General features: G+C 59.6%; 59 protein-coding genes (1 of these 59 running past the window's edge). 27 read left to right on the top strand and 32 right to left on the bottom strand.

The features are described from left to right. The 5 genes in view from AC2FNB_RS04815 to AC2FNB_RS04795 are tightly spaced (each overlapping or abutting the next) and all read left to right on the top strand, a layout consistent with a single transcriptional unit that may run on beyond the window. Positions 1–780: the 3' portion of a nitrous oxide reductase family maturation protein NosD gene (locus AC2FNB_RS04815; RefSeq protein ID WP_496744821.1), read on the top strand. 477 nt of this gene lie to the left of the window's left edge; 780 of the gene's 1,257 nt are visible here — the last part of the coding sequence; its start codon lies off the left edge, out of view; the stop codon is at positions 778–780. Next, positions 770–1,663: an ABC transporter ATP-binding protein gene (locus AC2FNB_RS04810; protein WP_496744820.1), complete on the top strand. Its 894-nt coding sequence runs from the start codon at positions 770–772 to the stop codon at positions 1,661–1,663. Before AC2FNB_RS04815 ends, AC2FNB_RS04810 begins: the two co-directional genes overlap by 11 nt. After that, the gene (locus AC2FNB_RS04805) at positions 1,660–2,481 is read left to right on the top strand and encodes an ABC transporter permease (protein WP_496744818.1); all 822 of its coding nucleotides are present in this window, start codon (positions 1,660–1,662) and stop codon (positions 2,479–2,481) included. The genes AC2FNB_RS04810 and AC2FNB_RS04805 overlap by 4 nt, the downstream gene beginning before the upstream one ends. After that, the gene (locus tag AC2FNB_RS04800) at positions 2,478–2,996 is read left to right on the top strand and encodes a nitrous oxide reductase accessory protein NosL (RefSeq protein WP_496744816.1); all 519 of its coding nucleotides are present in this window, start codon (positions 2,478–2,480) and stop codon (positions 2,994–2,996) included. Before AC2FNB_RS04805 ends, AC2FNB_RS04800 begins: the two co-directional genes overlap by 4 nt. Next, complete coding sequence (locus tag AC2FNB_RS04795) at positions 2,993–3,895, top strand: FAD:protein FMN transferase (RefSeq protein ID WP_496744814.1); 903 nt, start codon at positions 2,993–2,995, stop codon at positions 3,893–3,895. Before AC2FNB_RS04800 ends, AC2FNB_RS04795 begins: the two co-directional genes overlap by 4 nt. Positions 3,896–3,918: 23 nt before the next feature. Here AC2FNB_RS04795 and AC2FNB_RS04790 read toward each other — a convergent pair whose 3' ends face one another. Next, positions 3,919–4,761: a LysR family transcriptional regulator gene (locus AC2FNB_RS04790; protein ID WP_496744813.1), complete on the bottom strand. Its 843-nt coding sequence runs from the start codon at positions 4,759–4,761 to the stop codon at positions 3,919–3,921. A gap of 100 nt (positions 4,762–4,861) precedes the next feature. Between AC2FNB_RS04790 and AC2FNB_RS04785 the strand changes: the two genes are divergently transcribed. Next, positions 4,862–5,464 (top strand): HD domain-containing protein, encoded by a 603-nt coding sequence (locus tag AC2FNB_RS04785; RefSeq protein ID WP_496744811.1) that lies wholly within the window; start codon positions 4,862–4,864, stop codon positions 5,462–5,464. A gap of 51 nt (positions 5,465–5,515) precedes the next feature. Here the strand turns inward: AC2FNB_RS04785 and speB are convergent, their stop codons facing one another. The 4 genes from speB to speA all read right to left on the bottom strand — a co-directional run bounded on the left by speB (position 5,516) and on the right by speA (position 10,735). Next, positions 5,516–6,358 (bottom strand): agmatinase, encoded by an 843-nt coding sequence (gene speB / locus AC2FNB_RS04780; RefSeq protein ID WP_480747769.1) that lies wholly within the window; start codon positions 6,356–6,358, stop codon positions 5,516–5,518. After that, a complete protein-coding gene (nspC, locus tag AC2FNB_RS04775; protein WP_496744809.1) occupies positions 6,355–7,524 on the bottom strand; it encodes a carboxynorspermidine decarboxylase in 1,170 nt (389 codons plus the stop codon). Before nspC ends, speB begins: the two co-directional genes overlap by 4 nt. Before the next feature lie 85 nt (positions 7,525–7,609). Next, positions 7,610–8,821: a saccharopine dehydrogenase family protein gene (locus AC2FNB_RS04770; protein WP_480747767.1), complete on the bottom strand. Its 1,212-nt coding sequence runs from the start codon at positions 8,819–8,821 to the stop codon at positions 7,610–7,612. A 24-nt stretch (positions 8,822–8,845) separates the two neighbouring features. Further along, the gene (gene speA / locus AC2FNB_RS04765; RefSeq protein WP_496744807.1) at positions 8,846–10,735 is read right to left on the bottom strand and encodes a biosynthetic arginine decarboxylase; all 1,890 of its coding nucleotides are present in this window, start codon (positions 10,733–10,735) and stop codon (positions 8,846–8,848) included. 404 nt (positions 10,736–11,139) lie between these two features. Between speA and AC2FNB_RS04760 the strand changes: the two genes are divergently transcribed. After that, positions 11,140–11,328 (top strand): hypothetical protein, encoded by a 189-nt coding sequence (locus AC2FNB_RS04760; protein WP_496744806.1) that lies wholly within the window; start codon positions 11,140–11,142, stop codon positions 11,326–11,328. A 207-nt stretch (positions 11,329–11,535) separates the two neighbouring features. On the opposite strand, the gene AC2FNB_RS04755 is transcribed toward AC2FNB_RS04760, so the two are convergent. From AC2FNB_RS04755 to AC2FNB_RS04685, 15 genes are all read right to left on the bottom strand, one after another. Beyond that, positions 11,536–12,336 (bottom strand): NAD(P)-dependent oxidoreductase, encoded by an 801-nt coding sequence (locus AC2FNB_RS04755; protein ID WP_496744805.1) that lies wholly within the window; start codon positions 12,334–12,336, stop codon positions 11,536–11,538. After that, positions 12,333–13,640, bottom strand: coding sequence for a DUF8689 domain-containing protein (locus AC2FNB_RS04750; RefSeq protein ID WP_496744803.1), 1,308 nt, complete (start codon positions 13,638–13,640; stop codon positions 12,333–12,335). The genes AC2FNB_RS04755 and AC2FNB_RS04750 overlap by 4 nt, the downstream gene beginning before the upstream one ends. Before the next feature lie 118 nt (positions 13,641–13,758). Then, positions 13,759–14,304 (bottom strand): prepilin peptidase, encoded by a 546-nt coding sequence (locus AC2FNB_RS04745; protein WP_496744802.1) that lies wholly within the window; start codon positions 14,302–14,304, stop codon positions 13,759–13,761. A 3-nt stretch (positions 14,305–14,307) separates the two neighbouring features. Beyond that, on the bottom strand, positions 14,308–15,156 hold the full coding sequence (locus tag AC2FNB_RS04740; RefSeq protein ID WP_480747761.1) for a tetratricopeptide repeat protein: 849 nt from the start codon (positions 15,154–15,156) through the stop codon (positions 14,308–14,310). Between the two features lie 29 nt (positions 15,157–15,185). Next, positions 15,186–15,692, bottom strand: a complete 507-nt coding sequence (locus AC2FNB_RS04735; RefSeq protein ID WP_496744800.1) for a tetratricopeptide repeat protein — start codon at positions 15,690–15,692, stop codon at positions 15,186–15,188. 74 nt (positions 15,693–15,766) lie between these two features. Continuing rightward, the gene (locus AC2FNB_RS04730; RefSeq protein ID WP_496744798.1) at positions 15,767–16,753 is read right to left on the bottom strand and encodes a type II secretion system F family protein; all 987 of its coding nucleotides are present in this window, start codon (positions 16,751–16,753) and stop codon (positions 15,767–15,769) included. Between the two features lie 10 nt (positions 16,754–16,763). Next, positions 16,764–17,732, bottom strand: coding sequence for a type II secretion system F family protein (locus AC2FNB_RS04725; protein WP_480747758.1), 969 nt, complete (start codon positions 17,730–17,732; stop codon positions 16,764–16,766). A gap of 10 nt (positions 17,733–17,742) precedes the next feature. Then, a complete protein-coding gene (locus AC2FNB_RS04720; RefSeq protein ID WP_480747757.1) occupies positions 17,743–19,185 on the bottom strand; it encodes a TadA family conjugal transfer-associated ATPase in 1,443 nt (480 codons plus the stop codon). 23 nt (positions 19,186–19,208) lie between these two features. Next, positions 19,209–20,444, bottom strand: coding sequence for a CpaE/TadZ family protein (locus AC2FNB_RS04715; protein WP_480747756.1), 1,236 nt, complete (start codon positions 20,442–20,444; stop codon positions 19,209–19,211). Positions 20,445–20,638: 194 nt separating this feature from the next. Beyond that, complete coding sequence (locus AC2FNB_RS04710; protein WP_480747755.1) at positions 20,639–21,271, bottom strand: OmpA family protein; 633 nt, start codon at positions 21,269–21,271, stop codon at positions 20,639–20,641. A 17-nt stretch (positions 21,272–21,288) separates the two neighbouring features. Beyond that, a complete protein-coding gene (locus AC2FNB_RS04705; protein ID WP_496744795.1) occupies positions 21,289–22,713 on the bottom strand; it encodes a type II and III secretion system protein family protein in 1,425 nt (474 codons plus the stop codon). 192 nt (positions 22,714–22,905) lie between these two features. Then, positions 22,906–23,763: a Flp pilus assembly protein CpaB gene (gene cpaB / locus AC2FNB_RS04700; RefSeq protein ID WP_496744794.1), complete on the bottom strand. Its 858-nt coding sequence runs from the start codon at positions 23,761–23,763 to the stop codon at positions 22,906–22,908. Between the two features lie 165 nt (positions 23,764–23,928). Beyond that, entirely contained in the window at positions 23,929–24,129 is a 201-nt protein-coding gene (locus AC2FNB_RS04695) for a hypothetical protein (protein WP_496744792.1), read from the bottom strand. Positions 24,130–24,210: 81 nt separating this feature from the next. Next, the gene (locus tag AC2FNB_RS04690) at positions 24,211–24,426 is read right to left on the bottom strand and encodes a hypothetical protein (RefSeq protein WP_496744790.1); all 216 of its coding nucleotides are present in this window, start codon (positions 24,424–24,426) and stop codon (positions 24,211–24,213) included. 85 nt (positions 24,427–24,511) lie between these two features. Further along, positions 24,512–24,724, bottom strand: coding sequence for a hypothetical protein (locus AC2FNB_RS04685; RefSeq protein WP_496744789.1), 213 nt, complete (start codon positions 24,722–24,724; stop codon positions 24,512–24,514). 345 nt (positions 24,725–25,069) lie between these two features. Here AC2FNB_RS04685 and AC2FNB_RS04680 point away from each other — a divergent pair, with 345 nt between their 5' ends. Beyond that, entirely contained in the window at positions 25,070–25,921 is an 852-nt protein-coding gene (locus AC2FNB_RS04680) for a lytic transglycosylase domain-containing protein (protein ID WP_496744787.1), read from the top strand. A gap of 47 nt (positions 25,922–25,968) precedes the next feature. Here AC2FNB_RS04680 and AC2FNB_RS04675 read toward each other — a convergent pair whose 3' ends face one another. The 5 genes from AC2FNB_RS04675 to tldD form a co-directional block, all read right to left on the bottom strand. Further along, entirely contained in the window at positions 25,969–26,595 is a 627-nt protein-coding gene (locus tag AC2FNB_RS04675) for a CoA transferase subunit B (RefSeq protein WP_496744785.1), read from the bottom strand. Further along, positions 26,595–27,299: a CoA transferase subunit A gene (locus AC2FNB_RS04670; protein ID WP_480747747.1), complete on the bottom strand. Its 705-nt coding sequence runs from the start codon at positions 27,297–27,299 to the stop codon at positions 26,595–26,597. Before AC2FNB_RS04670 ends, AC2FNB_RS04675 begins: the two co-directional genes overlap by 1 nt. 132 nt (positions 27,300–27,431) lie before the next feature. Next, positions 27,432–30,071: a type I DNA topoisomerase gene (topA, locus tag AC2FNB_RS04665; RefSeq protein WP_496744783.1), complete on the bottom strand. Its 2,640-nt coding sequence runs from the start codon at positions 30,069–30,071 to the stop codon at positions 27,432–27,434. A 172-nt stretch (positions 30,072–30,243) separates the two neighbouring features. Further along, a complete protein-coding gene (gene dprA, locus AC2FNB_RS04660) occupies positions 30,244–31,398 on the bottom strand; it encodes a DNA-processing protein DprA (RefSeq protein WP_496744781.1) in 1,155 nt (384 codons plus the stop codon). A gap of 231 nt (positions 31,399–31,629) precedes the next feature. Then, positions 31,630–33,051, bottom strand: a complete 1,422-nt coding sequence (gene tldD / locus AC2FNB_RS04655; protein WP_496744779.1) for a metalloprotease TldD — start codon at positions 33,049–33,051, stop codon at positions 31,630–31,632. Positions 33,052–33,228: 177 nt separating this feature from the next. On the opposite strand from tldD, the gene coxB reads away from it, so the two are divergent. The 11 genes from coxB to AC2FNB_RS04600 all read left to right on the top strand — a co-directional run bounded on the left by coxB (position 33,229) and on the right by AC2FNB_RS04600 (position 43,112). Further along, the gene (coxB, locus tag AC2FNB_RS04650) at positions 33,229–34,065 is read left to right on the top strand and encodes a cytochrome c oxidase subunit II (RefSeq protein WP_480747743.1); all 837 of its coding nucleotides are present in this window, start codon (positions 33,229–33,231) and stop codon (positions 34,063–34,065) included. 87 nt (positions 34,066–34,152) lie between these two features. Further along, positions 34,153–35,097, top strand: coding sequence for a heme o synthase (cyoE, locus tag AC2FNB_RS04645; RefSeq protein ID WP_496744777.1), 945 nt, complete (start codon positions 34,153–34,155; stop codon positions 35,095–35,097). Beyond that, a complete protein-coding gene (locus AC2FNB_RS04640; protein ID WP_480747741.1) occupies positions 35,094–35,255 on the top strand; it encodes a cytochrome c oxidase system small membrane protein in 162 nt (53 codons plus the stop codon). Before cyoE ends, AC2FNB_RS04640 begins: the two co-directional genes overlap by 4 nt. After that, positions 35,255–35,830 (top strand): cytochrome c oxidase assembly protein, encoded by a 576-nt coding sequence (locus tag AC2FNB_RS04635; protein WP_496744775.1) that lies wholly within the window; start codon positions 35,255–35,257, stop codon positions 35,828–35,830. The genes AC2FNB_RS04640 and AC2FNB_RS04635 overlap by 1 nt, the downstream gene beginning before the upstream one ends. Before the next feature lie 22 nt (positions 35,831–35,852). Further along, positions 35,853–36,668: a cytochrome c oxidase subunit 3 gene (locus tag AC2FNB_RS04630; RefSeq protein ID WP_480747739.1), complete on the top strand. Its 816-nt coding sequence runs from the start codon at positions 35,853–35,855 to the stop codon at positions 36,666–36,668. Between the two features lie 156 nt (positions 36,669–36,824). After that, a complete protein-coding gene (locus tag AC2FNB_RS04625) occupies positions 36,825–37,502 on the top strand; it encodes an SURF1 family protein (RefSeq protein ID WP_496744840.1) in 678 nt (225 codons plus the stop codon). Then, a complete protein-coding gene (gene thrC / locus AC2FNB_RS04620) occupies positions 37,499–38,887 on the top strand; it encodes a threonine synthase (protein ID WP_496744772.1) in 1,389 nt (462 codons plus the stop codon). Before AC2FNB_RS04625 ends, thrC begins: the two co-directional genes overlap by 4 nt. Continuing rightward, entirely contained in the window at positions 38,884–40,146 is a 1,263-nt protein-coding gene (locus AC2FNB_RS04615; RefSeq protein WP_496744770.1) for a M16 family metallopeptidase, read from the top strand. The genes thrC and AC2FNB_RS04615 overlap by 4 nt, the downstream gene beginning before the upstream one ends. After that, a complete protein-coding gene (locus AC2FNB_RS04610; RefSeq protein ID WP_496744768.1) occupies positions 40,146–40,730 on the top strand; it encodes a GNAT family N-acetyltransferase in 585 nt (194 codons plus the stop codon). Before AC2FNB_RS04615 ends, AC2FNB_RS04610 begins: the two co-directional genes overlap by 1 nt. Positions 40,731–40,836: 106 nt before the next feature. After that, positions 40,837–41,655, top strand: coding sequence for an MBL fold metallo-hydrolase (locus tag AC2FNB_RS04605; protein WP_496744838.1), 819 nt, complete (start codon positions 40,837–40,839; stop codon positions 41,653–41,655). A gap of 38 nt (positions 41,656–41,693) precedes the next feature. Further along, complete coding sequence (locus AC2FNB_RS04600; protein WP_496744766.1) at positions 41,694–43,112, top strand: FAD-binding oxidoreductase; 1,419 nt, start codon at positions 41,694–41,696, stop codon at positions 43,110–43,112. A 4-nt stretch (positions 43,113–43,116) separates the two neighbouring features. Here AC2FNB_RS04600 and AC2FNB_RS04595 read toward each other — a convergent pair whose 3' ends face one another. The 5 genes from AC2FNB_RS04595 to AC2FNB_RS04575 all read right to left on the bottom strand — a co-directional run bounded on the left by AC2FNB_RS04595 (position 43,117) and on the right by AC2FNB_RS04575 (position 47,306). Beyond that, complete coding sequence (locus tag AC2FNB_RS04595) at positions 43,117–43,656, bottom strand: adenine phosphoribosyltransferase (RefSeq protein WP_480747733.1); 540 nt, start codon at positions 43,654–43,656, stop codon at positions 43,117–43,119. A gap of 149 nt (positions 43,657–43,805) precedes the next feature. Continuing rightward, positions 43,806–44,435, bottom strand: coding sequence for a LysE family translocator (locus tag AC2FNB_RS04590; RefSeq protein ID WP_496744764.1), 630 nt, complete (start codon positions 44,433–44,435; stop codon positions 43,806–43,808). Between the two features lie 72 nt (positions 44,436–44,507). Continuing rightward, positions 44,508–45,347 (bottom strand): hypothetical protein, encoded by an 840-nt coding sequence (locus AC2FNB_RS04585; protein WP_496744762.1) that lies wholly within the window; start codon positions 45,345–45,347, stop codon positions 44,508–44,510. Positions 45,348–45,423: 76 nt separating this feature from the next. Then, complete coding sequence (locus AC2FNB_RS04580; protein WP_496744760.1) at positions 45,424–46,296, bottom strand: S-methyl-5'-thioadenosine phosphorylase; 873 nt, start codon at positions 46,294–46,296, stop codon at positions 45,424–45,426. Positions 46,297–46,427: 131 nt separating this feature from the next. Further along, positions 46,428–47,306 (bottom strand): DMT family transporter, encoded by an 879-nt coding sequence (locus AC2FNB_RS04575; protein WP_480747729.1) that lies wholly within the window; start codon positions 47,304–47,306, stop codon positions 46,428–46,430. 160 nt (positions 47,307–47,466) lie between these two features. Between AC2FNB_RS04575 and AC2FNB_RS04570 the strand changes: the two genes are divergently transcribed. Next, positions 47,467–49,101, top strand: coding sequence for a SulP family inorganic anion transporter (locus tag AC2FNB_RS04570; RefSeq protein ID WP_496744758.1), 1,635 nt, complete (start codon positions 47,467–47,469; stop codon positions 49,099–49,101). Positions 49,102–49,236: 135 nt separating this feature from the next. Here AC2FNB_RS04570 and AC2FNB_RS04565 read toward each other — a convergent pair whose 3' ends face one another. Beyond that, on the bottom strand, positions 49,237–49,842 hold the full coding sequence (locus tag AC2FNB_RS04565; RefSeq protein WP_480747727.1) for a flavin reductase family protein: 606 nt from the start codon (positions 49,840–49,842) through the stop codon (positions 49,237–49,239). Positions 49,843–49,914: 72 nt separating this feature from the next. Between AC2FNB_RS04565 and AC2FNB_RS04560 the strand changes: the two genes are divergently transcribed. The 5 genes from AC2FNB_RS04560 to AC2FNB_RS04540 all read left to right on the top strand — a co-directional run bounded on the left by AC2FNB_RS04560 (position 49,915) and on the right by AC2FNB_RS04540 (position 52,966). Next, positions 49,915–50,409, top strand: coding sequence for a GNAT family N-acetyltransferase (locus AC2FNB_RS04560; protein ID WP_496744756.1), 495 nt, complete (start codon positions 49,915–49,917; stop codon positions 50,407–50,409). Between the two features lie 57 nt (positions 50,410–50,466). Continuing rightward, the gene (locus AC2FNB_RS04555) at positions 50,467–51,216 is read left to right on the top strand and encodes an EcsC family protein (protein WP_496744754.1); all 750 of its coding nucleotides are present in this window, start codon (positions 50,467–50,469) and stop codon (positions 51,214–51,216) included. A 129-nt stretch (positions 51,217–51,345) separates the two neighbouring features. Further along, positions 51,346–51,828: an NUDIX hydrolase gene (locus AC2FNB_RS04550; protein ID WP_496744752.1), complete on the top strand. Its 483-nt coding sequence runs from the start codon at positions 51,346–51,348 to the stop codon at positions 51,826–51,828. A gap of 52 nt (positions 51,829–51,880) precedes the next feature. Continuing rightward, positions 51,881–52,324 carry a DUF1178 family protein gene (locus tag AC2FNB_RS04545; protein WP_480747723.1) on the top strand — a complete coding sequence of 148 codons (444 nt, stop codon included), beginning with the start codon at positions 51,881–51,883 and terminating at the stop codon, positions 52,322–52,324. A gap of 3 nt (positions 52,325–52,327) precedes the next feature. Next, positions 52,328–52,966: an SDR family oxidoreductase gene (locus AC2FNB_RS04540; protein ID WP_496744750.1), complete on the top strand. Its 639-nt coding sequence runs from the start codon at positions 52,328–52,330 to the stop codon at positions 52,964–52,966. Here the strand turns inward: AC2FNB_RS04540 and AC2FNB_RS04535 are convergent. Next, positions 52,960–53,316 (bottom strand): hypothetical protein, encoded by a 357-nt coding sequence (locus AC2FNB_RS04535; protein ID WP_480747721.1) that lies wholly within the window; start codon positions 53,314–53,316, stop codon positions 52,960–52,962. The two genes, AC2FNB_RS04540 and AC2FNB_RS04535, sit on opposite strands and share 7 nt — an antisense overlap. 165 nt (positions 53,317–53,481) lie before the next feature. On the opposite strand from AC2FNB_RS04535, the gene AC2FNB_RS04530 reads away from it, so the two are divergent. Continuing rightward, on the top strand, positions 53,482–54,717 hold the full coding sequence (locus AC2FNB_RS04530) for an aspartate kinase (RefSeq protein WP_496744747.1): 1,236 nt from the start codon (positions 53,482–53,484) through the stop codon (positions 54,715–54,717). A gap of 44 nt (positions 54,718–54,761) precedes the next feature. Then, a partial coding sequence (locus AC2FNB_RS04525) for a phosphoenolpyruvate-utilizing N-terminal domain-containing protein (protein ID WP_496744746.1) occupies positions 54,762–56,174 on the top strand: 1,413 nt, incomplete at its 3' end.

The following is a 56,174-nucleotide window of genomic DNA, read 5'->3' as shown; positions in this document are numbered from 1 at the left end:
TATGTCTGGAACGCTCCGGGCGCGGTGGTCGATGGCAATGACATCCAATTTGGCCGCGACGGGATCTTCGTGAATTCGTCCAAGAAAAACACGTTCACAAACAACCTGTTTCGCGACCTTCGCTTTGCCGTACACTACATGTACGCCGACAATTCCGAGGTCTCGGGCAATGTTTCAATCGGCAACGATCTTGGCTATGCCGTGATGTTCACCAAACGGGTGAAGATTACCGACAACGTCTCGATCGGCGATCGGGAACACGGAGTCATGCTGAACTATGCCAACCAGAGCGTGATCTCGGGCAATGTGGTGAAGGGGGCCAAGGAAAAGTGCACCTTCCTCTACAATGCCAACAAGAACGAATTCTCGGACAACTGGTTCGAAGGGTGCGGCATCGGCATCCATTTCACCGCCGGGTCCGAGGGCAACAGGATTGTCGGCAATGCGTTTGTCGGCAACCGCACACAGGTTAAATACGTATCGACCCGCTGGGTCGAATGGTCCGAGGACGGTCGCGGCAACTATTGGTCCGATTTTGCGGCCTATGACGTGAACGGCGACGGTGTCGCCGACGCCCCCTATCGCCCCAACGATAGCATGGATCATGTGCTGTGGACTCAACCCGCAGCCAAACTGTTGCTCGGCTCCCCGGCCGTGCAACTGGTGCGCTGGTCGCAATCGGCCTTTCCGGCATTGTTGCCGGGTGGCGTGATCGACAGCAATCCCCTGATGCAAGCCCCGAAACCCCTAGCAATGCAAAAGGTGCCTCATGACGGATAAGGCCCTGACTATTCAGAAAGTACGCAAGGATCGCGGCCCCAACCGCGTTCTGAGCGACGTTGACCTGACCCTTGCCCCCGGCGAGCGCGTGGCGCTGTTGGGTCACAACGGCGCGGGCAAGTCGACGCTGATCAAATCCATTCTTGGGCTGATCCCCATCGACGGCGGATCGATCCGTGTCGGCGATGCCCATCCCGGCAGCGCGACCGCGCGGCGCGATACGGCCTACTTGCCCGAGGCGGTATCGTTCCATCCTGCCCTGACCGGGCGTGAGCAACTGAGCCTGTTCGCCAGCTTGTCTGGAGAGAAAGCCGACATTGCCAGTCTGCTTGATCGTGTCGGACTGAGTGAAGCCCTGGATCGTCGCATCGGCACCTATTCCAAGGGAATGCGGCAGCGTCTCGGGCTGGCGCAGGTTCTGTTGGGCCGCCCCAAAGTGGCCCTGCTGGACGAACCTACCAGCGGGCTTGATCCGATCTCGCGCCAGGATCTTTACGCTATCATCGACGAGTTGGCGGGGCATGGCACAGCGGTGCTGATCGCCAGCCACGCCCTGACCGAGGTCGAGGCCCGTACCGACCGCATCGCCATATTGCGCAGGGGCGTGAAGGTGGCAGATGATACACTGTCGAACCTGTCGGAACTGGCGGGGCTGCCGATCCGGCTGCGCGTGCGCGCGTCGCAGAATGCCGAGGCTCTGGCTGCAGAACTGGGCGGCAGCCGCGTCAATGGAGCATCGGTCGAATTGCTTTGTTCGCCTGCGGACAAGATGCAGGCCCTGCGTCGGATTGCAGGGCTGGGCGATGCAGTGGCAGATGTCGAGATGACACCGCCCAAGTTGGAAGATCTCTATCGTCACTATGCACGGGAGGGCCTGCAATGACTCGGTTTCTTGCCATAACCCGCGCCGAAATGCTGATATTGCGCCGAAACCGCTGGCTGCTGGTGGCGACGCTGATCATGGTGCTGTTTGCGCTGGCGCTGACATTTGCCGGCAGCGCGCCGACTGGTACGCTGGGTGTCGACATGCTGACAGTATCTGTGGCCTCGATGACCACGCTGTCGGTCTACCTCGCGCCGCTGCTGGCCCTGATGATTTCATTCGACGCCATCGCCGGCGACGTGGATCGGGGCAGCCTGGCGTTGCTGCTGTCCTATCCTGCAGGGCGTGGTGAAATCCTGTTGGGCAAGTTCACCGCGCATCTTGCGGCACTGGCCTTTGCCATGGCCGTCGGCTTTGGCACTGCCGGGGCGGTGGCGGCATGGTTCGGCGGTGCGGGGTCGGAAAGCCTGTTGGCGCTGGCGCGTCTTATCGTGACTTCGATCCTGTTGGGCGCCGTGTTTCTGGCGCTGGGATACCTGCTGTCGGCCCTGGCACGGGGCGCCACGGCGGCGGCAGGTCTGTCGGCCGGGCTCTGGCTCATCTTTGTCGTTCTCTATGATCTGGGGCTTTTGGGGGCCGTGGTCATGGACAAAAGCGGCAACTTCACCCAATCCGTCTTTCCATGGGTGATGGTAGCTAACCCGGCCGACGCATTCCGTCTCTGGAACATCGCCGCGACCGAAAGCGTGGCAATGGCTTCGGGCATGACCGGCGCGGCGCAGGCGCTGCCTGTGTGGGCCGCTCCGGCTTCGCTGTTGATCTGGCCGGTGCTGGGCTTTGCCCTGGCCCGTCTTGCTTTCCGGAGGGTCGAACCATGAGACGCCTCGCCCTGATTGCTCTGGTCGCTCTTTCTGCCTGCAAGGAGGAACAGGCTGCCGCGCCCCCTGCGCCGGTTGACCTGACCGAGGTCGCACTCAGCTACTTCTGCCAGATGAATGTCGCCGAACATGGTGGCCCCAAGGGCCAGATCCATCTGGAAGGCCATCCAGCGCCGCTGTTCTTTGCGCAGGTGCGGGACATGCTGGCCTACCTCAAAGGACCGGAGCGGGATGCCGAAATAACGGCCGTCTATGTCAGCGACATGGGGGCCGCGCAAAACTGGGCGAACCCCGGTATATCCAATTGGATCGATGCCGGTGCCGCGACCTTTGTCGTTGGCGCCAATGTGGCAGGCGGAATGGGCGCGCCCGAGGTCGTTCCCTTTGCCGATCCTGCCGCCGCGATGACATTTATCGACCAATACGGCGGCAAGGTCCTGCCGCTGTCTGACATTCCCGAGGCCGAGGTTCTTGGCCCCGTCGATCTGGACCTGACGCTGGAGACACCGGCATGACACTTGTTTCACGCCGCCGCTTTCTGACCGTTTCCGCCGCCTGCGCGGCGCTGCCCACGGGTGCATTCGCTGCACCGGTTGCCCGGTGGCGTGGCATTGCGCTGGGCGCGGGGGCCAGCCTGCGCCTTGAAGGACTTGATGAGGTGCAGGCTGCGCCCATCTTCGCCGCAATCGAGGCGGAATTGGAGCGGCTGGAACGGATTTTCAGCCTATACCGCCCGGACTCTCAGCTCAGCCAGTTGAACGCGCTAGGGTACCTTCAAGACCCCGCGCCGGAATTGCTGGATATCCTCAGCCTGTGTTCTTCTTTGAACGAGGCGACCGATGGGGCATTCGATCCCAGTGTACAGCCGTTGTGGATGGCGCTGGCTTTGGGCAAAAGGCAGGCCGAAATCGACGCGGCCCGCGCCGCGGTCGGATGGGAAAGAGTTCGTGTCACGTCGCGCGACGTACGGCTGGCTCAGCCCGGACTGTCAGGTCTGACCCTCAACGGGATTGCGCAGGGCGCAATAACAGACCGCATTGCCGATTTGTTGAAATCGTTCGGGTTGCGAGACGTACTCGTGGACATGGGCGAGATCGCGGCGCTGGGCGCGCATGCCGACGGTTCGGCCTGGAGCGTCGGGCTGGTCGGTCCTGACGAAACCGTCCGTCAGCGGATAACGTTGCGCGACCGGGCCGTGGCCACATCGACCCCAAGCGGCACCATGCTGAGCGCGCAACAGGGTCATATCCTGGACCCGCGCGGTGGGTATTCTGTGCATCAAACCGTATCGGTGTCGGCGCCGCGCGCGGCCGTGGCGGATGGGCTTTCGACGGCCTTGTGCCTGCTTTCGGCAGAGAAGGCCGCAAACGTCCTTTCCAGGTTCCCGCAGGCAAAGTTGGAGATGCTTCTGTAGGGTCCGGAACGCTGTGCCAGCCTTCACGCCTGGCGCAGTGTATTGAGACAGGTTAGGATTTCGCTTAACTGACGGCGCTGTGGAACGTCCGGGCGGGTGACAAGGTACATGGGCAACAACAGGTCTCGCGCCTCTGGAACTTCTGTCAGCTGGCCGGTGCGAAGATATGCGCCAATGACGTAATCCGGGAAATATCCGCGACCACCGCGGTTCAGCACATAGCGAAGCGCCATCATGCAATTGCCCAGAAAAATCGTTTGCCCCGATGCCTGACGCGCGACCGTGCGAACATGATGCTGATAAAGGTCGCCAAGCTCGAGATTGACGAAAATAGTGTCGTCGTCCGACCCAAGGCCGGGCGTTTCCACCAACAACAACCGTTCAGGCGGCAGTTCTTCGAACACAATCTGCTTGTTGCGCGGTTTTTCGTGCGTGAGCGCTGCGTCCAGCACATTCGTCGACACCGCCTCGACCATGTTCAGATCGTGGTCATAATTCAGGGTCAGCAGCAGCTTGCCGAAGTTCCGCTCCAGACTGATGGCCAGATCGACCAGAAGAGGGTCCCAGATGCTGAGTTGCGCACCCAGCCGGATCGACAGGCGATTGGGAGCCTGAGTGGCGAGGTCCTGCGTTGCAAAACTCCACAGCCCGACCATCTGTTCGGCATAGGGGCGGAACTGATGGCCGAACTCTGTTAGTGCCGTGCCGCCTGCGCCTCGCGTGAACAAGTCTTGTCCCAAAGCCTGTTCAAGCGCGCGTATTCTGGCGCTCACTGCCGTCTGCGTGACGTTCATCTTGCGCGCGGCCGCATGAAACCCTCCGGTTTCGGCCACTGATAGAAAGGTTTTCAGCGCATTGATCTGCATTTGAAAACATTTTCGTTTCAAATTGATAAAATCAATTCATTTTTTTGCTTTTAGGTGCGCTGATAAAGTGTCCGAGCGACATTAGCAGCAGGAAACCGCAATGCTGGACAAAAACCACAAACCCACCTGGACCAGTTTCGAGAACGCCACCAAGGAAGATTTCCTGGCGGTCATGGATTACGAAGATGGCTATAACGCGGCCTTGCCGGATCGCATCCTCGACGCCATCCGGTCGCTCGATGAGGAATGGACGCCCTATCCGGTGAACCGCTATCAGCACTGCCTTCAGGCGGCTACGCGCGCATACGAGGATGGGGCAGACGATGAAATTGTGATTGCCGCGCTGGTGCATGACGTGGGTGATATCCTGTCCCCCTACAACCACGGTGAATTGTCGGCAGCGATGATGAAGCCCTATGTCAGCGAAAGAACCTATTGGATTCTGAAGCATCACTGCGTGTTTCAGGGTTACTACTACAATCATTTCCTGGGTGGCGACAGGAACGCGCGCGACAAGTATCGCGACAGCCCCTATTGGGAGGATTGCCGCCAGTTTTGCCACGACTATGACCAGTGCGCCTTTGATCCGGATTATCCCACCAAGCCTCTGGAATTCTTTGAGCCGATGCTGCGCAAGCTTTTGTCAAAGAGTGGCGGGCATATGGAACTGAACGAGACCGCCGAGGACGGCAAACTCGACTGACGACCACGCCGGGCGGGACAGCTCCACCCGTCCGGCAATTCTGGCTGGCGTTTAGCAGGCGGCCATCAACCGGTAAACGATCTGGGCGGCGGTGAAATTCCACGCGGCATTGCCGTCGGGCGCCAGTTCAACAACGTCGAAGCCCACGCATCTGCGCCCCTCGAGCGCGTGTTCCACAAGGTGCAGCGCCTGATAATAGCCAAGGCCGCCGGGCACCGGCGTACCTGTGGCCGGCATTTGCGAAGGGTCCAACCCGTCGACGTCAAAACTGACATAGACCAGTTCGGGGAAATCCTCGGGCAGATCGACGCTGTGGATATTGCCGGTCACCAGCTCTTCGGCGTCCACATGGAAGACGGAGTTGCGTTCGCGGCTTTCCGCCTCTTGCGAGCACAGCGCGCGGACACCGAATTGCGCCAGAGAGATGCCTTCTTCGGCCAGCAGATGCATAACCGAGGCATGGCTATGCTTTTCGCCCTGATAGGCGATGCGCAAATCCGCGTGGGCGTCGATTTGGACGATGCCGACCGGTTGACCCAGCGCGCGCGCCACGCCCATGACCGCACCATAGCTGAGAGAATGTTCGCCCCCCAGCGTGACAGGAACCTTGCCAGCGCGCACCGCCGCCTCGGTGCGGGTCGCGAGACGCTCCATCACCTCTGGCAGGGGGGCGTCACAATCCAGCGGTGGTTCCGTTATGATACCGTCGGCGCAAGGCTCAGCGGTACCGACGATCCGCTCAAGCTCGTTCGAGGCCTCGATGATCGCGGAGGGGCCATTTGCTGTGCCGGATCCATAGGAAACGGTGCGTTCCAACGGTACAGGGATCACGCGGAAACGTGCGGTTTCTGTGCGCTCGGCGTCGGTCAGTTCGCTGTCGAGAAAGATGCTCATGAAAGGCGGTCCTTGAAGTCCTGGTATCCGAACTGTCTGACGATCTTCAGTTCGTCGGTTTCGCTGTTCCATTGCGCGATCGTGGGCAAGGGCACACCGTTGAAGGTGTTGGTCTTGACCATCGAGTAATGCGCCTGATCGAGAAAGGCAAAGCGCTGCCCGATCCGCAGCGGTTCGGCCCATGTATAATCCCCGATCACGTCGCCGGCCAGGCAGGACGGACCGCCGAGGCGATAGATGTGGCCTGCGTGTGCCTCGTCCATCAGCGCGGGGCGATAGGGAGCCTCGATCACGTCGGGCATGTGGCAGGTGGCAGAGATATCGGTGATGGCAAGGTTCATACCATTCTGCGGCAGGTCGAGGATTTCGCCGACCAGAATGCCCGCGTCCAGAGCCACAGCCTCGCCGGGTTCGAGATAGACGTCGATGCCGTGTTTACTGCGAATGCCCTTGATGAGGGCAACCAGCCCGTCGCGGTCATAGTCGTCGCGGGTGATGTGATGACCGCCGCCGAAGTTGAGCCATTTGAGGCCACCGATGAAAGGTGCGAGCTTTGGTTCGACCGAGGCCCATGTGCGCTGGAGCGGTTCGAATCCTTGCTCGCAAAGCGTGTGCATGTGCAGGCCGTCGACGCCGTTCAGGGCTTCTTTAGTCAACTGGCTGACAGGGGTACCCAGCCGCGAGCAGGGGGCACAGGGGTCGTATTTTGGAATCTCGCCTTCGGAGTGTTCCGGGTTGATGCGCAAGCCTACCTGTTTGCCAGCCGCGCGGCATTTACCGAGGAATCGGTCCTTTTGAGCGGGGCTGTTAAAGATGATGTGGTCGCTGAGCGCAATGATCTCGTCGATGTCGCTGTCCTTATAGCCGGCACAGAAGGTTGCGACCTCGCCGCCATATTCCTCGCGGCCCAGACGTGCCTCGTAGATGCCGCTGGCGCAGGTGCCGCCGAGGTACTGGCGCACCAGCGGGGCCAGTGAGAACATTGAAAACGCCTTGAGTGCGCTTAGGACATGCGCCCCGGAGCGGGCGCCAATATCCGCAAGCGTCTCAAGGTTTCGCTGAACCGCTTTTTCATCGACCACGAAACAGGGGGTTGGGACTCGATTGAGATCGAAGGCGCGGAAAGCTCCGGCATCGCCTGCCTGAGTGGTCATCATGTCGGACATGTCCGGCGTCTCCTTGAAGTGGAGAGGCCGGGGGCGCTGCCCCCGGACCCCCGGGATATTTAGGGCCAGATGAAGCTGACGCGGATCAGAAGGTGACCGGGCCGTCGAGTTCATGAACCTGCCATGGCAGGCCATGGTCGTTCAGCATGTCCATGAAATCGTCGGGGTCGAGTTGCTCCATGTTCCAGACGCCTGGTTGCACCCAGTTGCCTTTCAGCACCTGCGCCGCGCCGATCATGGCGGGGACACCCGTGGTGTAGCTGACGGCCTGGCTGCCGACTTCCGCGTAGCACTCCTGATGATCGCAGATATTGTAGATGTAATAGGTTTTCTCGCCCGAGCCATCCTTGGCCTGACCCGTGGCGATGTCGCCGATGCAGGCCTTGCCTTTGGTTTCCGCGCCCAGATCGCCGGGATCGGGCAGAAGGGTTTTGAGAAACTGGATCGGGATGATCTCGTGTCCGTCATGCATGACCGGGTCGATGCGGGTCATGCCGACGTTTTCCAGAACCTTGGCATGGGTGATGTAGGCGTCGCCGAAGGTCATCCAGAAACGGGCGCGTTCGATTTCGGGGAAGTGGGTCGAAAGCGATTCCAGTTCCTCGTGATACATCAGGTACATGTTCTTGGGACCGATGGCGGGGAAGTCGAACTCGACCTTGGTGGTCATGGCAGGGCTGGTTTTCCATTCGCCGTCTTCCCAGTGGCGCACTTCGGCCAGAACTTCGCGCAGGTTGATTTCCGGGTTGAAGTTGGTGGCGAATTCCTGGTCGTTCGAGCCGCCATTGGCATCCAGAACGTCGATCTGGCGGATGGTGTCGAGCTTGTGTTTCTTGAGCCATGTGGCGAAGACCGAGGTGACGCCCGGATCGAAGCCCGAACCGAGAATGGCGGTCAGGCCCGCCTCCTTGAACTTGTCCTGGTACGCCCACTGCCAGTGGTATTCGAATTTGGCCACGTCCTCGGGCTCGTAATTTGCAGTGTCGAGGTAGTGGCAGCCGGCCTCGAGGCATGCATCCATCAGCACGAGGTCCTGGTAGGGCAGGGCGAGGTTCACAAGGATTTCGGCGCCGGTCTGCTTGATCAGGGCGACGGTGTCGGCGACCCTGTAGGCGTCGAGTGCGGCGGTTTTGATCTCTACCCCGGTGCGCTCCTTGACCGATTTCGCGATGGCGTCGCATTTCGACTTGGTGCGGCTGGCCAGCGTGATTTCGGTAAAAATATCCGAATTCATTGCCATCTTGTGCACGGCAGCGTGACTGACGCCACCTGCGCCGACAACCAGTGTTTTGCCCATGGGGTAGTCTCCTCTCACAGGGGGTTATTCGTAATAGGTGTAGCCGTTGATCGAGTCGCGGTAGGCGCTCATCAGTGTCTTGCGATCCTTGGCTTTCAACGTGCCGGTCGAGATCGCCTCGTCCACCATCTTGCGGAAGGCGGCGACACAATCGGCCGGGTCAAATTCGACATAGGCCAGAACCTCGGAGATGGTGTCGCCTTCCTGCTCGTGCAGCAGGTCGAACCCGCCATCGGCGCGCAGATCGATGGTGACCACATTGGTGTCGCCAAAGAGGTTGTGCAGATCGCCAAGGGTTTCCTGGTAGGCCCCGACAAAGAACACGCCCATGTAATAATCGTCTTCTTCGGGCAGCGTGTGGACCGGCAGGCTGGGCGAAACGCCCTCCGCCAATATGAAACGGCCGATCTTGCCGTCGCTGTCGCAGGTGATGTCGCTAAGCACGGCACGACGGTCAGGGACCTGGTTCAACATCTGCAGCGGCACGATCGGGTGCAACTGGTCGATGGCCCAGACATCGGGCAGCGACTGGAACAGCGAGAAATTGCAGTGATAGATATCGGCCAGCTTTTCAAGTTGGGCATCGACATCTGTTTCCCCCTCTTCCGTGGCGACGAGTGCTTTGATACGGGCCATCAGAGACAGGTAGATGCGCTCGGCCCGTGCCATCTGGCGCAGGTCGACATAGCCGCGCCGGAACAGCGCTCGCAACTCGTTGCGGTAAAAGGTGGCGTCGTTCCAGCATTCTTGCAGCCGGTCATGGCTGAGATAGCCGTGCACGGCGGCCAGATCCGACACCAGATGGTGGTCGTCGGGATGTACGTCAGGCCCGTTCGGCGCGTCATAAAGCGTGCATTCAAGGACGTTGAAGACCAGCATCGAAGAGGTCGCTACGACGGCGCGGCCGCTTTCGGTGACCAGCGTGGGATGGTCCACCTCGGCCTCATCCATCGCGTAGGCCACGGTTTCGACAACATTGGCACAGTATTCCTCGACCGTGTAGTTGATCGAGTTCTCGGTGGCCTTTTTTTCGCCAGTGTAATCCACGCCCATACCGCCACCGAGATCAAGATGACCGAGCGGCACGCCTTCGCGCGTGAGTTCGGTATAATACCGGCAGGCTTCGCCAACGGCGCGGCGCACGTCGTTGACGTCGGGCACCTGGCTGCCCAGATGTGAATGCTGAAGCTTCAGGCAATGCAGCAAACCGGCTGCTTTCAGCTTGTCCACCACCGACACCAGCTGATCAGTGTTCATGCCAAAAGCCGAGCGGTCGCCCGAGCTTTCTTCCCATTTGCCGCTGATCTGGTTGGTGAGCTTCACCCGCACGCCCAGCAAGGGTTCGATGCCCAGCTCGTTATAGACCTCGATCACGGTGTCGGCTTCTTTCGGGCTTTCCAGCACGACTACGGTGTTAAAGCCGATCTTGCGGCTGAGGATGGCAAGCTGGATGAACTCGGCATCCTTGACGCCGTTGCAGACGATCAGCGCCTCGCGCGCCAGACGGTGCGCCAGCGCGATGACGAGTTCAGGTTTCGAACCCGCTTCGAGCCCGTAATTGTATTTCTGTCCGAACTCGACGATCCGGTCGATCACCTGTGCCTGCTGGTTCACCTTGATCGGGAATACGCCGCGATACTGGCCGCGATATCCGGTGCGCGCGATGGCCTCGGCAAAGCTTTCGTTGATATGGGCAATCTCGTTTTCCAGATATGAACTGATCCGAAGCAGCATCGGTGCCCGGATGCCACGTTGATCAAGATCGTGCAGAATGCCCGGCAGGCTGATGGCGGCCGCATCGGGGGCAAGGGGATTTCGAAGGCCGATCTCGCCGTCCTCAGTCACCTCTATGAGACCTTTGCCCCATTTTTCCACGCCATAAACGGAATGCGGTGCGTCAGACGTCTGTTTCAATCAACCATGTCCCCTGTGGTTTGAAGCCTGTGGATGTGCGCCGCCCTTTACGGGAGGTGTTCGATTCGTCCAAGCGTAAACTCTTACAGTATCGGATTTAAACTGCGGTCTAACGTCTTTTTCCACCTATCTCGCCGCAGCACATATATCTGCACAATCTGGCCGCCGCTGAAGGAACCTTGATTGAAACCCTGCGAGACGGGAATGTCAAATTGCCCTGTTGCCCCTTGAAGTCGTGCTGCAGGGGCCTGTCGCGACCGGGATTTGTGTTCTGGCGGATGGGGTCAGGAAGGCGGTCATATCGGTAATGTGAAGAAAACTTAATTGTAAGGACAGGTCCCGATCAGCCGTGGGCGCCATATATCCGTTGTGCTGGGAAAATCGTCGTAGAAGGCAGAACGGGCATGAAAGCAAACACCAAATTCATTGCGGCCATCGTTGCCACCGCCGTATGCGTAACAGCGGTCACGCAATCGGCCGGTGCTGCGCTGCATCAGAAGGATCAGGAGAACCCGGCACTCGAAATCAAAACCAGCGCCGCCATTCTGCCCGAAGTCCAGAAAGCAGTCTGGGTCGCAAGCTTTCAAGAGTGATACGGACAAGCCGGCTGGCGTGGGTTTGATAACGTTCTTGATGCCGTTACGCGATCTGACAAGTGCTCAGGGCAGAGCGACCAAATGTCGGTAACAGGCTCCGGTTCCTCTTCGACTGAACCTAGACTTGCGGAGGGAGGCGCCTTGCGTGTTTCAGGGAGGGCGCGCAGGGCGCTTTGCCGGTCGGATAGAATCCGGCAAAGATGATCATTTATGCGGTTCGAGATCCCGCAAAAGGTTCTGGAGAGATCGGAAAAGACCTATTCCCGCCCCGTCCGGAGCAGCATCAAGAGCGCTTTCGACGTCTTTTACAAGAATGCCGATCGTGTTGTCGTCTTGATATCCGTCCTGTGCGAATTCGATCTTTTGGAACCCGGAAGCGAACCAGTTCTGGCCCGAGCTTGTATGGATGAGGTTCAACAATTTGTGCTGGTCCAGCCCGGCTTGGTGTGCCCAGTCCAGAACCAGCCGTGTGATCGCCGTGTTTGAGGCCGCCAGAAGGTTGTTGAGAACCTTGGCCTGCATCCCCATGCCGTATGGCCCCATACGGTGATAATGCCTACCCATGGCGTCAAACAACGGCTGCGCTGCGTCCAGATCCCCAGCGTTACCACCCAGCATAAAAGACAACCGCGCCTCTTGCGCGGCGATCTGCGCCCCCGACATCGGGGCGTCGATCAGGCTGATCCTGTCGGGAACCCGCTCGCGCAATTCACGCACGTATCGAGGAGAGAGCGTCGAGCACAGGATGATCCGGCGCAGACCGGGTGCATCGACAAAACCCTGAGACTCAAACAGAACATCCTCAGTTTGCGGTACGTCCCGAACAACAGTCAGCAAGGTGTGCAAACCCTGCCCAAACGCGGTCGCGTCATTGGTAACAAAAGGCTGCAACACCCCGAACTCGGCCGGATCACGGATATCGAATCCCCGGGCGTCAAAGCCAGCGCGGCGCAGGGCGGCGAGCATCGGAGCGCCCATGCGGCCGCAACCGGCCAGACCGATCATTTGACGATCTCTTCGTCCCTCACGAACATGTTGGCCCAGGCCCGGTCGATCAGTTCTGGCGACATTTGATAGGGAATACCCTCGAACTCGCAGATGGCAATCATCTGGTCGATCAAAAAGATCGGTTGATAGTTCGCATAGATGTTGTTGATCGTCGGATACTTGACCTTGAGCAGATGAACCAGCGCCGACTCATCCAGTGGCATGCCGCGCTTGCGGGCAACCATGGCAAAGATCTTCAGGAAATTCTCCTGGTTCGGGCCATCGATCTTGATCTTGAAGAAGATCCGGCGCAAGGCCGCCATGTCGAAGATTTCATTCGGGTGAAAGTTGGTTGAAAAGATCACCAGCGTGTCGAAGGGAACTTCGAATTTTTCACCGGATTGCAGGCCGAGAATATCTTTGTTTTCTTCAAGCGGTACGATCCAGCGGTTGACCAACGCCTGCGGCGGTTCGGTTTGGCGGCCAAGGTCGTCGACGATAAAGATACCCCCGGTCGATTTCAGCTGAAGCGGCGCCTGATAGGTGCGCGCAGTTGGGTTATAGACCAGATCCAGCATGCTGAGCGACAGTTCACCGCCGGTAATCACCGTCGGTCTTTCGCACATCACATAACGGGTGTCGAAACGCTTGCGGCGGCGCAGGCTGTTAGGATCGTCCGTTTCCTGTTCGATCAGGTTGTGCACGATCGGGTCATAGACCGTGATCACCTGACCGGCATATTCTATGGCGCGGGGAACATAGACATGATCGCCTAAGGCATCGCGAATACCGTTTGAGATGGAGGACTTACCGTTGCCCGGGGGGCCATACATCAGGATCGACCTGCCGGCGCTGACCGCAGGGCCAAGGTGATCCAGCAAACTGTCTGGCAAAACCAGATGCCCCATCGCGTTGACGAGCTGTTCCCGGGTCACTTGAATATTGCGAATCGACTGGCGCTTGACCTGTTCGCGATAAACGTCCAGCGGCACCGGCATCGCACCGAAATACTCCGACTGGCTGAGTGCATCCAGCGCCCGTGCCTTGCCTGCGTCGGTCAACTGGTACCCCATCTCGTTGCCGGCATTGGCGACGAGGGTGCCGGTTGCTTCCAGCAATTTCTGCTCTCGTGCAATATCCACCAGTTCCTGGGTCACGGACCCCGGCAGGCAAATGGCCTCGGCAATCTCGGTGACCATGTTGACGTTTTTGCGGAAGATGGTCTTGAGAAGAATGTCCCGCATCATGACCAGTGGAAGTTTCATTTCCGCCAGCCCCTTGGGGGGCGGTGGGGCCATAACGGTGGTGGTCTGCATGTTCATGAGCGGTGCTCGTTCGTTCAGATTCGCCGGTATTGTTTCGCGGGTGGAACCGCACGGGGTAAAACTGGCCCAGCAATGTGGCAGCACAAAGGCAGAGCCGGGGCGTGTCGATGATCACTCACGCCCCATAAATCGTTCCCAGAATCAAGTAAATGGACAGGCTTCCGGCCAGAGTCAGCCCCATGGGAAAGAGCTTGCCCGCCTCCCAGCTTTTCCATTCTGGCGCGATACGCCTCAGGGCTGTGTATTTGGCCAGTCGGTGGGTAAAGAATGCCCCCAGCAAACCTGCCGCCAGAATGGCCAAAACCAGCCTGATATCTGAGGTCCAGACAAACGGGGCTGCGACAGCGGCGAACTTGGCGTCACCAGCCCCGACCGCTCCGCCCGCGTTCAGAAGGAACCCGATCAGCAACACGACCGGCAGATGGAGAAGTTGCCAGACATAGACGGGTAGCGAGAATGTAAAAGGACCAACTGTGCCGGTCGGCCAATCACCAGACCACATGGGGAGGGCGATGAGGCCAACGACGATAAAGATCCCGCATAGCGCCGTATTCGCCTGGTTCTTGATCTTCATCTCGCGCAGATCGGTAAAGGCAACGTACAGGCAAACCGGCAGCACAAATGGCAAGAACCAAATTGCTGCCGTCGAAGGAATTTCCATTGCTCAGGCGCTCTCCAACGCGTCCAGCGATCTTACGGCTTCTTCAAAGTGTTGCGGATGGGTTGAGATTGCGTCGCGTAGCAGGGTTTTGCCGGTTTCCACGTCACCCTGCTTGATTGCCGACAGGGCCATCGTGTGCAGCAGGGTTGCCCGCTCGACCTGATCCATCGGAACAACGGGGAGGGCGTAGTTGCGTTGTGCTCCACGCGCCAGAACCAGATTGTTCTTGGCGGTGAACAGGGATTTATCGTGCTTGATCGCCTCGTTGAACAGGCGTTCTGCTTCGGCATATTGGCCGCGCGTCAACTTGGAGTATCCCCAGTTGTTCATCACTCCGGCTGGACGTGTCGTCAGCCCGATAGCGGTTTCATAAAACGAGTCCGCGCGTTTCCAGTCCTTGTTCGCGTCGGCCACCATCGCCTCAAGACGGTAGCGGCTGAAAGTTTCATGCGTCGGCGGGATCGTGTCCAGAGTGCTTTCCGCTTTGGCCCAGTCGCCAGAACGGATCAAAGCGTCGGCGTAGCTGACCTTGTCTTCGGTGGTCGACCCGTTCATCTTCACCAACTTGGACCAGGCGGCAGCGGCTTCGGTGCTGCGTTTTGCACGACCCAAGGAATAGGCGAGACCGCGTTGTAGGTCAGCGCGGTCGGGATTGGCCGCCGATGCCCGCTGAAAATATGCGACCGCCTCATTCGGGTCTGCGACGCTCAACATGACGTCGTTGAGGTTGGTTTCGTCGATGACATTGATGTCCTGCAGGGTCTTGTCGACGGTTTCCTCGCCTTTATCTGCGCAGGCTGCCAGCGTCAGCCCGCATGCAAGCATGCTTGGAATCAGGATGGAGTGGCGCATTTTTGCGTCCCTTACTGCTCTTGCCTCGATCATGGTGTTCTGCGCAGGACAAAATCGCCCTGTCCCCGCTGCACCAGTTTGAATTCTTCTTTTTCGGAGATGGTAACAGGATTTTCCATTTTTGCGAGAGCTAACTGTAAATTGTCGCGTATTGCGTCACTTTCGCCATTGTCCAGCGCATAAGCCTTCTTGAACACCAATGCGGCCTCGGGATACTGTCGGGTTTCCACCAGAACTACACCAAGGTTGTTCCAGGCCTCAGGCCAGTCCGGGGCCTCTTCGACCGCTCGCCTGAGCAGTTTCTCGGATTGTCCGAGACGCCCCAACCCCAGATTGGCCGTACCCATGCCGGTTACGATCTCGGTTGTCATCCCTTCCTTCAGGGCCGCACGGGAAAAGGCGTTCAGGGCCAATTCGTATTCACCGGATTCCATAAGACGATGCGCCACGATCAGAGGTTCTACCTCTTCGCCCCATGGATCAAAACCGGGTGGGTAAGGTGTGTCGGGCAGGCTATTGGACGCGCAAGCGGTCATCGCTGTCAAAATGGCGATGACCGCTAACTTTCTGCATAGAGATCTGGGCCCGCCCACGCCCGGTTTGAACATTATCAGTTGCCTGCGCCGATGTTTTTCAGATTCGCGATGCCTTGAGCCGAGGGGCCGACCAGAATGACCAACAGCGGCGGAACCGTCAGCATCATTGTGGCAAGGGTCATTTTCGTTGGCAACTTGTTTGCGGCCTCTTCGGCGCGCATGACGCGTTTGTCGCGCATTTCATCGGCATAAACGCGCAGGGCTTCCGCGATCGAAGTGCCAAAGGTCGCCGATTGGATCATCACCGTAACGAAGGACGATACGTCTTGAACCCCGCAACGTGTGCCCATGTCCCTGAGAACCCTGTCCTTTTCCTTTCCCGCCTTCAATTCGTGGGCGACAATCTCGAACTCTTCGGCAATCTCAGGGTAGGAGACGTGCATCTCTGCTGCGACACGGACAATCGCCTGATCAAGCGACTGACCCGCTTCGACGCAGACCAGCATCATGTCCAGCGCGTCCGGAAATCCGGAGGTTATATTCTCTTTGCGGGTCGCGACCCGGCGGGTGATCCAGTATTTCGGCAAGAAGTAACCGATGAACCCAGGGGTGAGAAGGCGGATGGCTATCTGTTGTCCGCTGAATTCCTGCCCGCTTGCCAAAACGGTGACAAACAGTGTTCCGATTAGTAACCCAAGAATCCCTAACGCAAATTGTGCGAAATGGAAGAATCGTACAGAGTCCTTCGAACGATAACCAGCCTGACGCAGCTTGAGTTGGATCGCGGATAACTCTTCGGCGTCTTTCGGCTCCAGGAATCCCGCGAATTTTTCAAGCTGCTCGTTGCGGCCAGCTTGGCGCAGTTGATCTTTTTTACCTTTTGGAGGCGCTTTCGGTGCGGTGTCGCGCTTGAGTTTGTTGAGGGGGTCTTCTTTCTGGTTCAAAAGAACCGGAACCGTCAGAAGGATCATGAACAACCCAAGCACGCCAACTGCGATCAGAGGGCCGAACTCACCAAGGTGCTCGGTCAGCAGGTCATTGATCTTGGTCAGGAATTCCATGTCGGCCCCCTTACACTTTGATGTTCGTCAGCGCGCGCATAACGAACAGGTTGAGCGTCAGCATGATACCGACGAAGAAACATGCCGGAATGAACCAAGGGTGATCGAGAACCACGTCATAGTAGTGCGGGTCCTTTACCATGATGAACATCAGACAGAACAACGGAAACGCCGACAAGAACTTGCCGGACCATTGCGCTTCGGCTGTGATCGCCTTGACCCGCCGAAACAGGCGGAACCGCGCGCGGATTACTTTTGCCAGACCAGCAAGAATTTCGGCTAGGTTACCGCCGGATTGCTGCTGAATTGAGACAGCGACGGCAAGAAAGCGGAGATCCTGCATGTCGAGGCGCTGTGCCATTTCCTTGAGGGCTTCGCCAACGTCGCGGCCATATGCGCTTTCATCCGCGATGATGCCGAACTCGGTGGCGATCGGGTCGCCGACCTCTTTTGCGACGATCTGGATGGCCGATACAAAGGGGTGGCCCACGCGCAGCGACCGAACCATCAGCTCAACCGCGTCGGGCAGTTGCTCTTCGATGAGGTTCATACGTTTCTTGGCCTTGTGGTTGACCCACAAGTAGACCCCACCCACTCCGAAGACGACCGATATGGCGGCGCGAACCGGTGTTTCAGTGTTGGTCCCGACGCTGAGTGCTACAAAAGCGAATGCCGACACAAAGACCATGATCATGATCAGCTGCGTGGGCGTGAACGCGATTGCAGCTTTCTGCGCCTTCTCGGACAAAAGGGAATAGAGCGGAATGGACTTGGTCTTCATGTGCTGCTGCATTTCCTTGCGCAGCTGCTCAAGTACCTGTTCGCGCCCTTGCCCCTTGTCGAGCATCTCCAACCGGCGGTTCACGCGGCTGTTCTGACTGATCGACTTGCCAAAGGCCACCAAGTACAGACCTTCAACCAAAAACAGGACGCCTATGAATATGGCGCCATAAATGAACGGCTCCAGGCTGAGTTGCATGGCGTGATCCTCACATCGTGGTTGGGTCGTAGATGGACGGCGGCAGATCAAAGCCCCAAAGGCGGAACCGCTCGGAAAAGTGACTGCGCACGCCCGTTGCCGTGAAATGTCCGATAATCTTGTTCTCGGGCGTTAACCCGACACGCTGAAAGCGGAAAATCTCCTGCATCGAGATCACATCGCCTTCCATACCGGTAATTTCTGTGATCGACGTCATCCGGCGCGAGCCGTCCTGCAAACGGCTGGCCTGTACGATCAGGTTCACGGCTGAGGCGATTTGGCTGCGAACCGCCTTGATCGGCATCTCGATTCCTGCCATGGCGATCATGTTTTCCAAACGCGAAACCGCATCACGGGCAGAGTTGGCATGGATTGTCGTCATCGAACCGTCGTGACCGGTGTTCATGGCCTGCAACATGTCGATCACCTCGGCGCCGCGCGTTTCACCGACGATAATTCGGTCGGGACGCATACGCAGGGCGTTTTTCAGGCAGTCCCGCGGGCTGACCTCACCTTTGCCTTCGACGTTGGGCGGGCGGCTTTCCATTCGGCCCACATGGGTCTGCTGCAGCTGAAGTTCCGCCGTGTCCTCGATAGTCAGGATACGTTCAGAATTGTCGATGAAGCTGGAGAGCGCATTGAGGGTGGTGGTTTTACCCGAACCTGTACCACCCGATACGATCACGTTCAGACGGGTGGCGACCGCTGCCTGCAGATAGGCCGCCATTTCTTCGGTAAAAGCACCGAAAGTCACTAGATCGTCGATGTTCAGCTTGTCTTTCTTGAATTTCCGGATGGAAACCAGCGACCCGTCAACCGCAATTGGCGGGACCATCGCATTGAAACGCGAACCATCGGCAAGACGGGCGTCAACATAAGGGTTAGATTCATCGACGCGACGACCCACGGCGGACACGATTTTGTCGATAATCCGCATCAGGTGTTTTTCGTCTTTGAACGAGATGTCGCTCAACTCAAGCTTGCCGAACCGTTCGACAAAAACTTGCTGTGGGCCGTTCACCAGAATATCGCTGATTGAATCATCCTGCAAAAGCGTCTCGAGTGGGCCAAGCCCTTTGACTTCGTCATACAGTTCCTTGTTCAGTTGCGCCCGGTCCTCGCGATTGAGAACGACGCTCTGTTGTTCCAGGATTTCGCTGGCAATCGAGCTGATTTCGGTTCGCAGTTCTGCTTCCGAGGCGCGTTCAAGCGCGGCAAGGTTCAGGTTTTCCAGCAACTCGCGGTGAAGCTCAATCTTGAGCTCACCCAACCGTTCCTTGCGCTTTCGATCCCGATCAGAGCTCCCGGCGACCGCCGGGCGCAATTGAACGGGTTTCCGCATCGATGCCTTTGGCGCAGCCTCGGACTTTTGGGTTTCGGTTGATGTATTGGGGTTTTGCTCTTTCGCACTGACCGGCACAGCTCCCGGTTGCTTTTTGTACCTGGAAAACACAGCGGATCCCCCTCAGGTTGCTATCAGGCGGCTTCTGCGTCGTTGCTGCCCAGGGCATGCAACGATTCGGCCAGTTTCGAGATTTCCTTGCGCAGCGGATTCTTCGCCGCTGATGAGGCGAGCGGCAGCCCATGATCGCCGCCCTGCATGACCGGCTTGCCACCGTCAGGCAATTGCAGGTCGATGGAGATGCCCAGGCTTTCGCCCATACGTTTGACACGGCTTTTGCCGGTCAGATCCGTGAATTTCGGGGCGCGGTTCAAGGCAAATCGCAGTTTGTTGAATGGCAGATCCTCGGATTGCAGGGCGCGTTTCAGGCGCAAAGCGTTCTGCGCCGACCGCATGTCCAGCTCGATCAATGCAAAATAGACGTGCGCGGCCTGCAAGACAGTTTCCGACCAGTGGACCAGGGTGGTCGGCATATCCACGACCACATAGTCAAAATGTGCGCGCGCAATGTTGATGACACGCTGAACGTCTTCCTGCGTGATGATGTCGAGCGGAACCAGATCAGCAGGAGCGGTCAGGACCTGTAGCTTGTCTTCATAGGTCTGAAGCGCCTGACCAAAGGCGTCTTCATCCATTGACGCAGTGTCGGAAAGCATCTCGAACACCGCTTCACGACGGGGAAGGTCGAGATAGGTCGAGACAGTGCCAAATTGCAGATCGAGATCCAGAAGACATACGCTCGGCGCATCTTTTTTGGATACGTTGGCCAACTCCCAGGCCAGATTAACTGCCAGCGTAGTCGCACCGACACCGCCCGCCAGACCGTGAACAACCAGAAGAGCGCCTTCTTTCGAGTCTTGAGCGTCCAGTTGCGGCGATGAACCTTGCGCCACGAGCTTGGGCTCGGGCTTTCTGATTCTGGTTATCGCCTCCTGGAGTTCGTTTTCGGGCAGGGGGTAGGGGACAAACTCGTCGGCGCCTTGCCGCAAAAGCTTGTGAAGAGCAGCCGGTGTTACATCTTCGGCGATCAGGATGACCTTGATGCTGCGCGACTTGGCCAGAACGATGATCTCGCTCAACCGGTCAAGGTCGTTTTCGTCGTCGCCGTCAATTGCGAGCGCAATGAATTCAAGCGTTTCGGCCTCGGGTTGTTCGAGAAAGGCAAAGGCTTCGGAAAAGCCAAGATCGCCCCAGCTTTCGCCCATTACCACTTCCATGTCTTCGATAAGCAGATCGAAATTCTGAACATCGCGGCTGACGGTGCAGGCCCGGAGCGTGTTTTCCTCGGAATGCGGCGAATCGCTGCTCATCAATAAGATCCTTTGTTGCGTGAGCGCAGGTCAGAGGATCAGCATTGCGCCTAGTCTGGCCTGAGATCGCCCGATTGCGGTCGAATCCGCCCGCAGATCACATATTGATGACAAGATTGCTGTGAAGTTGGGCGAGATTGGGGCCGAAACGAATTAATTGTAGGGAATTGGGCGACTATGTCGCCCAATGCCAATTATTGTCCCGCCTCAATGGCACCGGTATAGCTACCAGTGCGCAGCGGGGACGGCGGTACAGCGCTGCTGATGTATTCACGGTACACGATCCTGGCGTATTTGCCGTCCAGAACGTTTGCGTGCCGACTGACGAACCCGGATACTTCAGTTACCGTGCGACGGTTGCGGCGGTCACGATCCGTTGTCTGCACGAGCGGCTGAGTTTCGCCATAAGAAACAACGGCCTCAAGACGTGAGCGCGAGATGCCCTGCCGCGCAAAGAAATTGACGGCAGCTTGCGCACGACGCAGGCCCAGGCTGTTGTTGTAAGAGGGCGATCCAACCAGATCAGTGTGACCGTAGACCCGGAAGCGAACTTCGGGGAACTGTTTGATCCAATCTGCCTGTTGCAGCAGGATTTGCTGCGCTGTTGCGTCCAGTTGGGCGCTGTCAAAGGCAAAGTTGATCTGATTCGGCACTTCTTGCGCAAACCGCTCGGCCAGGATCTGACCATAGCTGCGTTCGCCGTTCATGACCTGAACGTTGTTAAGTGTCGCGTTTCCGAATGTGCCGGTGTCGACATCATACCCCGCTTCGCGTCCGCAGGCTGCGACGGCCAGCATCAGACCCAGGGTGAGTACCTTGTTTTGCATTGGTCCCATCCTTCCAATCAATCCAGAACGTAGCCGTAAGAGCCGGTGAAATCCTGCTTGGCGACCTCCGAAGCCGCGCCACTACCGGGGCGCTCGGTGCGCGTGGTAAGACCGTTCAGGAACAGGTCGGCCTCGCTCGGCGGTTTGACACGGTCGGTTGGCAGGGTCAGCGCCTCACCAATCGTCGGCGACACCAGATGTGCGGTCACGATGATGACCAGCTCGGTCTGGTTCCGCTGATAACTGGTGCTGCGGAACAGTGCGCCAAGCACAGGCACATCGCCAAGCCAGGGCAATTGCGTGTTGCTGTCCTGGAAATCATCAGAAATCAGGCCGGCAATTGCAAAGCTTTCACCGTCACGCAGCTCCACAGTGGTTGCGGTTTCGCGCTTGATGAAAGACTGGATGTTGAAGCCGCTGATCGTGATCGAGTTGTTCGGATCCAGTGCCGAGACACCGGCCACCATCTCGAGGTTGATCAGGTCGCCATCCACGACGCGCGGAACAAACTTCATCTCGACGCCAAACGGTCTGTATTCGATCGTTGTCACGCCCTCTTCCTGCTGAACCGGGATCGGATACTCGCCACCCGCAAGGAAGTTGGCCTCTTGCCCCGACAGCGCCGAAAGATTCGGTTCTGCCAGCGTGCGCACGGCACCTTTCTGTTCCAGTGCTTCGATCAGCAGGCGGACCTGGGTCGATCCCGCGCCAAAGCCGAAAAGGAAGGCTCCGCTGTTAGTCTGCGATATGGGAATTTGGTTTACCCCACCGGTCAGATTACCCAGAGCGAGGTTCAAAGCACCAGCCGTGTTAAGTGTGCCGGTACCTGCAGTGACGTCGGTTCCGCCAACACCCCAGGAAGCTCCCAGTGCCTTTGACACCGAACGTTGCATCTCGGCAAAGCGGACTTTCAGCATCACCTGCTGTACGCCACCCACGCTCATCAGGTTGGAAACCCGTTCCGGGGCGTAACGTTCCGCCAACTCAAGCGCACGGGCCAGCTTGGCCGAGCTTGAAATCGTGCCGGACAGGACTATACCGTCATTGGCCGTGCGCACCTCGATCCGCTCTCCGGGCAGGATCTGCTGCAGACGCTCTTTGAACTCGGTGACATCCGGTGCAACCCGAACCTTGACGTTCGTGATCAGGTTACCACCGCCATCGAACAGCGACAGGGTTGTCAAGCCGGGCGATTTGCCGAGCACATATATAGTGCGGTCCGACAGTGACGAAATATCCGCAATGCCAGCATTCGCGATGCTGAGCTCGGCGAATGGCTCTTCGCTTTCAACTACGATTGCGCGGTTCATCGGAACGTCCAGCGTTTCCGCTGTGCCGTTCTTGACTACGCGTAGGTCTTGCGCCCACGCGGATGTACCGACGGGGGCCAAAACTATTGCCAGCCCCAGCAGGGCCGGTTTGATCCAGGAACTAATTTTCATGTGACCTGCCTTTCCGATCACGCCTCGTTTCGGGTCTTATGCCCATGCTTTTCAGTTACTGTGCGTGAGTTCCGGTTTTATTGCAATAATCAATGGTTTCCGGAGTTTTCTTTATGTGGGGAATCGGCAACAACCAAAACGCGAAGGCCGCGCAACTGCGCGGCCTCCATCTGTTAACTTTTTGAAATTCTGTCAGTTTGTGCAGGGAATCTCTATGACGACAATCTCGGCGCCGCGCCGGTTTCGAACCGTGCAGACTTCTTCTTGAACGACTTCCGGTGCTGCCTCGATTTCACCAAGTCCCAGAAGAGTTCGCTGATTGACCTCGACCGACGCCGTTACCGTCTCGTCGCCAGCGCCAACCAGTGCCAGGGACATGCTGCCGGTATTCTGGGCCTGTGCAAGCGAAGCGATCTGTTCAGGTGTCGCGGCGACCGTGACGGTACGTGCAATCGTCGCCCCGGTCAGATCCTTCCCGGCGGTTTGGTCGACGGCGATGACCTGGATGTTGGCTTGGATCAGTCGGGTTATTTCACCGCGCCCGCCTTCTACCGAATCGACGTTTCGTCCGGTCCAGTAAACGTCCACGTTGTCACCCGGTCGCAGAAACCCCGACACGCCCGAAGCCACGTCCACGCGAATCGCAAAAGCGCGCATTCCCCTGGAAAGTTGCGATGTCAGCCCTGCATCCTCGCCGGGATTGGTCACTTTTACGGCCATGATGGCCTCGTCCTTTTCCATCGCGCGCAAAACATAGCGATTGTCGGATTCGTCAGTTGGGAACAGAGAGGCGGGATCAGTAAAGGTGCCCTCGGGAATGGCATTTTCCGGCCACTTGACGATACGAACGTCGTCTTTGTTCAATTGCTGTCCATACTTCAGCGCCTTGTTTGCAACGATGACATCCACAGTGGGAACAATCAGTGCGCGCGCCTGCCGTTCTTTAGCCAATTCAGCCTGGTATGCTGTGATATAATTCTTGGCCAACATGACTGCGCCACCGGCCAGCGCCACACCAACGATAAGGACAAGCCCGAAGACGACCCTCATATCTGCACCTCTTATTCGCTTATTCGGGAATGCAGTGTCAGCACACCCCTGCTGCTATTGAAGAACGGTAAATGGTAATTGTGTCGAAAACAGGGACAAAATCTGTGGGATTGCAATTTGTCCCGAATTCGGAATTAGCCGGTCTGACGTGCAGATCGCTTGTTTTTATTGGATCGGATTTAGGCCGGTGCTGACTTGTTCGTCAGAAAGCGCCTGGCCAATTTTTTCACCCACTGTACCCGTCGGTCCGGTGACTGCGGAAAAGGCGATGGCCGCCAGCGCGACAACGGCAGCAGTCAAAACGACCCAGTCGACTGTCACGGCTCCGTCTTCGCCGGAAACGAATTCAGTAAGCTTTGTGAACACGATGCCCTCTCGCTACGCTAATAGTAATTGTCTTCGTATCCGGGACGCAGTCTCGCGACATGGGAATTTGAAAGTTTCGGCTTATGGATTTGTGGCGCCACCACCGCTGATACCGCCCGTGGTTACGCTGATAGATGAGAGCGCACCGCCAATTCTTTCACCAACGGTTCCGGTGGGTCCGGTCACCGCGGAATAGGCAATGGCGGCCAGGCCTACAACTGCGGCTGTTAGGACAACCCAGTCGACAGTTACGGCTCCATCTTCGGAGGATTTGAATTTCTCGAGAACGGCAAACATGATGCCACCTCTTGCTTGACTGAAAAAGGCCGCACCTTGGCTGACGAGGCGCGGCCTTGAATTTCTAAGTCAGACTGAATTCAGCTTACGGCGTGGTGCCGCCACCGCTGATACCACCGGTATTGACCGAAACGCTGGACAGCGCGGTGCTGATGTTGCCGGCGATGGTGCTGGTGCCTGCGGAGATCTGGTTGTATGCGATTGCGGCCAAAGCAACCACGGCTGCGGTCAGCACAACCCAGTCAACGGTTACGGCGCCGTCTTCGTCTTTGCGGAAGTTCTTGATGAACTTGATCATGTCATGTCCCTCCTAAGGATCAAACTAAAACTACCTCGGCGTCGTCTTAGAACCACCTCTCATCGGTTCATGTCCGTCGCGGTATGGGAATAGTTTTGCCCTTGGCCCGTGGCAGGAATTGGGCCAAATCGCGAAATTTTCGCCCAGAGGTTAACTTTTCGATCATTTTTCTCATAAGGCATTGAAAGTAAATATAAAAAATATGTCGCCAACTGGTTGAGTCCCTGAGGTGCGATGCAATTTGGTATCAATTTGGGCAAAACCGCCCCAATTCGTTGCGAAATTCTGGCTTTGACGGCAGGATTCGGCGACAAAACTCAGAAAAACAATACATGAGGCAGGCAGATGAACCTCCGGAAAGCAAGAGTATGCGCCGGCGCGTTAGCGATTCTGGCCTTTGGCGCTGTTACGGGGCATGCAAACGAGCCCGCCGCAGGTGGCGCGCTGAAAAGAATAAAGGCGCCGCTCCCCGGATCGCGGCCCAAGGTGACCGTGCAGATCACACCCGAAGAACATGCCGCGCGTCCCTTTGCCAAAAGCACAGGCGGGACATTGGATATTCCCACCGTCATCGCACGGGCCGAACCAGCACCCGACGTGAAACCGCCCAGCAAGGCGGGGCGCTACAACCGGTTTTGGGAAAAGGTTTCTCCGGACCTCGCCAAGGCGGGGGCAGGGCGGTTGGACGAGGCGTTTCGCGCGCTCACCAGCATTGGCGTCGGCGGGCCGCGCCTGCAGGCGCTGCAGGACATAGCAAGAGAGCGCGGCATCGATATCCTGCGCTCGACCGTCGGTACCAATGTCTCACCCGCACTTGTTCTGGCGGTGATATCGGTCGAATCCGCCGGTCGCGCCGATGCGGTCAGTTCAGCGGGGGCGCAGGGGCTGATGCAGCTTATGCCCGCGACGGCCAAGCGGTTCGGGGTCAGCGACAGTCTTGTGCCGGGTCAGAACATCGCCGGCGGGGTGAAATATTTGAACTGGCTGATGAACGAGTTCGGCAACGACCCGATTCTGGTGCTGGCCGGGTATAACGCGGGCGAAGGCGCGGTGCGCAAACACCAGGGCGTGCCGCCTTACGCCGAAACACGAGACTATGTTCCCAAGGTGCTGGCGGCATTCCAGATCGCGCGCGGTCTTTGTTCGACGCCGCCCGAACTTATCTCGGACGGCTGCGTCTTTGCCGCCATGCAATGAAAAAGGCCCGCCGAAACCTGGCGGGCCTTTTCGATTTTCCTATCCGGTCAGTTGACGATTGTCGCCTCGGTGGCGGCGCGCATCTCTTCATCCGAGACACCATCGGCCAGCTCGACGATCTTCAACCCGCCTTCGACCACGTCCAGAACGCCGAGGTTGGTTATGATCCGGTCCACCACGCCCTTACCGGTCAGTGGCAGGGTGCATTCCTTGAGCACTTTGCTGTCGCCATGCTTGTTGGTGTGATCCATCACCACGATGACCCGACCGACGCCCGCGACCAGATCCATGGCGCCGCCCATGCCCTTGACCAGCTTGCCGGGGATCATCCAGTTCGCAAGATCGCCTTTCTCATCGACTTCCATTGCGCCCAGAATCGCGGCAGCAATCTTGCCGCCCCGGATCATCGCGAACGAGGTGGCGCTGTCGAAATAGGCGGTGCGGGCCAGTTCGGTGATCGTCTGCTTGCCCGCGTTGATTAGGTCGGGGTCCTCTTCGCCCTCGTAAGGGAAGGGGCCCATGCCCAGCATGCCGTTTTCCGATTGCAGGGTGATATCCTTGTCTCCCACATAGTTCGCCACCAGCGTCGGAATCCCGATGCCGAGGTTCACATACATGCCGTCTTCCAGCTCTTCCGCCGCGCGGGCGGCCATCTGATTGCGGTCCCAGGGCATTATGCGTCCTCCTTCTTGCGGGTGGTGCGTTGTTCGATGCGCTTTTCGTGCTGCCCCTGAATGATGCGGTGCACATAGATGCCGGGCAGATGGATGCAATCGGGGTCCAGCTCGCCGCGTGGGACGATTTCCTCGACCTCGGCCACGCAGATCTTTCCACAGGTCGCGGCAGGCACATTGAAGTTGCGCGCCGTCTTGCGAAAGATCAGGTTGCCGGTGTCGTCGGCCTTCCACGCCTTGACAATGGCGAGATCGGCAAAGATGCCGTTTTCCAGAATATAGGTCTCGCCGTTGAAATCCTTGTGCTCCTTGCCGTCGGCAATCACCGTGCCGACGCCGGTCTTTGTGTAAAAGCCTGGGATGCCCGCGCCGCCGGCGCGCATGCGTTCCGCCAAGGTGCCTTGGGGATTGAATTCAAGCTCCAGCTCACCGCTCAGGTACTGACGCATGAATTCGGCGTTTTCGCCTACATACGAGCTGATCATCTTTTTCACCTGTCGGGTCTGCAGCAGGATGCCGATACCGAAATCGTCAACGCCTGCGTTGTTCGAAGCAAAGGTCAGATCCTTGACGCCGGATTCTTTGATCGCGTCCAGCAGCAGCTCGGGAATGCCGCATAGGCCGAAACCGCCCGCCGCGATGAACATCCCGTCATGCAGCAAACCGTCCAGCGCCTCGGCGGCATTGGCATAGACTTTTTTCATGGAAAACTCCCCCCAATGACTTGGTGATGCCGCAGGTTGTGCCGTCGCGTCACGGGGAAGTCAATGAATGCATGGGGGAAAGGTATTTATACGTAATGACGCGGCCCGGCATGAAAACCGGGCCTGCGACTTTCACTTGGAACTGGGATTCTTTGCCACCTTTTTCTTGGTCGGCGCTTTCTTTTTGCCACTCTTCTTGGCCGCTTTTTCGGCCACCAGTTTCACGGCCATCTCCAGCGTCACATCGGCAGGTTCCGTACCCTTGGGCAGGGTTGCGTTCACCTTCTCCCATTTCACGTAGGGGCCATAGCGGCCTTCCATCACGTTGATCGGGCCACCGTCAGGATGTTCGCCCAACTCCTTCAGCGGCTTGGCGGCGGTCCTGCCGCGCCCTGCGGGATTGGCGCGCTTTTCGGCCAGCAACTCCACCGCGCGGTTCATCCCGATCTCGAACACGTCGTTGGGGTCTTTCAGGTTGGCGTAGACTGGCTTGGCTTCATCGGCCAGTTGATGCATCAGATAGGGGCCGAAACGCCCGAAGTTCGAGGTGATCATGCCGCCTTCGGGGTGCTCACCGATCTGGCGGGGCAGGGACAGAAGCGTCAGCGCCTTGTCCAGATCCATGTCATCCTTGCTCCAGCCGCGTGGAAGCGATGCGCGCGGAGGCTTCTTGTTCTCGGGCGTGGGTTCGCCTCGCTGAACATACGGCCCAAAGCGACCGGATTTCAGCCAGATCTCATCCCCGGCGTCCTCGCCCAGCAATTGTTCGTCGCCTTCTGCGCCTTCACCGGCGATGGGCCGTGTATAGGTACACTCCGGATAGTTGCCGCAGCCCACGAACCCGCCAGTGCGCGAGGTTTTAAGGTGCAATTGCCCCAGACCGCATTTCGGGCAGATACGCGGGTCGGACCCATCCTCACGCGGGGGGTAAAGCTGTGGCGCCAATGCCTCGTCCAGCTTGTCCAGCACTTCCGAGATGCGCAATTCGGATGTTTCGCCAATCGCTGCCGAGAAATCGCGCCAGAACTTGCCCAGCAGATCCTTGTAGTCACGATCACCGGCGCTGACATCATCCAGTTGCTCTTCCAGATTCGCGGTGAACTCGTATCCAACATACTGGCGGAAGAAGTTCAGCAGGAAGATGGTGACGATCCGCCCCTTTTCCTCGGGGATCAGTCGGTTCTTGTCCTTGCGCACATATTCACGGTCCTGAATCGTGGTCACGATCGAGGCATAGGTCGACGGACGCCCGATGCCCAGCTCTTCCATCCTCTTGACCAAGGTCGCCTCGGTATAGCGCGGCGGAGGTTGGGTGTGGTGTTGCAGCGCCAGAACCGCTTCGTTTTCGGACAGGATCGCCTCTTTGGCGACCTTTGCGCCTTCGGTCACCTGCGTCTCGCCGGTCGCCTTGACGAACTGATCGGACAGAGACTCGCGGGCAAAGACGGCCTTGTCGCCCCGCATGATCTGGGGCAGGCGTTTGTCATCCTCGTCAGCCACATCGTCGCGGCCCTCTTCATAAACGCGCATGAATCCGTCGAACAGAACGACCTGGCCGGTGGCCCGCAACCCGACCTGGCCGTCGTCCGAGCCGATCTCGACCGTCGTCCGCTCCAGTCGCGCCGCTGCCATCTGGCAGGCAATGGTGCGTTTCCAGATCAGGTCATACAGCTTGCGCTGATCCTCATCCGTGACCTTCAGCGCCTTGGCGTCGCGGTTCATATCCGTCGGGCGGATACATTCGTGTGCTTCCTGGGCGTTCTTGGCTTTGTTCTTGTAGATGCGCGGGTTGTCCGACACATATTCAGCACCGTACCGGTCCGCGATGGTGTCGCGTGTTGCCGCCACCGCTTCGGGCGCCATGTCGATGCCGTCGGTCCGCATATAGGTAATGTAGCCGGCCTCATACAACCGCTGCGCCACCTGCATCGCGTGACGCGCGCCCATGCCGAATTTGCGGCTTGCCTCCTGCTGCAGCGTCGAGGTCATGAAAGGTGCGCTGGGGTTACGTGCGGTAGGCTTGGCCTCGACCGCATTCACGGTCAGGGCGCGGCTGGTGACGGCCTGCACCGCCAGTTCCGCCTGCGTGGCATTGGCAATGTCGTGCTTGTCCAGCTTCTTGCCTGCCAGCGTGACCAAACGCGCCTCGTAAATCTGACCGCGCGGCGTTTCGAACAGCGCCTTGACCGACCAGTATTCGACCGGCTTGAACGCTTCGATCTCCATCTCGCGCTCGACGATCAGGCGCAGGCAGACTGATTGCACCCGGCCCGCCGACTTTGCACCAGGCAGTTTGCGCCAAAGAACCGGTGACAGGTTGAACCCAACCAGATAATCCAGCGCGCGCCGCGCCAGATAGGCTTCGACCAGGGGCATGTCGACTTGGCGCGGGTTTTGCATCGCCTGGGTTACCGCGTCCTTGGTGATGGCGTTGAAGGTAACCCGGCTGACCGCCGTATCCTTTTTGATCGAGCGCCGCTTGGTCAGCGCCTCTTGCAGATGCCAACTGATAGCCTCGCCCTCGCGATCGGGGTCAGTGGCAAGGATCAGGGCATTGTCATCCTTGAGCGCGTCTGCGATCGCCTTGACATGCTTGCGGCTGTCGACGCCAACTTCCCAGGTCATGGAAAAATCATGGTCCGGATCTACCGATCCATCCTTGGGTGGAAGGTCGCGAACGTGCCCGTAAGAGGCCAAAACCGTGTAGTTGGGGCCAAGATACTTATTGATTGTTTTGGCCTTGGCTGGGGATTCTACAACAACTACAGGCATTTAAATGAAAACCTCGTATATCGGATGCGGCGCTTTCTATGGCGGTGCAAGATGTGGAGTGCAAGGGCCGAATGTCAATCCGTTCCTTTGAAGCCTGATTTCCTGCCGGTTTGAAACGCGAAAGCAAGCCCGCAAACGGGCTGCGAAACAACAAAAGTAGGGCACTGCACCTTCAGCCGATACGAGACAACAATCCGCCGGGTTGTCGTTGTATCCGGCCATCCAGTTCCAGATCAACCAGTGCCGGGCCGACATCGCCCGCACTGGCGGATAGGTCGCGGATCAACTGGTCTTCGGCAAGGGGCGAAGGGCCAAGCCGGTCAAGAATCTGAAGATGCAATTTTGCGGTTTCCCGAAGGCTGCGTTTTTGGGGCGGTGCAGGGGGCAGAGCATCCAGAAGGTCTCTGGCCGGTGATTCCGGCAGGTTGTCTTTCTCTCTGGGCAGCGCCTCGATCACGTCTTGTGCGTTGCGTACAAGTTGCGCGCCATCCCGGATCAACAAATTGCAGCCGGCTGCACGGGCATCCAGCGGATGGCCGGGAACTGCAAGCACCTCGCGACCCTGATCCAGCGCGTCGCGCGCGGTGATCAGGCTGCCCGACTTGGCGGCCGCCTCGACCACCACAACGGCCTGAGCCAGACCCGAAATGATCCGGTTGCGCCGCGGGAAATGCCGCGCTTGTGGCGTAGTGCGCAAGGGTTGCTCCGACAGTCGCAGGCCCTTTTGGGCAATATCCATCGCAAGATGCGCATTCTCTGCCGGATAGACGACATCGACACCGCCAGCCAGAACCGCGACCGTGCCTGTCTCCAAAGTCGCCAGATGGGCGGCCGCATCGATGCCACGTGCTAGGCCAGACACAACTACGTACCCTTCGGCACCCAGATCGTGTGCAAGTGCGCGCGCCATGCGCGTGCCAAGCGAAGAACAGTTGCGGGCCCCGACCAGTGCGATCATGGGTCGACGCAACAAATCCGCATTGCCCAACGTCCACAGAACCGGGGGCGCATCCTGAATATCCGTCAAGGATGCGGGATAGGCGGCATCGCCCAGGCACAAAAGCCGTGCGCGCACGGCTTTTGCGGCCTTGAGTTCGGCCTCGATCACGCCGGGAGGGCAGATTTCATAGCCCTCGACCCCGGCTGCGCGCGCCACTTCAGGCAGCGCAGCCAGCGCGTTCTGCGCTGATCCATGTTCGTTCAACAGGCGCCGAAATGTTGTCGGCCCGACCCGGCGCGAGCGCAAAAGACGGAGCCACGAAAACCGGTCTTCTTCCGTGGTGGGTGGGAGTGGGGGGTGATTGGAAGAATGCTGCTTCTCGGTCATCCGTCGCTCCGCCTGTTTGCAAAACTGGTTTACGCAACGGGGTCTTAACAGGCGGTGAATCGCGTAGAATTTATTCCAATTCACACGATTTCTTATCCTCAGCGGGCCGCAATGCGTTGAAATATAGCGATTTGGCAAATTGCCACAGCGTTCAGAAACCTGCGGGGCGACGCTGGTGCGCTCCGAATCAAGCCCGCCCGCCATTAACCCTGAACCCGGTCCGATTCTGCCTCAGGCAGCCGAACCGCCCACTGTCAACCCGTCCATCAACACCGTCGGCTGGCCGACGCCAACTGGCACCCACTGGCCATCCTTGCCGCAATTTCCCATTCCGGGGTCCAGTTCCATGTCGTTGCCCAGGCCGCGTATCTTCTTCAGCGCCGAAGGCCCGTCGCCAATCAATGTGGCGCCCTTGACCGGCGCACCGATCTTGCCGTTCTGCACCCGGTATGCCTCGGTGCAGGAGAACACGAACTTGCCGTTGGTGATGTCTACCTGTCCACCGCCGAAACCGACGGCCCAGATACCGTCCTTGATCTCGGCCACAAGTTCTGCCGGATCGGCGTCGCCGCCCAGCATGATGGTGTTGGTCATGCGCGGCATCGGGCTGTGGGCATAGCTTTGTCGCCGACCATTACCCGTTGATACGGTGCCCATCAGACGCGCATTCTGACGATCCTGCATATAGCCTGTCAGGATGCCATCCTCGATCAGAACCGTGCGTGAACTCGGGGTTCCCTCGTCATCCACGGTGATCGAGCCGCGCCGATCGGGGATCGTGCCGTCATCCAGAACCGTCACTCCTTTCGAGGCGATCCGCTGTCCCATCAGCCCGGCAAAGGCGGAACTTCCCTTGCGGTTGAAATCACCCTCCAGCCCGTGCCCGATGGCTTCGTGCAACAGGATGCCCGGCCAACCATGCCCCAGCGCCACTTCCATCACGCCCGCAGGGGCGGGCACAGCTTCAAGATTGACCAGCGCGATGCGCAGCGCCTCGCGCACCTTTTCCTGCCAGTCCGCCGGGTCGATCAGCCCGCCCAAACCTACACGCCCGCCGCCCCCGGCAGAGCCGCTTTCGCGTCGCCCGTCCTTTTCCACGATTACCGATACGTTCAAGCGCGTCATCGGTCGCACGTCTCGCACATGCACGCCATCGGGGCGCAAGATCTCCACTTCCTGTATCGAGGCCGCCAGCGCCGCACTGACCTGAACCACGCGCGAATCCAGATCGCGGGCAAAAGCGTCGATGTCCCGAAGAGTTTCGATCTTGACCGGAAAACTTGCCGATTCGATCGGGTCGGTATCGCTATAAAGCCGCTTGTTCGTCGCGATCGGTGGCTGGGCCAGCACACCGCCACCCGCACCCACCGCCAGACGCGCGGTTTCGGCCGCTCGTTTCAGTGCCGGGATCGAGACATCGGTCGAATGGGCGTATCCCGCGACCTCACCCTTGACCGCCCTCAGCCCGAAGCCTTCCGAGGCGTCATAGGACGCGCTCCGCAATCGACCGTCGTCAAACACCAGCGCCTCGGATTTCCGCCGTTCCACGAAGAGCTCTCCATCATCCGCCCCAAGGGCCGCAGATTGCAAAATCGCCAGTGCTTCATCCAGCGGAATCGCGGTCTCGAAGGGGCGAAACGGGTCATTGGGCATGGGCCGGAACCTTTCCGATTTGATCCAGATCAAAAATAGCGTCCGTTTGACGCAAGCATTTTGCTTTATCTAGTCTCCGGAATATGGTTTTTAACGCGGTCAAAGACAACGGGAGAGGTGCGACCTGATTCATACCTCCCTGTCAGGGACGCAAAGATCAAACGATCAGGACAGAAAATGAAGAATGCTTTGACGCTTTCGGGGCTTATCGCCGCCCTTTCCAGCCTGCCCGCCATGGCTCAGGAGCTTGAAACCATCGGTAAACCGACCCCCGGCGGACTGGGCTTTCAGCCGGCCGCGACGGAACTCGCCCGCGATCTGCAATCGCTCGACGGCCTGATTCTGGTCATCATCACATTGATCTGTATTCTGGTCGGCTTTCTGATGCTGTACAGCTTTGTACGCTTCAACAAACGCGCCAACCCGACACCGGCAAAGTTTTCGCACTATACCCCGGTCGAGATCGCCTGGACGGTCGGCCCGATCATGATCCTGGTTCTGATCGGATCGTTCTCGCTGCCGGTGCTGTTCAAACAGCAGGAAATCCCGCAGGGCGAAATCAATATCAAGGTCACCGGCTACCAGTGGTACTGGGGCTATGAATACACCGACGAAGGCTTCGGCTTTGAAAGCTTCCTTCTGGGCAAGGAAGCATTGGCCGAGAATGGATACAATCAGGATGAATACCTGCTGGCCACCGACAATGCCGTCGTCGTGCCGGTCGGCAAGGTTGTCGTGATGGACGTCACCGGTGCTGACGTGATCCACTCGTGGACCATCCCTTCTTTTGGCGTGAAGCAGGACGCGGTACCGGGCCGTCTGGCGCAGCTGTGGTTCAAGGCGGACAAGGAAGGCGTCTATTTCGGCCAGTGCTCCGAACTTTGCGGCAAGGACCACGCCTATATGCCGATCACGGTCAAGGTCGTGAGCGAAGAGGAATATGACCGCTGGCTGACCGAAGCCAAGGAAGAATTCGCGGGTATTCCGCAATCCTATCAGGTTGCCTCGAACTGACGTAAGGTGTGGCGGGGACACCCGCCCGATTTAGGATGATGCAGGGTGCGTGGTCTCCGCGCACCTTTCGCCCCCAAAGGACCGGAAATGAGCGACGCAAGCATCAATGCCAGCACAGTCCGCGAGGACGAGGCCAGCTTTGGCGATTATTTCGCCCTGTTGAAGCCGCGCGTAATGTCTCTTGTCGTGTTCACGGCTCTGGTCGGCTTGCTGGCTGCGCCCGTGCCGGTGCATCCGTTTGTGGGATTCTGCGCCATCCTGTTCATCGCCATCGGCGGCGGCGCGTCCGGAGCGCTGAACATGTGGTGGGACGCCGATATTGACCGCGTGATGAAGCGCACCAAGAAACGTCCGATCCCCGCCGGCAAGATTCAGGAGGGCGAAGCGCTCGCCTTTGGCCTGACGCTGTCGGGATTCGCCGTTGTAATGCTGGGTCTGGCAACCAACATCCTGGCAGGGGCCTTTCTGGCGTTCACCATCTTTTTCTACGTCGTCATCTACACGATGTGGCTCAAGCGTTCGACGCCGCAGAACATTGTGATTGGCGGCGCTGCGGGTGCATTCCCGCCCGTCATCGGCTGGATCGCGGCTACCGGCACTATGTCGGTCGAACCCTGGCTGATGTTCGCTTTGACCTTCATGTGGACACCGCCGCATTTCTGGGCGCTGGCCCTGTTCATGCGTTCGGATTATGACGACGCCGGGGTGCCGATGCTGACCGTGACTCACGGCCGTCGCGCCACCCGAGTTCACATTCTGGTTTACACTGCCCTGCTGGCGCTGCTGGCCGTCGGCACGGCCTTTTCTGACATTGGCGGCCCCGTCTATCTGGCGGTGGCGTTGGTCATGAATGCCCTGTTCCTGCGCGGTGCCTGGAAAATCTCGCGCCGGGACGAACACGCGTCAGAGGCCGATAATTTCAAGGCCGAACGGGGTTTCTTCAAGCTATCGCTGCTCTATCTCTTCCTGCATTTCGGCGCGATTCTGGCCGAGGCGCTGCTGAAGCCCTATGGGTTGGGGGGCTGGGGATGAGCCTGCGTAAGACACACGAACTGCACAATCGCCGCTTTGGCCGCAATCTGGGCGTGGCCCTGACGCTGGCGGCTTTGATCGTCATCATCTTTGGCCTGACCGTGGTAAAGGTCAGCCGGGGCGACTATGAACCGCCGCGCGCAGAGGTGCAGAACTGATGGCGATTCGGGGACCCCAGAAAACGGTTCTGCAACTGGTCGGCGTCGTCGTCGTCATGGGCGCACTCGCCTGGGCGTCGGTGCCGTTTTACAACTGGTTCTGCCGGGTCACCGGCTTTGGCGGAACCACTGGCGTGGCCGAGCAAAGCTCGGACACAGTGATCGACAAAACTGTCACCGTGCGCTTCGATGCCTCGAAGGAACGCGGCATGCCGTGGGAATTCAAACCGGTCGAACGCGAGATGACGCTTCGTATCGGCGAAACCGGGCTAGTCTTTTACGAGGCCTACAACCCGACCGACAAACCTGTCGCCGGGCAGGCCTCATATAACGTGGCCCCCTATTCGGCAGGTGGCTACTTCCAGAAAATCGCCTGTTTCTGCTTTGACGAACAGGTGCTGCAACCGGGGGAACGGGTGGAGATGCCCGTGACCTTCTATGTCGATCCGGAAATCGTCAACGATCCGGAAGGGCAATACGTGCATACGATCACTCTGTCGTATACATTCTACGAAATCGACCTGCCCGAGGGGTACGCAGCCCTCGACGCGCAGGCGGAAACAACAACGAACTAATGCCTGTAGGTGAGGGACGCTGATGGCACACGCTAAAAATCACGACTACCACATTCTGAGCCCGTCGATCTGGCCGCTGATCGGCGCAGCGGGCGGTTTCGTCATGCTGGTCGGGGCCGTATTGTGGATGCACGGCATCACCGCCTATATGTTCTGGGCCGGTCTTCTGGCCGTTCTCTACACCATGTTCGGCTGGTGGTCGGATGTGGTGGCCGAAAGCCGCGCCGGCGATCATACGCCCGTGGTGCGGATCGGCCTACGCTATGGCTTCATCCTGTTCATCACTTCCGAGGTGATGTTCTTCTTTGCCTGGTTCTGGTCTTTCTTCAAACACCGTATGTACCCGATGCAGGATTATGTGGGCACCGAATATGTCGCGCCAAGCATCCATGCGGTCGACCCGTTCCACCTGCCGCTGATCAACACGCTTGTTCTGCTGCTTTCGGGCTGTGCGGTAACCTGGGCGCACCACGCGCTGGTGCATAACAATGATCGCAAGGCGTTGGTGCAGGGTCTGGCGATCGGCATCGTGTTTGGTATCGCCTTTACCTTCCTGCAGGGTTACGAATACGCCGAACTGCTCAAGCATGAAGGCTGGGAATTCGGCGGCGACCAGTTCTATTCGAACTTCTTCATGGCCACCGGTTTCCACGGCGCGCACGTGATCATCGGCACCATTTTCCTGACTGTCTGCCTGCTGCGTGCGATGCGCGGGGATTTCACGCCCGAAAAACACATCGGATTCGAGGCGGCGGCCTGGTACTGGCACTTCGTTGATGTCGTCTGGTTGTTCCTGTTCTTTGCCGTCTACATCTGGGGTCAGGCCCCGCTGATGTAAGGCCGGTCAGGCTGATCAATTGCAAAAGCCGCCCCAAGGGGCGGCTTTTTCTCTATGTGGGTCGCAAGATTGCTCTCCATACAATTGCGTGGTTGCAATTCAGCCCGCGCGCCCCTTAACAAGACGCCGGTTCCTGAAATGAAGTTTGGTCCTGACATGCGCCGTATTCTGTTCCTGCTGATCTTCGGCCTCGCCGGTTTGGGCGTGCTGCTGTCGCTGGGCTTCTGGCAGGTACAGCGCCTGGCGTGGAAGCAGGTCGTTCTGGCAGAGATCGAAGATCGGATCTCGGCCACGCCGGTTTCCCTGCCACCGCAGATTTCGGCGGATCAGGACAAATACCTGCCGGTGACGGTGTCGGGCGAGATGGAGCCTGCGGAAATCCACGTTCTTGTGTCGCTCAAACAGGTTGGTGCGGGGTATCGCATCATTCAGCCGTTCAGCTCCAGCGGCCGGACCATTTTGATTGACCGGGGGTTCATCCCGACCACGGCCAAACAGGCCGGGCGTCGGAACGGCCAGATGCAGGTGACAGGCAATTTGCACTGGCCGGACGAAATTGACAGTTACACGCCCGCACCTGATATCGACGCCAATATCTGGTTCGCCCGCGATGTGCCCGCGCTTGCGGCTGCACTGGGTGCGGAGCCGGTTCTGCTGATCGCCCGTTCGCAAACCGATCCGAATGTGACTCCGTTGCCGGTGGACACGGCGGGAATACCAAACGATCACCTGCAATATGCAATAACCTGGTTTGGCCTGGCTCTGGTCTGGGCCGCGATGACCGGATACTTCCTATGGCGCAGCCGTGCCAATTCTGAAAGTGACGCGACATGAAATACATCTCGACCCGCGGGCAGGCGCCCGAACTCTCGTTTGAAGAGGCCATGCTGACCGGCCTTGCCCGCGACGGCGGCTTGTACGTGCCTGCCGAAATCCCGGTGATGACCTATGCCGAAATCGCGTCGCTGGCGGGGCTGCCCTATGAGGAAATCGCATTCCGCGTCATGTGGCCCTATGTCAGCGGCTCATTTGCCGAGGACGAGTTTAAGGGGATCATCGCGCGCGCTTACCAGGATTTCGGCCACGCCGCCCGCGCGCCGCTGAAACAGCTGAACGAGAACCATTTCCTGCTCGAGCTGTTTCACGGCCCCACCTTGGCATTCAAGGATTTCGCCATGCAGCTCATTGGTCAGCTGTTTCAGGTTGCCCTCAAGAAGCGCGGCGAGCGGGTGACCATCGTCGGCGCGACCAGTGGGGATACCGGTTCAGCCGCGATCGAGGCGTTCCGCGGGCTGGACGCGGTGGACGTTTTCATCCTGTTCCCGCATGGCCGTGTTTCCGAGGTACAGCGCCGCCAGATGACCACGCCCGCCGACAGCAACGTGCATGCGCTGGCGGTGGATGGCGATTTCGACGATTGCCAAGCCTCCGTGAAGGACATGTTCAACGATTTCGACTTCCGCGACGGGGTCAGGCTGGCTGGCGTAAACTCGATCAACTTTGCCCGCGTATTGGCACAGGTGGTCTATTACTTTTCTGCCGCCACCAACCTCGGTGCGCCGCATCGCAAGATCAGCTTCACGGTGCCAACCGGCAACTTTGGCGACATCTTCGCTGGCTATCTGGCCAAGCGTATGGGGCTGCCGATTGACCGCCTTGTGGTGGCGACCAACCAGAACGACATTCTGCATCGCTGCCTCTCGGGTGAGGGGTATTTCAAGGGCGAGACTATCCCTTCGATCAGCCCGTCGATGGACATTCAGGTCAGCTCGAATTTCGAACGCGCGCTCTATTATGCCTATGGCGAAGATGGCGGGGCCATCGCACAATTGATGGATGAGCTGAAACAGGGTGGCTTCAATATCAGCCAGGGCGCGATGGAAGCGCTGCGTGAGAATTTCGATTCGGGCCGTGTGTCCGAAGAGGAAACGCTGGCCACGATCAAATCCACGCTTACCCGTAGCGCCGAACTGGTCTGCCCCCATTCCGCCGTCGGCGTGAAGGTGGCCGAAGAGGCGCGCGCGGCAGATGTTCCAATGATCACCCTTTCCACCGCACATCCGGCGAAATTCCCCGCTGCTGTGGAACAGGCAAGCGGCGTGCATCCGCCTCTTCCCCCGCGCATGTCTGACCTGTATGAACGGTCGGAACGGGTGACCCGCATCGCCAACGATCTGGGCGCCATCCAGGACTATATCAAAGGGCAGATTACTGCGTGACTGTTAGACAAGACCAACTGGCCAACGGCTTTCGTATCGTCAGTGAACACATGCCGGGGCTGCAATCTGCGGCCATTGGCATCTGGGTAACCGCAGGAGGCCGCCACGAGCGGATCGAGCAGAACGGCATCGCTCATTTCCTCGAACACATGGCATTCAAAGGGACAGAGCGGCGCTCGGCGCTGGAAATTGCTGAGGCTATCGAGGATGTGGGTGGCTACATCAACGCCTACACCTCGCGCGAGGTGACGGCATACTACGCCCGCGTGCTCAAGGACGACGTGGCGCTGGCCATGGACGTGATCGGGGACATCGTGATGAACCCGGTCTTCGACCCGCGCGAGATCGAGGTCGAGCGCGGTGTGATCCTGCAGGAAATCGGTCAGGCCCATGATACGCCCGATGACGTGATCTTTGACTGGTTGCAGGAAGAAAGTTATCGCGACCAGCCTTTGGGTCGCACCATCCTTGGGCCCACGGAACGGGTCAGCGCCTTTTCGCGCGAGGATCTGTCGGCCTTCGTGGCGGAACATTACGGGCCGGAACAGATGATCCTGTCCGCTGCAGGCGCCGTCGACCACGATCAGCTGATGAAATTGGCCGAAAAGATGTTCGGGCATTTGCAGCCCCGCAAGGGGCTGATCGCCGAGCCTGCCCGGTTCATCGGCGGCGAGGCACGCCACGAAAAGGTTCTGGAACAGGCCCATTTCGCGCTGGCGTTCGAAAGCCCGGGCTATCGTGACGACGCCATCTATACCGCGCAGATATACTCGTCGGCACTGGGCGGTGGCATGTCCTCGCGGCTGTTTCAGGAAATCCGCGAGGTGCGCGGCCTCTGTTATACGATCTTTGCGCAGGCCGGAGCTTACGCCGATACCGGCACTACCACGATCTATGCCGGTACCTCCGCCACTCAGGTTGCGGAACTGGCGGGTATCACCATCGACGAGATGAAGCGCGCAGCCGAAGACATGAGTCCCGAAGAGGTCGCCCGTGCCCGCGCCCAGATGAAGGCCGGGATGCTGATGGGGCTGGAAAGCCCCTCGAACCGGGCCGAGCGTTTAGCCCGGCTGGTGCAGATCTGGGATCGGGTGCCGTCGCTGGAGGAAACGGTCGAGAAAATCGATGCCGTCACCACCGCTGACGTGCGCCAGTTCGCCGAGGATATGGCGGTCACGGCCCCTGCGGCGCTGGCGCTTTATGGGCCGGTGTCGACGGCGCCGTCCCTCGTGGACCTGCAGGAGAGGCGCGCGGCGTGATGCTGCTGGGCAAGCGTAAGCTGAAACTCGAAACCGAGCGGCTCAGCCTGCGCCCGCCCGCGCATTCCGACTATCAAGACTGGACAGCGCTGCGGCGCGCCTCGGAGGATTACCTGACCCCGTGGGAACCGGTCTGGGCCAACGATCACCTCAGCCGTAAATCCTTTACCAACAGGGTCTACTGGGCGCAGCGCTCGATCTCGAACGGCTCGGCCATCCCTTTGTTTCTGTTCCGGCGCGCCGATGACGTCCTGCTGGGCGCGGTCACGCTGGACAACATCCGGCGCGGCCCGGCGCAGGCGGGAACGCTGGGCTACTGGACTGGGCAGGCCTTTGCCCGGCAAGGCTATATGCGCGAGGCCATCGGTGCGGTTGTGCATTACGCTTTCACCCGCCTGGATCTGAGCCGGATCGAGGCGGCCTGCCTGCCGGAAAACGCGGCCTCTCGCGGGTTGCTGGAAAGCTCGGGCTTCAAATACGAGGGCGTGGCGCAATCCTATCTGCAGATCAACGGGCGGTGGCGGACGCATGTGCTTTATGCCAGCCTCAGATCCGACCGGCGCGGCAAGACGGATACGGGCTAGGTGACCTCTTTCCGGGTCATTGGGGCGCTACCCAAACCCCGGAGTATTTTTGAAAAGATGAAAGACTATGCGTGACTTGGGACCAAGTCGCGCTACACTTGCGCTCATGTGGCGGGTTCTTCTGGCATTGATCGTAGTCGCGGGGGGCGCGGCGGCACAGGAACGGCGGCCGAGCCATTGCATCGCCATTGCCGATGCCGCGCCGGGGATCGATTATCTGCACAAGGCGGCTTGGCAGGACCCGGTGCCGAAGTATTCGGTACGGGTCAGCTATATCGCGCATGCCTCGTTTCTGATCCAGACACGCGGCGGGCTGAATGCGGTCACCGATTTCACCGGGTTCATCGGCGGCGCCGATATGATTCCGGATATCGTGACCATGAACCACGCGCACGAGACCCATTGGACACAATTCCCCGATCCCGCGATCCCGTATGTTCTGCCGGGTTGGGGGCGTTTTGGCGAAGGGATCGAACACCACCTGGATCTTGGCGAAATCCTGATCCGGAATGTTTCGACCGATATCCGATCGGTCTATGGCGGGGTCGAGGAACGCGGTAACTCGATCTTCGTGTTCGAGGTCGAGGGGCTGTGTATCGGCCACCTGGGACACTTGCACCACGTTCCCAGCGACGCGCAGTTCGCCGCTCTTGGCCGACTGGACGTGGTCATGGCTGCCGTCGATGGCGGTACGACCATGCCCTTGCCCGAAATGATTTCGGTTCTGAAGCGCTTGAAAAGCTCGGTCATAATCCCGATGCACTGGTTCTCGGGCTATTCACTGGAGCGTTTTCTTTCGGGCGTTCGAGACGAGTTCGCCATACGGCGCGACGGCGTGTCCGAGATCGAGGTGTCGCTTCGCTCCTTGCCCGACCGGCCCACGGTGGTTGTGCTGGAACCGCGATACCTGATCGAGCCCGATTAGGGCTTGCCCGGCGCACGTGCCTTGGGCATGGATTGGGCATGACCCTGAATCCCGCCGATGACAGTTTTGCCGCTCGCCTCACCAAAGAGGTTCCGCAGGATATCCTGAACCCGGTCGAGCCGCGTTTCCTGGAAGAGCCGCGAGGGCGTTATGCTGGGCAGGCGGGCCTTGTGGCCCTGCCGCGAACCGTGACTGAGGTCGCGGCGCTGATCCGCTGTGCCGCTGCGGCGCGGGTGCCGGTTGTCCCTTATGGGGGCGGCACCGGCCTGGTAGGCGGGCAGGTGACGCCCGAAGGGCCGGCGCCGCTGGTGATCTCGATGGAGCGGATGGCGGCGATCCGGGCGGTGCACCCGGCCGAAAACGTGCTGGTGGTCGAAGCTGGCGCCATTCTGGCCGATGTTCAGGCGGCGGCCTGCAACGCCAACCGCCTGTTTCCCTTGTCACTCGCCTCGGAGGGAACCTGCAGGATCGGCGGCAATCTTGCTGCAAACGCTGGTGGGGTGAATGTGTTGCGCTATGGCAATGCCCGCGACCTGTGCCTTGGGTTGGAGGCGGTCCTGCCTAACGGCGAGATCTGGAACGGGCTGACCCGGCTGCGCAAGGACAACACCGGATACGATCTGCGCAACCTGCTGATCGGGTCCGAGGGGACGCTGGGTATCATCACGGCGGCGGCGCTGAAGCTCTATCCCATCCCGGCGGGCACCAGCACCGCGATGATCGTGGTTCCGTCGCCCGAAGCGGCGTTGGAACTGCTGGCCTGCGCCCGCGATCGCGTCGGCGAGGCGGTCAGTGCCTTTGAACTGATCCACAGACAGGGGCTGGAGTTTCTGGCCGAGGTTCTGCCCGGCATTCGCCAGCCGTTCGATGTCAAACCCGAATGGTGCGTCCTGGTCGAGCTTGGCCTGCCACAGGGACTTGATCCCGCCCGTACCATGGAGGCGCTTTTCAAGACGGCCTTGCAACACGGGATCGCCCGGGATGGTGTCGTGGCGCATTCCGATGCGCAGCGTCGGGCGCTCTGGTCGGTGCGTGAACATATCCCCGAGGCCAACCGGCTGATCGGTTCGGTGTCGAGCCATGATATCTCTTTGCCGCTGTCGGTCATCCCCGATTTCATTCGCGGCGCGGCCGGGGTCGTTTCGGGGTTGGGTGCGTTTCGTATCAACTGTTTCGGGCATCTGGGCGACGGCAACCTGCACTACAACGTCTATCCGATGGCGGGCATCGACCGCGCGACGCTTGAAGGCAAAAAGGAAGCTGTCATGCAGGCGGTGCATGATCTGGTACGCGACTATGGCGGCTCGTTCAGCGCCGAGCACGGGGTCGGGCGGATGAAGGTCAAGGATCTGGAGCGTTACGGCGATCCGGTGAAACTTGCCGCCATGCGGGAGATCAAGGCGACACTGGACCCTGCCGGGATCATGAACCCCGGCGCGGTTCTGCGTCGCGCATAGCCGCTCAGAGGCCTTCGAATTCGCATAGGGCGTGCACATCCATGCCCATGCCTTCCAGCACCTTGCGCCCGCCCAGTTCCGGCAAATCGATGATGAACGCGCAGGACACGATGTCGCCGCCCAGGCGCTGGATCAGCTTGATGCCGGCCGCTGCGGTGCCACCGGTGGCCAGCAGGTCATCGACCACCAAAACCTTCTCGCCCTCTTTGATGGCGTCGTCATGGATTTCGACGATGGCCTCGCCATATTCCAGCTTGTAATCCTGACTGATGGTGGTGCCCGGAAGCTTGCCCTTTTTCCGGATCGGCACAAAGCCGACGCTCAGTTGGTGTGCAATCGCGCCGCCAAGGATGAACCCGCGCGCTTCCAGCCCCACGACCTTGTCGATGCGCTCGCCCGCGTAGGGGTGCAGCATCTGGTCGATGGCCATGCGGAACCCGCGCGCATCGGCAAACAGCGTGGTCACGTCGCGAAACATGATCCCTTCATGCGGAAAATCGACGATGGTGCGGATATAGTCCTTGACCGAGGTGCTTTTGGGCATGCGGCCTCCCTTGCTGACATGGTTCACGCAAGCGGGTTTGACGCATCGGGACGCGCCGTTCAAGAGGCAGGATGCGGGCTGCGGCGTCCCGCCCTTGGATTTGGTTCAACGCAGCGAAAATGCCGCTCGATGTATCCGGAAAAACCGGGTCAGGCCGGGCGGCGCAGCAATGCGGTGGCCACGCCCATGCCCATCAACGTCACGCCGCCGACTCGGGTAATCCCCGTGATTACCTTGGGGCGCGCGATCAGGCGCCGCAGGCGGTCGGCCAACAAGGCATATGTCAGCGCATTCAGCCAGGCGAGTCCAACGAAGGTGGCGATCAGGATGGTGAACTGCGGCATCAAGGCCTCGCCAGGTTTGATGAATTGCGGCACGAAAGCAATGAAGAACGCGATGGATTTCGGGTTCAGGGCCGTTACCGCCGCTGCGTGACCGAAAACGTTACCTGCGGTCACATCACGCTCGGTGCGCACGGTCCCCAGACCATCGGACGGCGCGCTGCGCAACAGTTTCCAACCCAGCCAGATCAGATAGGCGGCACCGACCCATTTCAGCACCATGAACATCTCGGCCGATGCCAACACGAGCGCCCCCAATCCCAGAAGCGACGCGGTCATCGCCACCAGATCGCCCAGGGCCACCCCCGTGGCCGAGGCCACCGCAACGCTGCGCCCCTTGGACAGGGCATAGCTCAGCACCAACAATACGGTCGGACCGGGGATCAGCAGCAGTGCGGTCGAGGCGGCGACAAAGGCAAGCCAGAGGTCGAGAGGCATGAAAACACCTGTGATTGACATATCGGTGCATCAAACAACGCCCGCACGCGAACGTCCATACCCCGCGTTTTGCTATGGAATCTTGATGGCCTGTACGTGCATCCAGTCAAAGTTCTTCTCGCGGCCCAGCGATACCCAGCCCTCTTCCTCCCAGAAGCGCCAGAAATCCAGGCAGTCGGCGCGGGCCAACCGGGCCTTTTTCCACCCCCAGTCCAGCTTGTTGCGCGACGGATCCCAGTCGATGGCGGCGGCGAAAGAGTGCGTGGACCATGTCGAGCCATTGCGCTTGCGCCGCACATTCTTGCACCCGCCATAGATGTCCAATCCCATGTCGACCCGGGCATCGTGGTCGTAACGGGCAGCGATTTTGGTCAGAACCCTTTCAAGGCTCTGGGCGACTTTCGGATGGCAACCGATCTTGCTGGTCTTGACCGACCGGTCCCAGTCCAGCTTCATCGTCCAGGGCACAGCAACGATCGTGGTTGCGGGCTGCCCACCCGAATTCGGATTGAAGCCGAAAAAACTGAACAGATCGGCCTGCCCGGTTTTATCTGCAGGCCAGCCATTGGGATTGACGTCCAACGGCACGATATCCCGGAAATCCATCGGCAACTCGCCGGTCTCCCGGAAAAAGCGGAAATCACTATAGCCCGCCTCAGTAAGGCTTCCCCACAAACCGTCGATGTCCCCGGGATCAATACCGGCGTCCTTGCTGACTAGCTGAAATGCGGCGACGCGTTTTCGGGCGGCACTCCAGGCACTTGGGTCACCGGACAACTCGCTGGCGCGCGGTTGGACCAGAGCCGCAGCCGCCGTATCCATTGCGGCGTTGATCTGTCCATCAATCGGGCCGGAATACGTCCCGGTCGCGCTCAACTCTTCCTGCAAAATGCGGATGGCACCTTGTTTCATGAAAAATCCCCCACGAATTTCTGAAAACAATGGGGGGATTGTATCACATCACGGGCGACTTCTCAGCCTTTTGTAGCTAAAGCACCCGCCCCGCCACCGCGTCCAGTTTCGTCAGCAACTCCGGGTTGCGCTTCTCTGGTGCGGTCAGAATGGCAAAATCCAGCGCCCGGTCGCAGCCATGCGGGCAGGGCGCGCGGTCCGCTCCCAGCAACGCAGGCAACCCCTTGACCAACGTGCGGCCCTTGTCGGCGTTTCCGGTCAGCGTGGCGATAATGGCACTGATATCCACCTCGCCGTGATGCGGGTGCCAGCTGTCATAGTCGGTGACCATGGCGATCGAGGCGTAACACAGCTCGGCTTCGCGGGCGAGCTTGGCCTCGGGCATGTTTGTCATGCCGATCACATCACAACCCCAGACCTCGCGGTACATCTTCGATTCCGCCAGGGTCGAGAACTGCGGCCCTTCCATCGCCAGATAGGTGCCGCCGCGGTGAATGTTGATCCCTGCCGCCTTTCCAGACGCCTCGCAGGCGTCGCTCAGGCGCGGGCAGGTTGGATGCGCTGCGCTGACATGGGCAACACAGCCGGTCCCGAAAAAGCTTTTCTCGCGCGCGAACGTCCGGTCGATAAATTGATCGACAATCACGAAATCCCCCGGCGCCATCTCTTCGCGAAACGACCCGCAAGCCGATACCGAGATGACGTCTGTCACCCCCAGCCGCTTCAGCGCGTCGATATTGGCGCGGTATGGCACCTCTGTCGGCGAATGCACGTGCCCCCGCCCGTGGCGCGGCAGAAAAGCCATGTCGACCCCTTCCAGCGACCCTGTCAGAACCTCGTCCGACGGTGTTCCCCAAGGGGTCTCAACCGCAACCCACTTGGCGTTTTCAAGCCCGTCGATCTCATAGATGCCCGATCCGCCGATCACCGCGATTTTCGTCTGGCTCACCTGTGCTCTCCCTGCCTTGGTCGTTGCCTGCTCAAGGTTTTTGGAGGGCCGCGACCGGAATGACAAGAGCGCTGTGCCGTGTCCCAAGGTGCCCTCTGGTCACAATGCCCTGAAGACGACCAGTGGCTGCGTCAAGTGGCCCCACCTGCCCGGCGCGCCGGAGCCAACACCGCGACAAGGTTCGACACCAAAAGCGCGCCGATCACCACTGCGCCTCCCGCGATCGCCCAAGGCCCCGGATCTTCACCGACTACCGCCCAGACCAGAATGGGCGCCAGAACAGATTCCAGCAGGACCAGTAACGACACCTCGGCCGAGCTGATGTAGCGCGGGCCAAGCGCCAGCAGGCACGAGGCCGCCCCGATAAAGGCTCCATGACCCAGAAACAGCGGCCATTGCTGCTCAAACGCCGCAGCCGGCGATACGAACATCCCAATTATGAGCGCCGCACCGATATAGGCAATCGGAATGGCCGGGATCATTGACGTGTCCCTGACCTTGCGCACCGCGGTCAGCGCGGCCGCAAAGGCGGCAGACACGTAAACGGCCCAGATGTCACCCCTCCAGGACGAAATCTGCGTCTCGCCCGACCCATAGGCAATCATCGCCAGCCCCGCCAAGACCACCGCCATCGTCAGCACCATGCGCCGCCGAATGGGCTCGCCCAGGAAAATCCGGCTGAAAATCGCGGCAAATATCGGCATCGAGGCAAAGATGAACACCACGTTTGCGACGCTGGTATTGCTGACGGCCAGAACAAAGGCCGGCGCGGTAGAGCCGATCAGGATCGTATAGATCACGCCCGGCCAACCGGTGTTCAGCAAGGCCCGAAACCCGCTCACCCCCTGAACCGCCAGCAGGACGATCAGCACAACAGTTCCGGCGGTCAGGCCGCGCCAGAATGCAGTCACCATCGGATCGGCCCCGATCAGCCGCACAAACAGTGAATCCGGCACGACCAGCAGCACGCCCAGCGTTGTAATGATCAGACCTTTCAAGTGATCGCTCATGCCGATGAGTTAGGGGCAAGACTGCGACCAAGTAAAGACCGGCCGGATCTTCGCCATGCGCGCGACGCATGGCCGCATCCCGCTCAGTGCGGTGGCTTGATGGGGCACAACCGTCTAGAAGGCGCCTTTGCGCGAACAATCCGACCAACAGGATCGACCCATGCCCCGAGCCATGCTGGCAAGTTTTGCCAATCGCCTAGCCATACCCGATCTGCGCTGGATGCCGGACGAGGGTCTAACCCCGTCGCGCCTGCGGATCGAGCTGTTGTCGGGCCTCACCGTGGCGCTGGCGCTGGTGCCCGAGGCGGTCGCTTTTGCTTTTGTTGCGGGCGTACACCCGCTGGTTGGCCTGTATGCGGCCTTTCTGGTCGGGCTGATTACCGCCCTGATCGGCGGGCGTCCCGGCATGATCTCGGGTGCAACCGGCGCGCTGGCCGTCGTCATGGTGGCCCTGGTGGCCGAGCATGGGGTTGAATACCTGTTTGCAACGGTGGTTCTGATGGGCATCCTTCAGATCATCGCGGGTGTGATGCAATGGGGCAAGTTCATCCGCCTCGTGCCGCATCCGGTGATGCTGGGCTTCGTCAACGGCCTCGCCATCGTGATCTTTCTCGCGCAGATGGGTCAGTTCAAGGTGCCGGGATCGATGGAAAACACCGGCCACGGCATGGGCGGCGGTGAATGGCTGTCGGGCCTGCAGCTCTATACGATGCTGGGCCTTGTTGCTCTGACCATGGCGGTGATCTGGGTGATGCCACGGATCACCCGTATCATTCCGGCCCCGCTGGCTGGCATCTTCGTGGTCGCGGCGCTTGTCATCGGCTTTGGCCTGGACGTCCCGCGCGTCGGCGATCTGGCCTCGATCGAAGGCGACCTGCCGCAATTCCACATCCCGATGGTACCGCTCAACCGCGAAACGCTGCAGGTCATCCTGCCTTATGCGGTGATCCTCGCCGCCATCGGCCTGATTGAATCCCTGCTGACCCTGAACCTAGTTGGCGAGATCACCGGAAAACGCGGTGGCGCGTCGCAGGAGTGTATCGCACAAGGCACCGCCAACGTCGTCACCGGTTTCTTCGGCGGTATGGGGGGCTGTGCCATGATCGGACAGTCGATGATCAACGTGAAATCCGGCGGCCGCACCCGCGTCGCAGGCATCGCGGCCGCATTGTTCCTGCTGATTTTCATCCTTTTTGCCGCGCCCCTGATCGAACAGATCCCGCTGGCTGCGCTGGTTGGCGTGATGTTTATGGTGGTGATCGGCACCTTCGCGTGGAACTCGTTCAACATCCTGCGCAAGGTGCCGCTGATGGATGCCTTCGTGATCGTGCTGGTCACCGTCGTCACCGTGATGGAAGACCTCGCCGTTGCCGTGGTCGTCGGCGTGATCGTCTCGGCGCTGGCTTATGCCTGGAACAACGCCAAACGCATCCACGCGGTCACCCGCGAGTCGGCGACCGAAAAGGGGGCAAAGGTCTATGAAATCCAGGGACCGCTGTTCTTTGGTTCAACCGACGGGTTCACGGAATTGTTCGATGTCGAAAACGACCCCGCAACCGTGATCGTCGATTTCGCTGAAAGCCGCGTGGTGGATCAGTCCGCCCTGCAGGCGATCGAAGCGGTGGCCGCGAAATACGAGGCCGAAGGCAAGCGGGTCATGCTGCGCCACCTCAGCCGCGATTGTCACAAGTTGCTGAACAAGGCGGGCCACCTGATGGTCGACAGTGATGATGACCCGGATTACGAGTTGGCGGTTGATTACTCTGTCCGCACCGGCATTCTAGGCGGGCACTGATCCTTTTGCGAGGCTCCGCCTCGCGCTCCGGGATATTTGAAGCCAGATGAATGAAGAATCCCTGCTTCATCTGGCCAAAAAATATCCCGGGGGAGCCGCCCGGAACGGGCGGTGGGGGCAGAGCCCCCGACAACCTCAATCATCCGGGCGATTGAGCGAGAACAGCTCGGACACGACCGAATAGTCCCGGTACCCAAGCCGCGCCAGAGGTTTGAATGAGGTTACGTCGAACTTGCCCTCCCGGATATGGTCGTCGAGCAGGTGCACACCTGTCACTTCTCCAAACACGACGCGGTTGGCCGCGCCGGGCAGGGTGACGATCTGGGTGAGCTTGCATTCCAACGCCGCCGGGGCACCTTGTACGCGGGCACAGGGGATGGTTTCACATTCGACCGGGGTTAATCCGGCATGGGCAAACTCGTCCACCTCTTTTGGAAGGCTGCCCGAGCTGGCGTTCATCGCATCCTGGTGCGCATGGGCCACAACATTCACGCAGAATACGCCTGTCGCCTCGATATTGGCGATACTGTCCTTGCCGCCGATCTGATCGTGTTTCGTGCCGGTTGAGGCAAACATCACCTGCGGCGGCGTGTAAGCAACCCCGTTGAAAAAGGAATAGGGTGCCAAATTGTTGATCCCATCCGAATCGCGGGTCGATATCCAGCCGATCGGGCGCGGAGTGATAATGGCGTTGAACGGGTTGTGCGGAAGGCCGTGGCCGTCTTCGGGTCGATAGAACATCATATCTCCAAGCGTTTGCCCAAGGCGTAGCGAAGTGCTAGGGCGATTTCCACAGCTGAAAAGAGGGCCAGGGTGCAGCAATTCGGAATCAGCCCGGAACGACCGGACGACTGGTGGGAGGTTGAAGCCCTCTACGACCTGTGCTTCGCGCCCGGGCGCGAGGCGCTGTCCTCCTATCGTCTGCGCGACGATGTTCCGCCCGTGGCGGGCCTGTCGATGGTCGTGCGCGACAACACCGGCGTCGTGGCTGGTGCCATCCGGTTCTGGCCCGTTCACGTCGCTGATCATGACGCGCTGTTACTGGGGCCGGTTGCGGTTCACCCCACGCACCAGGGCGAAGGTCTGGGCGGGTTCCTGATCCGCGAAGGGGTCGAGGCCGGGCGCAACCAGGGCTGGCATCGTGTCATGCTTGTGGGCGATGCGCCCTATTACTCGCGCTTTGGCTTCACTCGGCTGGAAGGCGTGGAAATGCCGCCGCCTACAAACCCTGACCGGGTTCTTGGCATGGAACTGGTGCCCGGCGGCTGGGTGGATATTTGCGGCCCTGTTACCCGCTGGACGAAATAACCCATTGAAACCCGGCACGCGCGCACCGATCTTTTCCTGATGAAGGAGGCGTTGCGAATGCAGGACATCGTGATCGTCGAACCCGTCGACGCCGAGGCGGAACTCGACCGGCTTGCCGCCGAGTACCGTGCAGCGGGAGGCATGGGTATCCGCATGCTTAACCGGTTGGGCGGCAAGGCGGAAAACCTGCTTGACCAGCTTCCTCCCAACATCCGCGACGGCCTGAGCGAAGCAACCGAGCGCGCGCTGTGGGTTGCGATGCGCGCCGCCCATGGCTCGCGCCGCGCCGTTCCGGATCAAAAGGCGTGGGTGAACACAGCGATCGCCACGGCAATGGGCGCTGCGGGTGGGTTTGGCGGGCTGCCCACCGCTCTGGTCGAATTGCCGGTCACCACCACCATGCTGTTGCGTGCCATTCAGGGCGAGGCCGCGCGCCAAGGCTTCGATCCGGCCTCCGAAGGTGTGATGTTCGATTGCGTGCGCGTTCTGGCCTCGGCGGGGCCGCTGGCGCAGGATGATGGCGCGGATCTGGGCTTTTTCTCGATCCGGCTGACGCTGACCGGCGCCACCATGCAGAAACTGATCGCCAGTGTCGCACCGCGCCTTGCCACCGCGCTGGGGCAGAAACTTGCGGCGCAATCGATTCCGGTTCTGGGCGCGGTCGCGGGCGGTGGCACCAACTATGTCTATACCCGTTACTACCAGCAGGTCGCAGGCGTGCATTTCGGTCTCAGACGCCTCGCGATCGACGCGGATATCCCACAGGACGAATTGTTGACCAGATTGACTGCAAAAATGCTGAAATAGGCGGAATTGATCCCGAAAGAGTGAAGATTTCGCGGGTAGCCGTGGCGTTCCTACAATATGTGGGAGCATTTAGTGTGTGCGACCTGACATGAAACAGATTCCCTGCTATCCTGTGAGGCAGGAGGATTGATGAACGTAAAAATTTCCAGTGACTTATTGAGCGCTCCGGAAGAAAACCGGATTGGTATCCAATACGGCGCATTGTGCTATCGGATCAAAGAAAACAAGCCTGAAATCCTGTTGGTGACCTCCCGAGGAACCGGGCGGTGGCTGATCCCCAAGGGCTGGCCGATCTTTTCGCGCGACGCCGCCGGAACCGCGACGGTCGAAGCCTGGGAAGAGGCTGGCGTGATCGGCTTGTGCCAATCCGAAAGCATCGGCAGCTTCACCTATACAAAAACGCGGGGCAGCAAGGGAAATCTGCCATGCATGGTCGAGGTGTTTCCGATCCGTGTCTGCCGTCTTGCCGCCAGTTTCCCCGAGCGCGACCAGCGCCGCCGTAAATGGTTTCGCCCACACAAGGCGGCGGCATGTGTGAACGAACCCGAGCTCGCCCGGATGCTGTTGGAATTTCATCCACATCTTATACACAAGGAAAAGATCAAGTCTTGATCTTGCCGGGCGGCTGGATATCTATTCATGGACCTGAGAATATGAGTGCAAGATGATTCAATACGCTCTGAAGTGCAGTGAAGGCCACAGCTTCGACAGCTGGTTTCAGTCGGCGGATGCTTTTGACAAGCTCGCCGGGGCCGGGATGGTGACCTGCGCGATCTGCGGCGGCAGCGAGGTAGAGAAGGCGATCATGACGCCACGTGTGCGTCCCGGCCGAACCACAACGGACGATACCCGACACGGATCCGAAAAACCGCTGTCGAAACCGGCCTCAGTAGCAGAGCAGGCCTTGGCGGAACTGCGCCGCAACATCGAAAAAAATTCAGATTACGTCGGCAAGAATTTCGCGGCGGAGGCCCGCAAGATCCACCTGGGCGAAGCGCCCGAGCGGTCGATCTATGGCGAAGCCAAAATGGAAGACGCCAAAGCGCTGATGGAAGAGGGCGTGCCGGTCGCGCCGCTGCCCTTCATGCCGAACCGCAAGACAAACTGACCCATGCACGTGGTCATCACCGGCGCAAACCGGGGCATCGGCAAGGCATTGGCTGATCATTACCGGCAGGCAGGGCATGACGTTTCAGGCACTGCCCGTGACGGCAGCCACTTTATCCTGTTGGATGTGACCGACCCGGGCCATCACCGCGCGATGGCCGAGACATTGCAGGACAAGCCAGTCGATCTTCTCATCTGCAACGCGGGCGTCTATCTGGACAAGGGACAGACCATCGACGGCTATCCGCGCGAGATGTGGGACCAGACCTTTGCCGCCAATGTCACTGGCGTGTTCCTGACAATTCAGACCCTTCTGCCCAACCTGCGTGCGGCGCGCGGCAAAATCGCGATCATTTCGTCACAGATGGCTTCGCATGAACATGCGCCCGGCGGCAGCTATATCTATCGCGCCTCCAAGGCGGCGGCGCTCAATCTCGGGCGCAATCTGGCCACGGATCTGAAAGACGACGGCATCGCCGTGGGAATCTACCACCCCGGCTGGGTTCAGACCGACATGGGCGGAGCTGCGGCCACCGTCACCACAGACGAGGCCGTCAATGGCCTCATCCAAAGGTTCGAGGCGCTGTCGCTGGCCTCAACCGGCTGTTTCGAGACATGGGACGGCCGCACGCACCCTTACTGAGAGGTCAGCGCCCTGAGTGGCAGTTCGTAAACCTCGCCCGGCTCGATATAGATGATCAGCATGTCTCCGCGCGTTTCCGTGGACAGGGCCGAAGTGGAACTGGACGCCACCGCCTTCGTCCCCTCGAAATAGATCCGCCGGACCTCTCCAGTCTTCAACTGAACCGCCAGTGTCGAGGCTCCATCGTCCTTGCGGCGAAATTCGGCGGGACAGCTTTCGATCTGTTGGCCAGGTACGGCGGCACAGGGAACAGTACCCAAGGCGTTCTGACCGTCGGTTCCGGATACCGTCGCCTCCTGCGCTGTGGCCTGGGTGGACAACACGGCAAAAGCCAAAAGAACTGATCGCATCGAAAACCCTTGTGCGTATGGAACCGCTCCAAGCTGGCACCCGGCCCCGGCAATGTAAAGCGGTGCCTTGCCGCAGGCATTCCGCCTTTGTCCACTTGCTCTTGGCTGCCCCCTCGCATAAGAGGCTCGGGACCGGAATTCCTTGGCGCGGAGACTTTTGGCCCCATGCCCTTACTCGTGATGAAATTTGGTGGCACCTCGGTTGCCAATCTCGACCGCATCCGCCGCGCCGCCAAGCGCGTCGGCGTCGAGGTGGCCAAGGGCCATGATGTGATCGTCATCGTTTCGGCCATGTCGGGCAAGACCAACGAACTGGTCGGCTGGGTTGACGAAATCTCGCCCCTTTACGACGCGCGCGAATACGACGCCGTCGTCTCCTCGGGTGAAAACGTGACTGCCGGCCTGATGGCGCTGACCTTGCAGGAAATGGATATCCCGGCGCGCAGCTGGCAGGGCTGGCAGGTGCCGCTGATCACCACCTCGGCCCACTCCGCCGCCCGGATCGAGGAAATTCCGACCGACAACCTGAACCAGAAATTCGGCGAGGGCATGAAGGTTGCCGTGATCGCAGGCTTTCAGGGCATCAGCCCCGAGGGCCGCATAACCACGTTGGGCCGTGGGGGCTCCGACACGACTGCCGTGGCCTTCGCCGCCGCCTTCGGTGCCGAACGCTGCGATATCTACACTGATGTGGACGGCGTCTATACCACCGACCCGAGAATCTGCTCCAAGGCGCGCAAGCTCAACAAGATCTCGTTCGAGGAAATGCTCGAACTGGCCTCGCTTGGGGCCAAGGTGCTGCAGACGCGCTCGGTCGAGCTGGCAATGCGCTACAAGGTAAAACTGCGCGTCCTTTCGAGTTTCGAGGAACAAACCGACGAGGCGGGCACGCTCGTCTGCGATGAGGAGGAAATCATGGAATCCAATGTTGTCTCCGGCGTCGCCTATTCGCGCGACGAAGCCCAGATGACCCTGCTGTCGGTTGCTGACCGCCCGGGCATCGCCGCCACCATCTTCGGGGCCCTGTCGGATGCGGGTGTGAACGTCGACATGATCGTGCAGGACATCTCCGAGGAGGGTCGCACCAACATGACCTTCAGCCTGCCGACCGATCAGGTCAAACGCGCCGAAAAGGCCATGAACGACATCAAGGGCGTTGCGCTGAACTTTGACATTCTGCAGATCGAACCTGACGTCGCCAAGGTCTCGGTGGTGGGAATCGGCATGCGTTCGCAATCCGGCGTTGCGGCCAAAATGTTCAAGGTGCTCTCGGATGAGGGGATCAACATCAAGGTCATTACAACCTCCGAGATAAAAATTTCCGTGCTTGTAGACAGGAAATACATGGAACTTGCCGTTCAGGCGCTGCATGATGCGTTTGGACTGGACAAGGCCGCCTGAGTTTTCTCGACTGGGGCGCCTGACACAAAAACGTGATGGGGCCCATGGCTGACGGCACTGAAACAGAATCCCGCAAGCTGCTGGGGCGGCTGCGCGAAGCGATGGCCAGCGAAGCCGCCGGCCAGGAGCGTCTCGATCAGATCACCCATCTGATCGCCGACAGCATGCGCAGCGAAGTGTGCTCGGTCTATCTTTTCCGCGACGAAGAGACACTGGAGCTGTGTGCGACCCAGGGCCTCGCGCCGGAATCGGTGCACCAGACCCGCATGCGGATGGGTGAAGGGCTGGTGGGCCGCGTCGCCAAGACCGGCAAGGTCGTCAACACACCCAACGCTCCGGCGGAAAAAGGGTTCCGCTACATGCCGGAAACCGGCGAAGAACGGTTCTCGTCCTTCCTCGGCGTGCCGGTTCAGCGTCTGGGCGAAAAACTGGGCGTTCTGGTGGTGCAGTCGCGCGAGGCACGCCAGTTTTCCGCCGACGAGGTCTATGCGCTGGAAGTGGTCGCCATGGTTCTGGCCGAAATGGCCGAGCTTGGCGCCTTCATCGGCGAGGGTGCGGCCTTGTCGCCCCTGCACCAGCAATCCGTCGTGCTCAAGGGTGGCCCGGCCCAGGAGGGTTCCGCCGAGGGGCACGTTTGGCTGCACGAACCGCGCGTGGTGGTCACCAATCCGATCGCGGATGACCCGCAGCGCGAGCTCGAGCGCCTGAACGAAGCGGTCGAGGAATTGCGCGTCGGCGTCGACAAGATGCTCGAATTCTCGCAGGACGGCGACAAGGAACAGCTGCAGGTGCTCGAAGCCTACCGGATGTTTGCCAATTCCAAAGGCTGGATGCGCCGCATGGAAGAGGACATCGCCCGTGGTCTCAGCGCTGAGGCAGCGGTCGAAAAGGAACAGTCGCAGGCGCGCGCCCGGATGAGCCAGGTCACTGACCCCTATCTGCGCGAACGCCTTGCAGACCTTGATGATCTCAGCAACCGCCTGTTGAGAAACCTGACAGGGCAGGGCAGGGATACCGGGCTTGAACTGCCGCCCGATCCCATCCTGGTGGCCCGCAACATCGGCCCCGGCGATCTGCTGGAATATGGCCGCTCTCTCAAGGGCATCGTGCTCGAGGAAGGGTCTGTCGGCAGCCACGCGACCATCGTCGCCCGCGCCCTGGCAATCCCACTGGTGGTGCATGTAGGCCGCATTACGACCGAGGCGCTGAACGGCGACCATATTCTGGTCGATGGCGATCAGGGCGTGGTACACCTGCGCCCCGAAGATACCGTTGTCGGCGCTTTCCGCGACAAGATCGCAATGCAGGCCAAGGCACAGGAACGCTACGTTTCGATCCGCGACAAACCTGCGGTCACACTGGACGGGCACAAGATCGATATGGTGATGAATGCCGGGCTGATGGCCGACCTGCCATCGCTGCCCACTTCGGGGGCCGAGGGCGTCGGCCTGTTCCGC

This window comes from Ruegeria sp. BHSB058, assembly GCF_059613285.1.
This window is presented reverse-complemented; position numbering and strand designations above follow the sequence as displayed.

Coding starts and splice junctions, on each gene's coding strand:
- AC2FNB_RS04810 (WP_496744820.1), top strand. CDS start 770: ATGACGGATAAGGCCCTGACTATTCAGAAAGTACGCAAGGATCGCGGC.
- AC2FNB_RS04805 (WP_496744818.1), top strand. CDS start 1,660: ATGACTCGGTTTCTTGCCATAACCCGCGCCGAAATGCTGATATTGCGC.
- AC2FNB_RS04800 (WP_496744816.1), top strand. CDS start 2,478: ATGAGACGCCTCGCCCTGATTGCTCTGGTCGCTCTTTCTGCCTGCAAG.
- AC2FNB_RS04795 (WP_496744814.1), top strand. CDS start 2,993: ATGACACTTGTTTCACGCCGCCGCTTTCTGACCGTTTCCGCCGCCTGC.
- AC2FNB_RS04790 (WP_496744813.1), bottom strand. CDS start 4,761: ATGCAGATCAATGCGCTGAAAACCTTTCTATCAGTGGCCGAAACCGGA.
- AC2FNB_RS04785 (WP_496744811.1), top strand. CDS start 4,862: ATGCTGGACAAAAACCACAAACCCACCTGGACCAGTTTCGAGAACGCC.
- speB (WP_480747769.1), bottom strand. CDS start 6,358: ATGAGCATCTTTCTCGACAGCGAACTGACCGACGCCGAGCGCACAGAA.
- nspC (WP_496744809.1), bottom strand. CDS start 7,524: ATGTCCGACATGATGACCACTCAGGCAGGCGATGCCGGAGCTTTCCGC.
- AC2FNB_RS04770 (WP_480747767.1), bottom strand. CDS start 8,821: ATGGGCAAAACACTGGTTGTCGGCGCAGGTGGCGTCAGTCACGCTGCC.
- AC2FNB_RS04760 (WP_496744806.1), top strand. CDS start 11,140: ATGAAAGCAAACACCAAATTCATTGCGGCCATCGTTGCCACCGCCGTA.
- AC2FNB_RS04755 (WP_496744805.1), bottom strand. CDS start 12,336: ATGATCGGTCTGGCCGGTTGCGGCCGCATGGGCGCTCCGATGCTCGCC.
- AC2FNB_RS04750 (WP_496744803.1), bottom strand. CDS start 13,640: ATGAACATGCAGACCACCACCGTTATGGCCCCACCGCCCCCCAAGGGG.
- AC2FNB_RS04745 (WP_496744802.1), bottom strand. CDS start 14,304: ATGGAAATTCCTTCGACGGCAGCAATTTGGTTCTTGCCATTTGTGCTG.
- AC2FNB_RS04740 (WP_480747761.1), bottom strand. CDS start 15,156: ATGCGCCACTCCATCCTGATTCCAAGCATGCTTGCATGCGGGCTGACG.
- AC2FNB_RS04735 (WP_496744800.1), bottom strand. CDS start 15,692: ATGACCGCTTGCGCGTCCAATAGCCTGCCCGACACACCTTACCCACCC.
- AC2FNB_RS04730 (WP_496744798.1), bottom strand. CDS start 16,753: ATGGAATTCCTGACCAAGATCAATGACCTGCTGACCGAGCACCTTGGT.
- AC2FNB_RS04725 (WP_480747758.1), bottom strand. CDS start 17,732: ATGCAACTCAGCCTGGAGCCGTTCATTTATGGCGCCATATTCATAGGC.
- AC2FNB_RS04715 (WP_480747756.1), bottom strand. CDS start 20,444: ATGAGCAGCGATTCGCCGCATTCCGAGGAAAACACGCTCCGGGCCTGC.
- AC2FNB_RS04710 (WP_480747755.1), bottom strand. CDS start 21,271: ATGCAAAACAAGGTACTCACCCTGGGTCTGATGCTGGCCGTCGCAGCC.
- AC2FNB_RS04705 (WP_496744795.1), bottom strand. CDS start 22,713: ATGAAAATTAGTTCCTGGATCAAACCGGCCCTGCTGGGGCTGGCAATA.
- cpaB (WP_496744794.1), bottom strand. CDS start 23,763: ATGAGGGTCGTCTTCGGGCTTGTCCTTATCGTTGGTGTGGCGCTGGCC.
- AC2FNB_RS04690 (WP_496744790.1), bottom strand. CDS start 24,426: ATGTTTGCCGTTCTCGAGAAATTCAAATCCTCCGAAGATGGAGCCGTA.
- AC2FNB_RS04685 (WP_496744789.1), bottom strand. CDS start 24,724: ATGATCAAGTTCATCAAGAACTTCCGCAAAGACGAAGACGGCGCCGTA.
- AC2FNB_RS04680 (WP_496744787.1), top strand. CDS start 25,070: ATGAACCTCCGGAAAGCAAGAGTATGCGCCGGCGCGTTAGCGATTCTG.
- AC2FNB_RS04675 (WP_496744785.1), bottom strand. CDS start 26,595: ATGCCCTGGGACCGCAATCAGATGGCCGCCCGCGCGGCGGAAGAGCTG.
- AC2FNB_RS04670 (WP_480747747.1), bottom strand. CDS start 27,299: ATGAAAAAAGTCTATGCCAATGCCGCCGAGGCGCTGGACGGTTTGCTG.
- topA (WP_496744783.1), bottom strand. CDS start 30,071: ATGCCTGTAGTTGTTGTAGAATCCCCAGCCAAGGCCAAAACAATCAAT.
- dprA (WP_496744781.1), bottom strand. CDS start 31,398: ATGACCGAGAAGCAGCATTCTTCCAATCACCCCCCACTCCCACCCACC.
- tldD (WP_496744779.1), bottom strand. CDS start 33,051: ATGCCCAATGACCCGTTTCGCCCCTTCGAGACCGCGATTCCGCTGGAT.
- coxB (WP_480747743.1), top strand. CDS start 33,229: ATGAAGAATGCTTTGACGCTTTCGGGGCTTATCGCCGCCCTTTCCAGC.
- cyoE (WP_496744777.1), top strand. CDS start 34,153: ATGAGCGACGCAAGCATCAATGCCAGCACAGTCCGCGAGGACGAGGCC.
- AC2FNB_RS04640 (WP_480747741.1), top strand. CDS start 35,094: ATGAGCCTGCGTAAGACACACGAACTGCACAATCGCCGCTTTGGCCGC.
- AC2FNB_RS04635 (WP_496744775.1), top strand. CDS start 35,255: ATGGCGATTCGGGGACCCCAGAAAACGGTTCTGCAACTGGTCGGCGTC.
- AC2FNB_RS04630 (WP_480747739.1), top strand. CDS start 35,853: ATGGCACACGCTAAAAATCACGACTACCACATTCTGAGCCCGTCGATC.
- AC2FNB_RS04625 (WP_496744840.1), top strand. CDS start 36,825: ATGCGCCGTATTCTGTTCCTGCTGATCTTCGGCCTCGCCGGTTTGGGC.
- thrC (WP_496744772.1), top strand. CDS start 37,499: ATGAAATACATCTCGACCCGCGGGCAGGCGCCCGAACTCTCGTTTGAA.
- AC2FNB_RS04610 (WP_496744768.1), top strand. CDS start 40,146: ATGCTGCTGGGCAAGCGTAAGCTGAAACTCGAAACCGAGCGGCTCAGC.
- AC2FNB_RS04605 (WP_496744838.1), top strand. CDS start 40,837: ATGTGGCGGGTTCTTCTGGCATTGATCGTAGTCGCGGGGGGCGCGGCG.
- AC2FNB_RS04600 (WP_496744766.1), top strand. CDS start 41,694: ATGACCCTGAATCCCGCCGATGACAGTTTTGCCGCTCGCCTCACCAAA.
- AC2FNB_RS04595 (WP_480747733.1), bottom strand. CDS start 43,656: ATGCCCAAAAGCACCTCGGTCAAGGACTATATCCGCACCATCGTCGAT.
- AC2FNB_RS04590 (WP_496744764.1), bottom strand. CDS start 44,435: ATGCCTCTCGACCTCTGGCTTGCCTTTGTCGCCGCCTCGACCGCACTG.
- AC2FNB_RS04585 (WP_496744762.1), bottom strand. CDS start 45,347: ATGAAACAAGGTGCCATCCGCATTTTGCAGGAAGAGTTGAGCGCGACC.
- AC2FNB_RS04575 (WP_480747729.1), bottom strand. CDS start 47,306: ATGAGCGATCACTTGAAAGGTCTGATCATTACAACGCTGGGCGTGCTG.
- AC2FNB_RS04570 (WP_496744758.1), top strand. CDS start 47,467: ATGCCCCGAGCCATGCTGGCAAGTTTTGCCAATCGCCTAGCCATACCC.
- AC2FNB_RS04565 (WP_480747727.1), bottom strand. CDS start 49,842: ATGTTCTATCGACCCGAAGACGGCCACGGCCTTCCGCACAACCCGTTC.
- AC2FNB_RS04555 (WP_496744754.1), top strand. CDS start 50,467: ATGCAGGACATCGTGATCGTCGAACCCGTCGACGCCGAGGCGGAACTC.
- AC2FNB_RS04550 (WP_496744752.1), top strand. CDS start 51,346: ATGAACGTAAAAATTTCCAGTGACTTATTGAGCGCTCCGGAAGAAAAC.
- AC2FNB_RS04545 (WP_480747723.1), top strand. CDS start 51,881: ATGATTCAATACGCTCTGAAGTGCAGTGAAGGCCACAGCTTCGACAGC.
- AC2FNB_RS04540 (WP_496744750.1), top strand. CDS start 52,328: ATGCACGTGGTCATCACCGGCGCAAACCGGGGCATCGGCAAGGCATTG.
- AC2FNB_RS04535 (WP_480747721.1), bottom strand. CDS start 53,316: ATGCGATCAGTTCTTTTGGCTTTTGCCGTGTTGTCCACCCAGGCCACA.
- AC2FNB_RS04530 (WP_496744747.1), top strand. CDS start 53,482: ATGCCCTTACTCGTGATGAAATTTGGTGGCACCTCGGTTGCCAATCTC.